38 protein-coding genes and 1 pseudogene (2 of these 39 cut by a window edge) are annotated in these 57,671 nt (G+C 33.9%); 7 read left to right on the top strand and 32 right to left on the bottom strand.

Features of this window, described 5'->3' with window-relative positions:
* The 16 genes from GWR14_RS01105 to GWR14_RS01030 all read right to left on the bottom strand — a co-directional run.
* Positions 1-406, bottom strand: the 5' portion of a protein-coding gene (locus GWR14_RS01105) for a RagB/SusD family nutrient uptake outer membrane protein (RefSeq protein ID WP_163407107.1). 1,121 nt of this gene lie to the left of the window's left edge; 406 of the gene's 1,527 nt are visible here — the first part of the coding sequence; its start codon is at positions 404-406; the stop codon falls past the left edge of the window.
* Between the two features lie 11 nt (positions 407-417).
* Entirely contained in the window at positions 418-4,044 is a 3,627-nt protein-coding gene (locus tag GWR14_RS01100; RefSeq protein WP_246236250.1) for a SusC/RagA family TonB-linked outer membrane protein, read from the bottom strand.
* A 31-nt stretch (positions 4,045-4,075) separates the two neighbouring features.
* Positions 4,076-5,296 (bottom strand): FecR family protein, encoded by a 1,221-nt coding sequence (locus GWR14_RS01095; protein ID WP_163407106.1) that lies wholly within the window; start codon positions 5,294-5,296, stop codon positions 4,076-4,078.
* A 222-nt stretch (positions 5,297-5,518) separates the two neighbouring features.
* Complete coding sequence (locus GWR14_RS01090; RefSeq protein WP_163407105.1) at positions 5,519-6,073, bottom strand: RNA polymerase sigma-70 factor; 555 nt, start codon at positions 6,071-6,073, stop codon at positions 5,519-5,521.
* Between the two features lie 865 nt (positions 6,074-6,938).
* Positions 6,939-7,403 (bottom strand): protein-disulfide reductase DsbD domain-containing protein, encoded by a 465-nt coding sequence (locus GWR14_RS01085; RefSeq protein ID WP_163407104.1) that lies wholly within the window; start codon positions 7,401-7,403, stop codon positions 6,939-6,941.
* A gap of 134 nt (positions 7,404-7,537) precedes the next feature.
* Positions 7,538-8,959 carry a TlpA family protein disulfide reductase gene (locus tag GWR14_RS01080; protein WP_163407103.1) on the bottom strand — a complete coding sequence of 474 codons (1,422 nt, stop codon included), beginning with the start codon at positions 8,957-8,959 and terminating at the stop codon, positions 7,538-7,540.
* A 41-nt stretch (positions 8,960-9,000) separates the two neighbouring features.
* Positions 9,001-10,293 carry a TlpA family protein disulfide reductase gene (locus GWR14_RS01075; RefSeq protein ID WP_163407102.1) on the bottom strand — a complete coding sequence of 431 codons (1,293 nt, stop codon included), beginning with the start codon at positions 10,291-10,293 and terminating at the stop codon, positions 9,001-9,003.
* 27 nt (positions 10,294-10,320) lie between these two features.
* On the bottom strand, positions 10,321-11,385 hold the full coding sequence (locus GWR14_RS01070) for a TlpA disulfide reductase family protein (protein ID WP_163407101.1): 1,065 nt from the start codon (positions 11,383-11,385) through the stop codon (positions 10,321-10,323).
* A 61-nt stretch (positions 11,386-11,446) separates the two neighbouring features.
* Positions 11,447-13,408 carry a protein-disulfide reductase DsbD family protein gene (locus GWR14_RS01065; protein ID WP_163407100.1) on the bottom strand — a complete coding sequence of 654 codons (1,962 nt, stop codon included), beginning with the start codon at positions 13,406-13,408 and terminating at the stop codon, positions 11,447-11,449.
* Positions 13,409-13,434: 26 nt separating this feature from the next.
* Entirely contained in the window at positions 13,435-13,884 is a 450-nt protein-coding gene (locus GWR14_RS01060; protein ID WP_163407099.1) for a protein-disulfide reductase DsbD domain-containing protein, read from the bottom strand.
* 76 nt (positions 13,885-13,960) lie between these two features.
* The gene (locus tag GWR14_RS01055) at positions 13,961-16,765 is read right to left on the bottom strand and encodes a M16 family metallopeptidase (RefSeq protein WP_163407098.1); all 2,805 of its coding nucleotides are present in this window, start codon (positions 16,763-16,765) and stop codon (positions 13,961-13,963) included.
* Between the two features lie 167 nt (positions 16,766-16,932).
* Positions 16,933-18,330, bottom strand: a complete 1,398-nt coding sequence (locus GWR14_RS01050) for a TlpA family protein disulfide reductase (protein WP_163407097.1) — start codon at positions 18,328-18,330, stop codon at positions 16,933-16,935.
* A gap of 166 nt (positions 18,331-18,496) precedes the next feature.
* Complete coding sequence (locus GWR14_RS01045) at positions 18,497-19,687, bottom strand: TlpA family protein disulfide reductase (protein WP_163407096.1); 1,191 nt, start codon at positions 19,685-19,687, stop codon at positions 18,497-18,499.
* Between the two features lie 363 nt (positions 19,688-20,050).
* Positions 20,051-21,499: a RagB/SusD family nutrient uptake outer membrane protein gene (locus GWR14_RS01040; RefSeq protein WP_163407095.1), complete on the bottom strand. Its 1,449-nt coding sequence runs from the start codon at positions 21,497-21,499 to the stop codon at positions 20,051-20,053.
* 20 nt (positions 21,500-21,519) lie between these two features.
* Positions 21,520-24,990 carry a SusC/RagA family TonB-linked outer membrane protein gene (locus GWR14_RS01035; protein WP_163407094.1) on the bottom strand — a complete coding sequence of 1,157 codons (3,471 nt, stop codon included), beginning with the start codon at positions 24,988-24,990 and terminating at the stop codon, positions 21,520-21,522.
* 262 nt (positions 24,991-25,252) lie between these two features.
* A complete protein-coding gene (locus tag GWR14_RS01030; protein ID WP_163407093.1) occupies positions 25,253-26,425 on the bottom strand; it encodes a FecR family protein in 1,173 nt (390 codons plus the stop codon).
* A gap of 160 nt (positions 26,426-26,585) precedes the next feature.
* On the opposite strand from GWR14_RS01030, the gene GWR14_RS01025 reads away from it, so the two are divergent.
* On the top strand, positions 26,586-27,179 hold the full coding sequence (locus GWR14_RS01025; protein ID WP_163407092.1) for an RNA polymerase sigma factor: 594 nt from the start codon (positions 26,586-26,588) through the stop codon (positions 27,177-27,179).
* Positions 27,180-27,487: 308 nt separating this feature from the next.
* Positions 27,488-27,624 (top strand): annotated as a pseudogene (locus GWR14_RS24140) (IS1 family transposase); the annotation flags it as partial.
* Between the two features lie 93 nt (positions 27,625-27,717).
* Here the strand turns inward: GWR14_RS24140 and GWR14_RS01020 are convergent.
* From GWR14_RS01020 to GWR14_RS00985, 8 genes are all read right to left on the bottom strand, one after another.
* Positions 27,718-29,451 carry an alpha-L-fucosidase gene (locus GWR14_RS01020; protein WP_163407091.1) on the bottom strand — a complete coding sequence of 578 codons (1,734 nt, stop codon included), beginning with the start codon at positions 29,449-29,451 and terminating at the stop codon, positions 27,718-27,720.
* 92 nt (positions 29,452-29,543) lie between these two features.
* Positions 29,544-31,121, bottom strand: a complete 1,578-nt coding sequence (locus GWR14_RS01015; protein ID WP_163407090.1) for a sialate O-acetylesterase — start codon at positions 31,119-31,121, stop codon at positions 29,544-29,546.
* Between the two features lie 670 nt (positions 31,122-31,791).
* Positions 31,792-32,301, bottom strand: coding sequence for an RBBP9/YdeN family alpha/beta hydrolase (locus GWR14_RS01010; RefSeq protein WP_223150947.1), 510 nt, complete (start codon positions 32,299-32,301; stop codon positions 31,792-31,794).
* Positions 32,302-33,058: 757 nt separating this feature from the next.
* A complete protein-coding gene (locus tag GWR14_RS01005; RefSeq protein WP_163407088.1) occupies positions 33,059-34,111 on the bottom strand; it encodes a TlpA disulfide reductase family protein in 1,053 nt (350 codons plus the stop codon).
* Positions 34,112-35,034: 923 nt separating this feature from the next.
* Positions 35,035-36,294 (bottom strand): MFS transporter, encoded by a 1,260-nt coding sequence (locus tag GWR14_RS01000; protein ID WP_163407087.1) that lies wholly within the window; start codon positions 36,292-36,294, stop codon positions 35,035-35,037.
* 40 nt (positions 36,295-36,334) lie between these two features.
* Positions 36,335-36,799, bottom strand: coding sequence for a GNAT family N-acetyltransferase (locus GWR14_RS00995; protein WP_163407086.1), 465 nt, complete (start codon positions 36,797-36,799; stop codon positions 36,335-36,337).
* Between the two features lie 171 nt (positions 36,800-36,970).
* Positions 36,971-37,345 carry a hypothetical protein gene (locus tag GWR14_RS00990; protein ID WP_163407085.1) on the bottom strand — a complete coding sequence of 125 codons (375 nt, stop codon included), beginning with the start codon at positions 37,343-37,345 and terminating at the stop codon, positions 36,971-36,973.
* A 64-nt stretch (positions 37,346-37,409) separates the two neighbouring features.
* Positions 37,410-38,498: a Ppx/GppA phosphatase family protein gene (locus GWR14_RS00985; protein ID WP_163407084.1), complete on the bottom strand. Its 1,089-nt coding sequence runs from the start codon at positions 38,496-38,498 to the stop codon at positions 37,410-37,412.
* A gap of 461 nt (positions 38,499-38,959) precedes the next feature.
* Here GWR14_RS00985 and GWR14_RS00980 point away from each other — a divergent pair, with 461 nt between their 5' ends.
* From GWR14_RS00980 to GWR14_RS00970, 3 genes are all read left to right on the top strand, one after another.
* The gene (locus GWR14_RS00980) at positions 38,960-40,363 is read left to right on the top strand and encodes a helix-turn-helix transcriptional regulator (protein WP_163407083.1); all 1,404 of its coding nucleotides are present in this window, start codon (positions 38,960-38,962) and stop codon (positions 40,361-40,363) included.
* A gap of 340 nt (positions 40,364-40,703) precedes the next feature.
* The gene (locus GWR14_RS00975) at positions 40,704-41,336 is read left to right on the top strand and encodes a response regulator transcription factor (RefSeq protein ID WP_163407082.1); all 633 of its coding nucleotides are present in this window, start codon (positions 40,704-40,706) and stop codon (positions 41,334-41,336) included.
* Positions 41,337-41,729: 393 nt separating this feature from the next.
* Positions 41,730-43,382, top strand: coding sequence for a GAF domain-containing hybrid sensor histidine kinase/response regulator (locus GWR14_RS00970; RefSeq protein WP_163407081.1), 1,653 nt, complete (start codon positions 41,730-41,732; stop codon positions 43,380-43,382).
* Between the two features lie 277 nt (positions 43,383-43,659).
* On the opposite strand, the gene GWR14_RS00965 is transcribed toward GWR14_RS00970, so the two are convergent.
* The 6 genes from GWR14_RS00965 to GWR14_RS00940 all read right to left on the bottom strand — a co-directional run bounded on the left by GWR14_RS00965 (position 43,660) and on the right by GWR14_RS00940 (position 52,304).
* Positions 43,660-46,041 carry an arylsulfatase gene (locus tag GWR14_RS00965; RefSeq protein WP_163407080.1) on the bottom strand — a complete coding sequence of 794 codons (2,382 nt, stop codon included), beginning with the start codon at positions 46,039-46,041 and terminating at the stop codon, positions 43,660-43,662.
* Between the two features lie 280 nt (positions 46,042-46,321).
* A complete protein-coding gene (locus GWR14_RS00960; protein ID WP_163407079.1) occupies positions 46,322-47,833 on the bottom strand; it encodes a DUF1254 domain-containing protein in 1,512 nt (503 codons plus the stop codon).
* 712 nt (positions 47,834-48,545) lie between these two features.
* A complete protein-coding gene (locus GWR14_RS00955) occupies positions 48,546-48,998 on the bottom strand; it encodes an Lrp/AsnC family transcriptional regulator (protein ID WP_163407078.1) in 453 nt (150 codons plus the stop codon).
* A gap of 143 nt (positions 48,999-49,141) precedes the next feature.
* Positions 49,142-50,134: a bile acid:sodium symporter family protein gene (locus GWR14_RS00950; protein ID WP_163407077.1), complete on the bottom strand. Its 993-nt coding sequence runs from the start codon at positions 50,132-50,134 to the stop codon at positions 49,142-49,144.
* A gap of 58 nt (positions 50,135-50,192) precedes the next feature.
* On the bottom strand, positions 50,193-51,224 hold the full coding sequence (locus GWR14_RS00945; protein ID WP_163407076.1) for a methionine synthase: 1,032 nt from the start codon (positions 51,222-51,224) through the stop codon (positions 50,193-50,195).
* A gap of 30 nt (positions 51,225-51,254) precedes the next feature.
* Positions 51,255-52,304, bottom strand: a complete 1,050-nt coding sequence (locus GWR14_RS00940) for a DUF1852 domain-containing protein (protein ID WP_223150946.1) — start codon at positions 52,302-52,304, stop codon at positions 51,255-51,257.
* 268 nt (positions 52,305-52,572) lie between these two features.
* Here GWR14_RS00940 and GWR14_RS00935 point away from each other — a divergent pair, with 268 nt between their 5' ends.
* Positions 52,573-53,202 (top strand): nitroreductase family protein, encoded by a 630-nt coding sequence (locus GWR14_RS00935; protein WP_163407075.1) that lies wholly within the window; start codon positions 52,573-52,575, stop codon positions 53,200-53,202.
* A gap of 658 nt (positions 53,203-53,860) precedes the next feature.
* On the opposite strand, the gene GWR14_RS00930 is transcribed toward GWR14_RS00935, so the two are convergent.
* Positions 53,861-55,045, bottom strand: a complete 1,185-nt coding sequence (locus tag GWR14_RS00930; protein WP_163407074.1) for an MFS transporter — start codon at positions 55,043-55,045, stop codon at positions 53,861-53,863.
* Between the two features lie 159 nt (positions 55,046-55,204).
* Positions 55,205-56,275, bottom strand: a complete 1,071-nt coding sequence (locus GWR14_RS00925; protein WP_163407073.1) for a helix-turn-helix domain-containing protein — start codon at positions 56,273-56,275, stop codon at positions 55,205-55,207.
* 352 nt (positions 56,276-56,627) lie between these two features.
* On the opposite strand from GWR14_RS00925, the gene GWR14_RS00920 reads away from it, so the two are divergent.
* A protein-coding gene (locus GWR14_RS00920) for a TonB-dependent receptor (RefSeq protein WP_163407072.1) crosses the window boundary here: on the top strand, positions 56,628-57,671 show its beginning. The gene runs 1,353 nt beyond the window's last position; the window shows 1,044 of its 2,397 coding nt (coding positions 1-1,044); the start codon lies at positions 56,628-56,630; the stop codon falls past the right edge of the window.

Below are 57,671 nucleotides of genomic sequence, written 5' to 3'. Positions count from 1 at the left end.
CCGCCTCCAACTGGGCCTTTTCATCTGCTGTACCGCTAACTGAAGGAAGTGTTTCCAGAATCATATTGGCATAAAATACTTTTTTCCACTCACCGCTCCAAAAAGCAGAAGTTATATAAGGCTGGTTTTCAGTACCCCATACTGCCGAATAAAGATCCTGCAATGATAAATATCGATTAAAATTTTGATAAAAAGTAACGTCCACTGCAAAATCATCAGAACCGAAAACCACTTCTGATGAAGGTTCTTTATACAGCTGATTGTAATTATTTAAAAGACTTTCTAAATCTTCTATAGTAGTTGGAACCACTGCAGAATTTTTTGAAGGACTTTCATCTAAATAGTCATTACAGCTTATTATAGTGGTACCTAAAGCAAATACTAGTATATATTTAAAAATTTTCATGACGGTCTGTATTAAAAATTAAAGTTGAAGCCTAAAATCAAAGAGCGCTGTAATTTTAAACCTCCTCTAGGATATTCCGGATCCTCTCCATATTTATTGAACAAAATAGTCCCCAAATTATTAGCCTGTACAAAAAGATTGAATGAATCCAACCCTATCATAGATATTACTCTTTTATCTAATGAGTAAGTTAAATTTACTTCCTGAAAACGAATGTGCGATGCATCAGCTGTTAGATAATCCATATTATTTGTTAATCTTGGGTAGAAAAAATACCTGAACTCATCAGTAGAAATTGGAACTATCTGATTTGGATCACTATTTACAACTTCGCTATAATTCGAGTTAGCTCCAGAATTTCCTTCTGTTCCTGTTGGATAATTGAATCCCTGACGTCGGAATACATGACCCCATTTTGCTGTAACAATAAACGAAAGATCAAAATCATAAATTTTAAACGAATTTCGCATACCTATGTTATATGGTGCAACAGAAGTCCCTTGTGGTTTTAAAAAGGTTCTGGCATCCCCGGGAACATATGAAGTAATATTTACAAGCTGATTATTTGCTCCGATAACTGCTGGTTTTATATTCGGGTCGGCTTCTGTACCAAAATTATGCATACCGGCATATTGATACGACCAGATGGTATTGGCGTTATATCCCTGCACATAACTATAGGTAGGATCTCCACTACTTCCGTTTAGATTGTAATCAAAATAGCTGTCTACAAAAAAATCAGTGATTTCATTTTTGTTGTAGGCAAAGTTAAATGAGGCATCCCAACCAATGTTTTTGGTAATTGGCAATGATGTACCCAAAATAACTTCTATACCTTTGTTTATCATCTCCCCATTATTTAATTTTTGTGAAGTCGTTCCATTCACTGCAGCTATAGATTGATTCACAATAAGGTCATAACCTCTTTTATGATATAGGTCTACACTTCCAAAAAATTTATTATTAAATAGACCAAAATCAACCCCAATATTTTTATTTTCTGTTTTCTCCCAGCGAAGATCCGGATTTCCAAAACTTGCAAAAGTGGATTTTGGTTCTAAAGTCACATTATCTAAAGCTGTATTTCTGCTTAAAAGCGGTTTGACAGAAATCGAATTATCAAGATTACCATTAAATCCGTATGTAGCTCTCAGCATTAATCTATTGATAGTATTACTATTGCTTAAGAAATTTTCATTAGCTATATTCCAACTGGCACCAACAGACCAGAATGGATCGTATCTCATTTTAGGATCCTCTGTAATAAAATTGGAAGCATCGGTACGGTAACTACCTGTAACGGTATATCTTTTATCATAAGTGTATCCTAAATTAGAAAACATTGAAACATAACGAGTCGTTCGTTCCGTCTGCTGAGTAACGGGAACTACATTAAAAGGAAAAAGATATTGTGCATATGACAGTGGATCACCCCACCACATATATGACGTATTGTATGGATTTAAAAGCTGTGAGCCTGTCAGTCTTTCCGGATCATACCCGAACTGGTCCGGATATTGAATTGTTTTAACAACCAAATTGGAAATTTCTGAACCAGCAATAAAGTTTATACTGTGTAAATCTTTGAACGTTCGGTTAAAATTAAGCTGGTTCCTGAAATTGTAGGAATGATTGTTAATTGTATTGGATTGCAAAATACCTCCGGAAGGAACGTTTTGTATTGGTTTTGAATCATCAAAATAATATTCAGAACTTGCATTTATAAAATTTCTAACTGCAAATGTTTTGTCACTTGAATAATTATTGGCTTCACTTTTAAAAATTTGGTATTGAATCTTGGAATTAAATGTTAATCCATCGATAATTTTAAAATCCAATCCTGCCTGAATACGGGTGTTTAATTGCTCTGTATTAAAATCTCTATTCTGAACTTCCGTAATTGGATTATACGACCAATCTGAATATGCGAATTTATCTAAAGGGAAAAAAGCATTCACATTAGGCATATAGTATTTCAAATACGACATGTCTGTGTAATTCCCATTTCCATCTACCAGCATATCCCATGGAGCCAAACCTTTGATAACATCAAGCATGCTTTGACCGCCATATAGGTATTGAGGGAAACTGTTGCTCGAATTGGCATCAATATTCCTGTATTGCAGCATTCCTGCAAAATTGAAATCTATAAATTTATTCAGGTTAGTAACATTCGAAAAATCAACTTGGTATTTGCTGGATTTGTCCCCGATGAAAAAGGTCTTATTATCCTCATACAATAGTGAAAGATTGTTTTTCATTTTCTCGCTGCCACCGGCAATATTAAAATTATATTGTCTGGTAATTGGAGTCTGCAATAAATACTTCTCAATTTGATCCTTATTATTCAAAGTACCTAATCTATTTAGTGTAGCATCTCTTTCTGCAGTAGAGATTCTTCCTAGATTGGCTTCGATCATTGCAGTCATGGCCAATGATCTTGGGAAATAATCTGTAGGAGATTCACTATAAGGCCATCCTGCATAAAAATTATCCGTATCAAAAGCCATTTGCTCGTACTCAATTGTTTCTTTTGACGAAGCTAAACTCGTAGCATAATCAACATCCAATTTAGGCGATATCCTCATAAAAGAAGAGAAAGAAACTTTGGTTTGTCCCTTTTTAGCCTTTTTAGAAGTCAATACAATAACGCCGTTTGCAGATTTTGCCCCCCATATAGAAGCTGCAGCCGCATCTTTTAAAACAGTAACTGATTCTATATCGTTCGGGTTGATGCTATTGAAGCCTCCTTCTATTGGAAAACCGTCCAATACAATAAGAGGCTGTGCGTCTGCAAACAAACTGGACTGGCCACGAATCTGGAATTCGATAGAGCCATCAGCGTTGATCTTACTCTGCATACCAGCTATACTGCCTACTAATCGCTCCGCAATGCTTGAAGAAGGTTTCTCTAATTGCTCTTTACCCACATTTTGGTAAGATCCTGTACTTCTTTCCTTAGAAATTTCCTGAAAACCGGTAGATACTATTTTAATTTCATTTAAAGTGTTGGATTCCTCAATCAAAACCACATTAAACTCTGATTTATTGTCAATTTTAATCTCCTGTGTTGCAAATCCAAGATATGAAATAATCAGGATATCATCAGTTTTTCCTTCAATACTGTACTGCCCGCTAAAATCAGTAACAACAGCTGTTTGACTTCCTTTTATTTTTACTGTAGCTCCTACAAGAGGCATACCATTCTTATCTATAACTTTTCCTTTAATGGTTCTTTGTGCTTCAATTGGCTTTTTAGCAGAAGAAATATTGCTTTTTGGTTTAATAATAATGGTATTGTCTTTGGTTATTGTAAGATCAAAACTTTTATCTGGCAGACATTTTTCAAGCAGATCATTGGCATTTACAGTACCTTTTTTCAATTTTACTTTAGGGGCATTTTTGAAGTAGTTTGCTTCAAAAATAAAATTATAGTCTGTCTGACTGGAAAGTATTTCCAAAACTTCATTTACAGTTACAGTCTTATCAGCATCAATTGTCACCTTTGTTTTTTGTGAAAACACATCTGAAGGCACAAAACCGAAAACAGTGGAACAAAACAGAAATATAAATGTCCTCATAAGATAAATAATTATTTTTTCCCTGCCAGGAAAAGAAACAATGGTTGATTTTTTCATAAATTTGGTTATTGATTAATTTTTGTTTGAATTAATTAATGTTTAAAGAGAATATGAGGTTGGTTTGGTCAGAGATTCGAACCTCAGTTCTCTTATTTTTTTGGGCCAGGGTTACTGTCTTTTGGTTTATTTCATACTCTATATTGTTTAGGGTTTTAATTGTAAATAAAATATCATTAATATTCTGATTCTTTCTAAGAACTCCCGTGAACTTCATGTTTTTGATGTTTGAATTGTCAAATACTACCTTCACGTCATACCATCTTCCTAGTACCTTCATTATTTCTTCAAGAGAACGATTTTCAAAATTGAATACTCCGTCTTTCCATGAAACGATTTTCTGAGCATTAACTACCCTGTTTTCAATGCTTTGATCATTAAGCTTCACTATTAACTGATGGTTGGGCTTTAAAAGTTCATAATGCTTTTTATTGCTCAGAGCAACACTTCCCTGAACAAGTGTAGTGTAGATAGAAGTTTCATCATTATATGCCTTAATATTGAACTCGGTTCCCAGAACCTCTACTTGCTGTCCTTTGGTTTTAACTATAAAGTGAGATCCACTATGATGAGTGCTTGGCGATACTTCAAAATAAGCTTCACCATATACCAAATCTACACTGCGGGGCAATCCATCAACGAAGTGATTGGGAAATTTAAGCTGTGAATCGGAATTCAGCCATACTTTTGTGCCATCAGCCAATTGTAGCTGAAACTGTCCGGCACGGGGAATGGTTAAATAATTATACTCTATTTTACTACTTTTTGCCTCATAGGTAATGATTTTATCATTAGCGGAAATACCATTGGCGCTGTAAACATTCCCTTGACCAAGTACAATAGTTTTTCCATTGCCTAAAACTAAAGTGGCTTTATCACTACCAGGCTGAATAACCGTTGTGGTTACTACTGCATTGGCTGGATCTAAAATTGTTTTTTGTGTATTGTTATAGAAGTAGAAACCTAAACCTGCCAAAACCAATATGGCTGCGGCGTATCTTAAATAGTTTAGGTAATAGACTGGTCTGTTAATTTGGGATTGAATTTTTCTCCAATCATCTTTTTTATTGATTAAGGCCCTTAATTTTTTGCGCTCCTCTATTTTTTCAGGATCGGTTACCTCTTTAAGTATATGTTCTTTTTGGGCGTTAGTAAACAGATCTGAATGATGAAGTTCTTTAGAAGCAGTATTCTTTAAAATTGCTACCGCAATTTGACTGGAAAGCTGTATTATTTTATTTAATATCTTCATAGTCGAAAAAGTCTTTTATACTATGACGATTTATTATTACCTGAGTATTAAAAAAAAATGAAGTTTTTTTATTTTTTTTTCAAATTCACTGATTTTACTGAGGCATTTTCAAGCAAAGTACTTAACTATTTTCACCTTTAAGAATAAATAACCATAAAAACACAATAAAACTTGTTTTTTTTAAAGGTAGGTATGCCCTAAAAATTGCATGGAATTAACAAACTACTTATGGATATCAAACACAAAAGCTATAAATACAAAATAATTGCCTAATAAATGCTTAAGCTTTTTATAAGCGATACTCTTTTGAACCTTTACAGTATTAAGCGAAAGATTTAAATCATCAGCAATTTCCTGATTGCTCTTTCCTTTAATACTTAATTTCATGATTTTGGCACATTGGGCTGGTAATGTATCAATAGCATTATCAATAATATTTGCTGTTTCGGCAATTGCCACTTCCTGAAGAAAGAAAGGGTCCGCCTCAACATCTGCAAAGTCGACTTTATCAGACAATAGGAAAGTGCTTTTGACCTGCTTGCTTTTAAGGTAATCTAAAGAACGGTTGCGGACAGCGGTATATAAAAATGACTTGACATAGGCACTGCCGTGGAACTGGGTCTGTTCTTCCCAGATTTTGATGAAAATATCCTGCACAATATCTTTTGACAGATCCAAATTATCAACATATTTATTGGCAAATAAACACAGAACTTCATACATCGTTTCATAAATGTTTTTATATTCTTTAATTGATAATGTTTTTACTTCTGCCATACTGGTCTACACTGTTAAAATACAGTGTGAAATGGGTGGTATTTATAAAATTTTGTGTTATTACGCTTTTCAAAGATAGTGGTTTTAGAGATATAAAAAAATATCGACATTTGGCAATGGGCTTTGAGCTATAGAAATTGCAATCGGCTATACTGTTTACTATATTTTTATATTCTAAGACAAGCTTAGAGTTAATATTTATCTACTAGAAAATACTAAGCCAGCTAAAGATTTATTGACTTAGCTGGCTTAGTATTTAAACAATATTCATTTTTAAATTATTTTTATTTCACCTAATTATTTTTATCTCCATTCTTTATCAATTGAGTTTTTAATCTTTTAAATGTAAAAAAGAGCTGTCTAGCCCGACAACTCTTTTTGGTCTTTCAATGAATAAATCAACAATGTAACTTCTAAAATAAAATATTATGAAAGACTAACTATTAAATTGTAAAAAGAACTGTAAATCTATTAATCCTTATTCTGATAAACCTGTAATTAATATAATGCTCACTGCATTCATTTTATAAATATAGAATTATTGACAACCGAGGATTCCTGACGAATTACTTGCAGTATTTCACTTTTAGTGAATTGTCTGAAATTTTTCTGCTTTCTCCAATACTTTTTAAATAATTTCAATGCTTTCATGTTAATTATATTTAAAAGGTTAAACCATTTCTTTGTAATTTTCTGTTTGTACATCAAAGCTGCAATTGCATGATAATAGGTATGAATTCCTGTAACATTAGAACAAGGTATGCCAATGACCTAAAACTAAAAATTAAACCAATAAAACAGATGATTTTATCTCTGCTAATTTTACATCAGTTTAATTTAAGAAAACCCTTATTTATTCTTTTACTCAATTATCTTTTTTAAAATCCTTCTCTGTAAATTCAACCGTAAATTGCTTTGTCGTAGGTGGCAAACACATAGCATTAGTACATGCCATATATTTTATTTTAAAATTTAAACTCGAAGCTGTCTTAGATTTAAGTTTTAACTTTTGAATAAAAATAGCGCCCTTAGAAAAATAAGGCGCGTTCGGCTTACTATCCTGATCTGCCGATTTAGCTTCAATTTCTCCAATTAATTCTATATTACTATTTTCTTCAAAAATAATTTGTGTTGGCAAACCTAAAGAACCGCCTGATTCTTTCAAGGGATAAATATGCCATGGTGCATTGATAACCGCTGTTATGACCAAATTAAAGGAATCAGCCGTAATAATTTGCTTTTCAAATGACCATGAAACGGGATGGTTTTTCTGAGAAAAAACCGTAAACACACAGCAAAACAGCACAATAACAAATAGTAGCTTTTTCATTTGCTAACTTAAGTATTAATAGATATATATTATTTTGTCAATTCAATTATGTCGTTTTACAACATTTCGCCGCACATTCAATGAAATGATACTGATTAAGAAAAAAAAACTTTTTTTTTCTTAATCAGTATCTGTTAATTATCTTTTCCGCGAGCTAATTCTACCATTTGTACAACTTCTTCAGCAACTTCTTCATCTGTTCCCTCAAAACCTGATACTTTAAAACGTATCATGCCATTGCTGTCAATTATAAATTTAGCCGGAATTCCATCTATCTTAAAAGATGAAGCTGCAGGAGGACGTTTAGTATTTGGATTAACTAAATCCATATATAAATCAAAACTATAGTTTCTCTTACTGAGGAATTGTTTTGCGTCAATTAATGGGTGTGGAACGTTATCCCATGTATGAATAAATAGAAATTTCACTTCTGAATCGTTAGAATATCTATTTACTGCGAGTTTCATTGCTGGAAATGAAGCTACACAAGGACCACACCAGGTAGCCCAAAAATCTAACACAATAGTTTTTCCTTTAAAATCAGCCAAAATCACTTTTTTACCATCTACATCTGTCACATAAAAATCAGGGGCTTTTTCATTAATTAAAAGTTTTTCTACTTTAGATTTAATTTTATTAACAAATCCTTGCTGTAAAGTACTTAAATAAGCATTGACGTCTTTATCAGGATATAATTTTGCATAAGCTTTTCTTACCTCTTCAAGATATTCTTTACTATTGTTTCCATCTTGAATAGCCTTAGCTAAAATGGGCAGGGATTCTTGATAATTTGCATCAAATATTGAGGACAATAATGCATAATTTTCTTTTAGTTCTTTATCTTTATTTTCAAGATTGTCATAAGCTTCTTTAGTATATTTATATGACTCTTTATAATTGCCTTTCTTTAGAAGCAACTTAGCATACAGATCTACATATTCATAATAAACGGGCTGAGGATCAATTTTAAATGAACTATCGACAACCGTTAAGTTTTTGATTTTTTGTGCACTGTCTAATTCTGCCGTAAGTATTTGCAAAGATTTTTCAAAATCTATAGGTATCAATAAATCAATGTTCATTTTTATTGCCCCCACTCTATAGACTTGGTCTTCTATCGAGTTGATGTAAGCCATCATTTTGGAAGCATCTGGCAGTTCTGCATACGCCATAGCTACAAAATTTTTCTCAAAATCCATATTTAGGGTAGGATATGTTTTTTGTAACGATTTAAAATGTACTTCTATATCATTTGCGCCCCCTGTTATATCTGAAAAAGAGAACAATCTTGCCATCTTTGCCTCATTACTGTTTGGATACTTGTCATTAACTAATTTTATTGCAGCAGCTTTTTTTGATTTATCTTTACTGTAATATTGAACTAATACTAGTAAATCTTCTGAGGTACCCTGTTCTAGATTTTTGATTTTACTCTGAAGCACCACTGGATTTTTTTCGTTTTGTAACGATGCTAACTTAGACTCATCATTTTGATTCTCCTGAGCCTGTACATTTAAAGTACATAGGATTAAAAGGATAAAAAAAATTATTTTCATAACTATATTTTGTTTTCTATTGCGAATATGTGAACCCTGGTTTATATTTTAATTGAACGCTTTTTTGTAATTTCTATCATAGCTTTAAGCTTGTAATATTCCCTATCAGTTGATCCTGCATACCCAACAGCGTAGAAACGAATATTCCCTGTAGGGTCAAAAATTATTTTAGTTGGTGTTCCTTGTATATTATATGCCGTATTTTCTTCATCTCTTAAAACATCAAGAGTAATACCTTTTTGCTTAACATAGGCTTTTACTGTCGGTTCTGTTTCAAATATATTTATGACAAACATTTTAAAGTCATTTTTCTTGTAATCTGCTATTACTTTCTCAAAACCGTAAAATGCAGAAACACATGGTGTACATAATGTAGTCCAAAAATCTATTGCCAACACTTTTCCTTTATAATCACTTAAATTAACCGGAATACCATTTAAATTTTGTAATGCTATATCGTATACTTGTTTATCAGCACTAAATAATGTTACATTTTTGCTGCTATCTTCGGGGTCTGGAATTGTGCCTTCAAGTTTTTTTTGAGGGGATGAAATATAATTTGCCTCAACTTCTTTATAATATTTTTCATAAGCATCCTTTTGAAGGCTATTTATAAGTTCGTCGGCACCTTTGCTGGTACCCTTTAATTTTTTATAAACTTCTTTAAAAGTTGGAATCATATATGGATTTGATTCAGCTTCTTTTAAGGCTTTATATAGTATATCATAAGCAGCTTGATGGTTACCGGCAGCAGACATGACAATGGCATAACGGTTTAAATAGTTTGCCTGCATATCTTTAAAATATTTTATTTCCCGAGCAGAACTTCCTTGATCTTTGGATGATTTTTCAATTAATTCTTGAGCAATCTGAATATTTCCAAGCATAGCATTAGATGCCGCATTCAATTCCATAAGAACGGGTGTCCTGCTGACTCCATCCTCTAATTTTTGATTTTCCAAATCTTCTAAAAGTTCCGCTGAAATATCCTTAACATCATTATACTTTTTCTTTTCATCAAATAATTTCTCAAGCGCACTTACCAGATACATAAATTGACGTGCAGAAAATCGGGGATTACTTTTTTTATAATATCGATAACGTTCTACATTTCCCTGTGCCAGCCACTGAACTGCAAGTTCGGCTCTAAAATCATTGCTAGCAGATACATTTGTCGGATCACTAGAAAATTCCTTAAGCATTTTATTGTATTGTTTTTCTTGATCTTCAACACTCTCGATCAAAATAAAATCGTCAATACTATATTTGCTTTTTACAGATTGCTGAGCAAAAATGGTTTGTACCATTAGCATCAAAAAAAATATATTTTTCATATTTATATTGTTTTAGTTTAACGACCGTTACTTTAATAATTCAGAAAGTCTCTTTTCCAATTCCTCACCTCTTAGGCCTCTATCAACGATATTCCCATTTGGATCAATTAAAAAATTATCAGGAACCATGCTTACTTTGTAGAGTACCGCAGCTGCATTCTCACCACCTTTTAAATCACATAATTGCAGCCATGGCAGTTTATCTTCTTTTATGGCTTTCAGCCAGTCTGCTTTTTTCTCATCAAGTGAGACTGCCAAAATGGTGAAGTTTTTACCTTTAAATTTATTATAAGCAGCCAAAACATTCGGATTTTCAGCTCTGCACGGCACACACCAGCTTGCCCAGAAATCCAGCAGTACGTATTGTCCTTTATATTTTGACAAGGTTACCGGATTGCCATTTGCATCATTCATTGTGAAGTCCTGCGCTTTAATTGTTCCGGACTGAAAAACTAATGCATCGTCTAAACGTTTTTTCCACGCAATTACTTTTGGTTCATTTTTCATTCGGCTGCTTAAAGCATCATACATTGGTTTCACCAATCTCGGCTGCATGGCACCCTGAACAAAAATATCTATCAAATCAACACTTACGTAGCAATCCGGATTATCTAGAACAAAATCATTGATGACCTGCAGAATATTACTCATTTCAATCTGCTTGCCACCTAATTTTTTCTGCTCATCAAGAAGTTTTTTTTGGTATTTCTCCCAATACTTTTGCTCAATATTACCACCTTGATAAGCTGCCATGCCGTCCTTATCAAAAGTTATCCTGATATCTCCATCTGAATAAACAAGGGCTACGTTTTTCATGTTGTTTGCAGCATCTTCCTTTACTGGCTTGGATTGAATCAAATTCACTTCCGCCAGCTGCGGTCTGCGAACTTTTCCCCTAAATTCAAACTCACCGTTTACAACTTTAGCCGTATCGGATATGTATTCAAATCCCTCATCAGGCGGATAAGACAATACGGCTTTTACAGCCTTGATGTTTGAAGGGATACTTCCTTTAATAGTATAAGATGATTGTGCACTTAAACTTGAAGTCTTTAATATGATTCCAAGCATTACAATTGCTATTTTTTTCATGTTCTTATTATTTTAAATAAATTATACAACTCTGTTTTTAAATTGAAAAAGAAGCTTTTTTTTACTGTTTGAACTTACTGATACCTGTATTGAGCCAGTTTAGGTAATCCTCAACATTTGGCGTATAAGCCACCGGTTCGACAAGGTTGTTTTCATTGCTATCCATAAGTACATAAAAAGGCTGTGAATTAGCTTTGTATCTAAGGGTCTGCATTTCACTCCATTTCTGTCCGATATATTTCAATTTTTTTCCTGGATTAAGCTGAGAATCGACAATTTCATCGGCTTCCAGTTTTCTTTTATCATCCACGTAAAGTGAAATCAAAACCACATCATTTTTCAGTATTTTTAATACTTTGGGATCCGGCCACACATTCTGCTCCATTTTTCTGCAGTTTACGCATGCCCAACCTGTAAAATCTATCATTACCGGTTTGCCTGCTTTTTTTGCGTAAGCCATTCCTTTATCATAATCATCAAAAGCCATGATATCATGAGGAGCAAGTAAATGAGCTCCATCAGGAAGATCTCCGTGTGTGCTTGCATTATCTGCTGTTCCCGATGCTTTTGATCCACCGACTCCGTATGGAGACTCACTATATTGTTGCGGAGGAGGGAAAGCACTAATCAAATTAAGTGGAGCACCCCAAAGTCCCGGAATCATATAAATGGTAAAAGAAAGAACTACAAGTCCAAGGCTTAGTCTTCCCACCGAAATATGGTTCAGAGGTGAATCATGAGGAAGCGTAATTTTGCCAAACAGATAAAAAGCTAGTGCTCCAAAAATAGCAATCCAGATCGCCAGAAATACTTCACGTTCCAAAAGATGAGTTTGTATTACCAAATCAGCATTCGATAAAAACTTAAATGCCAGGGCCAGCTCAAGAAAACCTAGTACCACTTTTACTGTATTCAGCCATCCACCAGATTTAGGTAACGCATTAAGCCATCCCGGAAAAGCAGCAAACAAAGAAAACGGAAGCGCTATTGCTGTAGAGAAACCCAGCATTCCTACTATTGGTGCAATACCCCCTTTGGAAGCTGCCTGAACTAAGAGTGTTCCCACAATTGGACCTGTACAAGAAAAGGATACGATAGCCAAAGCCAAGGCCATGAAGAAAATCCCTATCATTCCTCCCCTGTCTGCCTGAGAATCTACTTTATTGGCAAGAGAACTCGGCAACACAATTTCAAATGCACCCAGAAAAGAAATCGCAAAAAACACTAAAATGAGAAAAAAGATCACATTGAACCATACGTTCGTTGAAAGCGCATTTAAAGAATCTGCGCCAAAAACGGCCGTTACAATGGATCCCAGCAAAACGTAAATAATGATAATAGAAAGACCATAAATTACCGCGTTGCGAATACCTTGCGCTTTATTTTTACTTTGTTTAGTAAAAAAACTCACCGTCATTGGAATCATCGGAAAAACACACGGAGTCAGAAGCGCTGCAAATCCAGATAGAAAGGCTAAAAAGAAAATAGTAATTAATCCTTTTTCTGTGTCTACTCCTTTATCCTCAGAAGCTAAAGTAGTTGCCTTATCTGCTGTTTCTTTTTTGCCAGAAGCACCAGAAGCCAGATCAAAAGTAAGTTCAACTTCTGTTGGAGGTAAACATTTTGAATCATCGCAGGCCATAAACTCAACTAAAGCCGTTAAGCTGTTTTTGGTTCCTGATACCTCTATTTTCTGCTCAAAAACTGCGGTGTTTTCAAAATATTTAATCGTCTTTTTAAAGACAGGATCCAAAGCGGTATGCCCCTCTCCTTCGATAGTATTGCCTATAATTTTAAACGCTCCGCCCTGGTCGTCAAATATGAAACTTGTAGGTGAAGGTCCGTTTTCAGGAACATTTTGTGAATACACATGCCAGCCGGCTTCGATGGTGGCTTTTGCGGTTAATTTATATTCGGTATCAGATATTTTCTCAACTGAAGTTGTCCATTTAACAGGCTCCAGAATCTGAGAGTTGCATAAGGAAACAAAAAGAAAAGAAAATACAAATAATAGTTTTTTCATGAGATTACTGCTAATTACAATTTGATTTATTTAATATCGAATACCAGATCAACTTCTTTTGGAGGAAGACACTGCGAATCATTGCATGTCATATATTCAACTACTACATTTACTTTGAATTTGCTGTTCGGTTTTTTAAGTTTGATGCGTTGTTTAAAAACAGCTTTCCCTTCAAAATAAGTAATCTTCATTTTAAAAACCGGATCGTTAACGGTATGTCCCGCATCTTCATTGGTATTTCCTTTTTTTAGGTAATTTGCATTCGGCTCAAAAACAAAACTCGTTGATGAAGGTCCGCCCTTAGGCACACTTTGGGAATAAAGATGCCAGTTTCCGCTTATTGTTGCAGAAGCTATTAATTCATATTCAGAAGCAGATATCTTCTTTACTGCCGTTGTCCATTTTACGGGATTCATTATCTGCGAAAAAACATTGGCACTTATTGCCAACAATAGAAATAGAAATATTTTTTTCATGAGAATATTTTGTATTAAACCTGTTGGGTGTAATTATTTTAAAATTTCACCCAACGGGTTATATTAACTTGTTTGTTTATAATTGTGGTTTGAATACTATTTGATATGACTTCGCTTTCTTTAATAATTTCGAAGTAAAATCGGCAATGTCTTTCTTAGTTACTGACTTCACTATATTTTCAAAATTTTCAGCCTTATCCATATTGTAACCTTCTCTGTAAAAATTAGTCAACAGTTCGAGATCGTATGCATTTACATCTTTTTGCTGCTTTCTGTCTTTCAAATAATTGGTCAGTATTTTATCCAGATCTTTTTGATCAATATCACCTGCAGCCATTTTATTGATTTCTTTGTGTACAATCGATATCAGTTTATCTGTTTTTTCCGGATTACAATCAAACTTCACAAATAAAACAGCTTCCTGAACTGGTCTCTTTACAACGCCTCCATAAGTACTCGCTCCGTAGGTACCACCTTCTTCTTCTCTTAGGGTTTCATCATATCTTAGTTGCAGCATATCTGCTAAAATGCGCGCCAACATCTGATTTTTTAAGTTATAGGTAAACTCCTTTTTAAAACAGATACTAACCGAAGATTTTGGATCTGACATTTTCAAATACATCGTTTTATCAGTATTTGCTTTAAGCCAGTTCACAGAATTATCTTTCCATTGTTCTCTTGTTGATGTTGTATTTATTCCTGCAATATATTTTTCTAACAACTGTTTTAGTTTTTCTTTGTCGATATCTCCTACAAGAAAAAATTCAAAATCGGCAGCATTTCCAAAGCGGGCATTATAGACAGATTTTATTTTATCAAATGTTATAGCCTCAACATATTCCTTGTTAAAAAGACGTTTTTTCGGATTGTTAAGTCCGTATAAAGCCACAACTGTACTGTCTTCCATTTTTTCCTGTATGTCTTCACTTCTGCTTAAGACCCTGTTGTTGAAATTTTCCATAACAACATTGTAAGCATCCTGGTCGAATCGCGGTTTGGTAAACTGCAGATATACCATCTGAAGCATTGTTTCTACATCTTTTGTCACAGCAGATCCATTTACATTCTCTGTTAATGCACCGATATTTGCTGAAACCTGCGCTGTTTTTCCGGCCATTACTTTTTGAAGATTCGCAGCTGAATAATCACCTAAACCGGAATATTGCATAACAGCTCCCAATGCAGAAGATGAAGGTAGATCTTCATCAGCAAGTAATGAGTTTCCTCCGTAACTTACTGCCTTAAGCTGCACATCATTTTTATTCTTATTGGCATATTTGTAATACACTTTTATGCCATTACTCAAAGTAAATTCCGTAGCACCTAATTCTCTATTTTGTTTTTCTGCAACGATAGCTCCTTCCTTGATAACAATATCTCCTATCAGGCTTTTTCCTTCAAACGCATCTTTATAAGGCTGAAGATTTTTATCATTCTCTATATCAGAAAGAATTCCTGATGCTTCTTCTTTCGTTAAATTATTTTCGCCTTTTACACCGTTAACGACAACAAATCTATTTTTAGTTGTAAATAACTTTTTAAGACCATCCTGGATTTCGGTACTGCTTAACGTACTTAAAATTGACTTTACAAGATCATACTCTTGCTCAATATCTGTCATCGTTTCATTAAAAAGGTAATTCATCTGAATAACGCTTTCAATTTCTTCATGCGTTAAATCCTCTTTTGAAATTATTTTGTTCTGGTATGAGTTTTCAAACTCAGCTACAGTACGGCTGATTTCAGAATCAGTAAAACCGAATTTCACAGCTTTATAAACTTCAGTCATAACTGATTTAAACGCTTCTTTCTGCTGGTTCTGCTTCGGCTGGATGTAAACATTAAAATTTTTCGTAGTTCTGGCGTCTATATTATAATCCACACTGGCATCTAAAAATGGAGCCGTCTTATCCTGAGCTTTTTCACTCAATCTTTTGTACAGCATGTTCATTGCCATAACATTAATAAGATCTTGTTTTAATGTGGCTGTGGTTTGATTTTCTAAATTTCTGTGATGTCTAATGCCGAATGAAATTGAAGAAGTTGTAATTTCAGCATCCATACCCAAACCATACAAAAGTTCATTGTTGTCAGCGATTTCAACTAGCTCACGCTTTTTTGGATTCTTGACCGCAGGTATACCGGAAAACAAAGATTTAATTTTATTTTCTATTACAGACGGATCAATATCGCCAATAATAGCTATCGCCTGCAAATCAGCCCTATACCAGTCATGATAAAAATCACGGATGGCATTATATTTAAAATTCTCTACAATATCCATAGAGCCAATTGGTAACCTGTAAGCGTACTTTGAATTATTATATAAAGTACCAATAGTCTGTTCAAGAATACGCATATTTCCATTTTGACGCGTACTCCATTCCTCTTTTATCACGCCTCTTTCGGCATCAATTTCCTTGTCAGTCAGTAAAAGATAATGCGACCAATCATGCAGGACTAGCAATCCCTTGTCAATCATCTCATTTGTACTTGGGATATTGTTAATATTATATACGGTCTCATCAAAACTAGTGTATGCATTAATATCACGGCCAAAAGACAAACCATGTTTTTGCATGGTATTTAAAATCCCCTTTCCTTCAAAATTTTTGGTTCCGTTAAAAGCCATATGTTCTAAAAAATGCGCCAATCCTTTCTGATTATCATTCTCCAGAATTGATCCTACATTTTGAATAATATAATAACTTGCTACTCCTTTTGTTACAGCTGTTTTCTTAATATAATAAGTCATACCGTTGCCTAGAACACCTTTTATGATGCTCTTATCTACGGGCAAGGGCTCGTTTAGATTATTTTTTTGAGCCTTTAACGTCAAAGTAGAGACGCCGATAAACAGATATAATATAACTCTTTTCATTTTTCGATTGATTGATTCAATTTGATTATTATTTTTTGTTTTTATAATGACACAATCACTTGTGAATCCTTATTTTTAAAGGGTTGTATAAACAACCCTCTCACATCATTTACGGTTGCTTACTAATTCAAAATGGTAAATAATGAAATTTTTTATTTTGCAAGTTTTTAGGACTTTTGAAGAATAGTATTAATTTCTTCTATTATAGATTCCGAATCAGAAGGATGTGGAGCCGTTGCATTGACCACTCTGCTTTCTTTATCAAAAAGAAGAAAACGAGGTATCATTTCTATACCGTAATTCACACACAAATCAGATTTAAGATTGTTATCGACTATAAGCTGTTTCCAGTCATGAGAATCCTTGGTTATCATTTTATTCCACGCATTTTTATCAGAATCTACAGAAACACTGATAAACTCAATTCTGCCATCTCCTTTATACTTTTCAACCAATGCCTTAAAGTGCGGTGTTTCTATAATGCAAGGTGCGCACCAGGTTGCCCATACGTCGATATAAACTGCTTTTCCTTTAAAATCAGATAATCTAAAGACTTTACCACTGCTGTCTTTCATTTCAAAATCCATTGCAACAGCTCCTTTACGAAGCGCTTTAGCTCTCTGTCTTTCCTTATCAATTGCTGCAACTGAAGATGCATCTGTGCATATTTTTTTATAAAAATCAAAAGAAGCATCAATTTCGCCAGTACCTCCCCTTGAATAAAAATCCTTCATTATCATTGTAGCCATTGCATTGCGTGCACTTTGATGAGGAACTACTTTGTTTAACGTTTTAAGGATTTCTATCATATCAATGTCTTTATATGGCCCCATTAAAAAGAAAATGAAACTCTGACCAATTTTCGTAAACAACTTTGAGTCGGTAGAAGTCCATGCAGCTGACTTTAAAAATGCATCATATTGCGCATCCCCATCATACTTTGATACATCGCCATTACTTCTAACAATTTTTTCTTTCGCAGTAAACTCATATAAAAAATTATTAAATACCCATTCCTGTTTAATTTTGGTATTATAATTAGCTATAAAGCCTTGATTTTTTGTTTCCGAAAGCTCTTTTTTCAACTGGTCTACTATGCTGTTTATAAAAGTTGAATATGGTGCATATGTTTCAAAAGAATGAAGCTTCTCCGTAATCAGGTAATGCTTCTGCAGTTTGTTTACATAGTTCTTAATCAAAAGATTTTCCTTGGTATTACTTCCAGAAACTCCATAATTACTATCATCTTCCTTATCAGTAATATCAACAGTAACATTATACTTTCCTCCCGGTTTAAAGTAAAGTTTATAAGAGGTCTGATCTATATAAAGAACGGCATCATACAAAGATTTAGCTGAAGCAAATTCTGTTTTAAAAACACCATCTTTAGACACCTTTAGATTCAAGTCTTTTCCTTGCTCGTCATAGGCATCTTTAACAATAAAAACATCTTCGCCCTGATATCCTTTTATTGAACCTGAAACTGTTATTTTGCCTTGCGAAAATGAAGTTATGCTTATCAGAAGTAAAACCGCACTTATTATATTTATAATTTTACATTTCATCTTTTTGTTGAAATTTAAGTTGTGTTGTTTTTGGGTTAAATAGTTTTTCTATGAAAAGTCAAACCTGATAATTTTTAAAATGTTGGCTGAATATTTTTTATCTCACCTGCTGTTTTTTTTGATAAACAACAGCAGGTAAAAGAAACAATAACAGTTCTCTGAAGTCTTACTTAGTTACTTCTTCAACCTTATCATTAAGAGCCTCTCCGGTTAAATTTTTGGCAACAATATTACCAGCCGGATCAATTAAAAAATTACTTGGCACAAACGTAACGCCATAAGCTCTTCCAATAGATTTGTCTGCGGTCTGCTCGTCAATTACATTAAGCCATGGAAGTTTGTCTTCTTTTACTGCTTTTAACCATGCATTCCTGTCTGAGTCTATAGAAACAGAGATGATATCAAAATTTTTATCCTTAAACTTATTATATACTTTAAGGACATTTGGATTTTCTGCTCTGCAAGGGCCGCACCATGAAGCCCAGAAATCAATCAAAACAAACTTTCCTTTGTAAGCTGCTAATTCTTTTTTAACTCCGTTTACATCTTCTAATGAAAATAAGACAGCTGGTTTTCCAATTGCATTTCTCATCGTTTTTTCAGCTATGCTTTTTAATTCTACAGCCATTTTTCCAGCTTTTACTTCTTTAGACAATCCGTCTACAGCTTTAGAAAGTCTTTCTGCATCAAAATTCACGAGGTCTGCATTTAAAGCCAAAAGAGAAATTTTACTATCAGAATGCTTTTCTGCAAATTCATACGGATAATCAAGAAACTGCTTTTCCTTTAATTTGAACTGGGCTGCTAATTCTGTACTTTTTGCATCGCGTGAACCAATACTATCAGCAACGTGCTTTTTCTCCTTTAATTGATAATACTGTTCCTGTAATTCTTTATACTGCTTACTGTAATCATTAAAAAGATCCTGGCTTTTACTATCTGTTTCCAATTTTGCAGTATCGAGATTGTTATGGCCTGATATTTCGTAAGTACCCCCTTCCAAAAAGAAATTTTTCATTGTGTTAAAAGGCAGTTTGTTTAGTAAACTCCCTACTTTATTAAGATAATCAATATCTACTTTAGTATACCCTTCTACATAAGGCATAAAAAAAACACTGGCAGCTGATCCGAAGGAGCTTCCCTTGAATTCAAATTCCCCATTTTTTGAGATGAACTCTTCTTTATGCGGCTTATTCTGGTCATCCTGATAGGTAAAATAAACTATTATAGGACTAGTAATTTTTGTAAATTTTCCCTTCACAACAAATTCATTTCCTACCGTTTTCTTTTCTGAACAGCTTATTAAAGCCGAAGCACTCAGTATTATAATCAGTGCTTTAAAAATTATTTTTTTCATTTTTTTGCTATTTATTAAATTCATTATTCTAATATTATCTGGAACCATAGCTATTACATAAGTCACAACTACGGATATATATCTTCACCTTTTCTTTCACTACATGCCATTATTAAAAGGCAATAAGCAATACTATTTTTTTCATTGCATGTTTAGACAAAGCATCGTTAACATTGCAAGAAAAACACAGTATTTCTTGTGCAACAATACAGCTCCCTTAGGTTAAGAAAGTTGTTAAATGATTATAGATTATCCAGATAGAAATCGCTTTATAAAAAATATTTTTCCAAAAAGACTGTTTATTTTGAGAACAGGCTGCCTGGCAGAACCATTAACCGGCAGCACGCTGTTCTCAATAAAAACTTATGGATTTTCGATCAAATTCGGATTTTGTGCTTTTACTTTTTGACCAAATCTTAGCACCAGACGTTCCGGTTTAAGCTGATGTGAGCTAAGCAGATTTCCTTGCTCATCATAAACATCGTGAGTGTAGTTTACAAGGTTACTGTATTTGGCATCAACCAAAAGCCTTCTCATATCGAGCCATCTGTAACCGCATACAGAAAATTCACGAATACGCTCTTCAAAAATATATTTGACAAGCTTATCCTGATCTGCGGCTACATCCACAGGAATCGAAGCGTCATCGGCAGGCATTCTGTTTGCTCTGAAATTTTCAAGATCAGCTACTGCGCTCTGCTGACTTCCTAACCTTGCTTTTGCTTCGATTGACAACAGTATTAGATCCGGAATTGTAACTCCAATTTGGTTACCTAAAGGACCGTATCTTCTTAACATACCTTTCGTGTAAACAGGTTCAAAACCAAATGCCTGTGTATTGGTGAAAAAATTAAGTCTTAAATCGGAGCTCTTATACAATTGCGCTGTTTCCGGTTTTATAACAATTTCATTTTGTATAAAGGCCCAAATATTGGTATTAGATTTGTCATAAATAACTTCTTGATTATCTTTTGCAATTGGATATGTAGGCCCAAAAAAGAAATTTATCGGCATAAATGCTCCCTCATCTGAAAAGGTATCATTGTAATTGTATAATTCCACTGTTAGATTCGAGCTGCTCATCAGGTCAATTGCCGACTGCAGATGGTTTGATGCTTCAGTAAATTCGCCTTTAAACATCAAAACTTTGCCCAATAGTGCCTCACCAGCCATTTTTGAAGCTCTGTTTCTCTTAGATAATACTGCCGGAAGATCCGGAATAGCCTCTGTAATATCAGACAGTATAAAATCGTAAACTTCTTTTACCGTGTTTCTAGTGAAATTCGTTAAAGTAATATCTGATTCCTTATTAATTGGATAACCTAAATTAGATCCAGCTGTGGAAGCGTCATAAGGTTTTCCATAATAGTTAATTAATGTAAAATAACTTATAGCACGACCAATTTTTGCTTCAGCCAACAGCGCTCTTTTCTGGGTATCTGTGCCATCTGTAGCCTTCATTACCTCTGCTATAACCTTATTATATGTATAAACAGCATTCAAATTTGTTAATTCCTCCGGAGTCTGACCAGCATTATAAATTTCATCATCCCATCTGAATAATCTCTGATTGCGTATATCAGCATTTGAGAAAAAAGGTTCAACTGCTGCAACCTCATCTCCCATTGGTACCAGACCATTTGAAAAAGTATTTAATGCCGGATCATCAAGCAGGCGTTCATAATCTGAAACCTTTTGGGCTATTAAGCTTCCCTTTGGTACTACTTCAAGATAATCTTCGCCGCATGAGCCTGTAATAACAGCAATCATTAACAAAACGACAGATTTTATATATTGTTTCTTAATTTTCATGATACTTCTTTTTATAATTATTAAAGAGACAGATGAAGCCCTACTGCGATAGCATTCTGCCCCGTTTTTGGGTACCTTACCTGATCTGCCTGAAACTCTGGATCTATTCCCTCTTTATTCGCCTTCCACAACATTACATTCGACATTGATATTCTAAAAGAAAGACCACTGATGTTAACTTTATCTAATATCGATTTTGGAAAACTGTAAGCCAGCGTAATATCTCTGAATTTTATATAAGAAGCATCTAAAACATTAGTGCTGCCTAAAGTATAATAATTCGTACTCCTGTCGTCGCCATCTACTGATGACTGAGGTACATATCTCGGTATATCTGTTAACAGTTCGTCTCCTGGATTTCTCCATCTATCAGCAAAATCAGAATGAAGATTAGCTCTTCTGAAACCTAAATTCCCCTGAATAAGCGGCCCATTATAAAAACTGTTCACATCTTTACGCATTACATGCCCTAAATTATATACTGCTGTACCACTTAAAGTTAATCCTTTATAAGTAAATATATTGGTAAGTCCACCATTCCATACAGGTGCTAAAGTTCCCTTGTATACAATATCTTCTGCAGTAGTAATATTTGGTGTCTTGGTAATTGTACCGTCTGCTAATTTTATCAGCGGGTCACCACTAGCATCCAATCCCTGATAATTGTATGCAAAAACCGCATATGCAGGATAACCTTTCATATAAGACATGTCAACCTTCTGATCTCCTGTGTTTATCACACTTGGTTGCTCCAGCTCTGTAATGGTGTTTTTATTATATGCCATTACAAACTGAGTTGACCATGAAAAATCTTTTGTTTCTACATTTAAAGTTTTAAGGGTAACTTCAATTCCCTTATTCTCCAAAGAACCAAAATTTCCGATAGCCGACACATATCCTGTGAAAATGTTTAAAGGAAGCTGCCCGATCATATTTTCAGTATCTTTCTTGTACAAATCTATAGATCCGTCAATCCTATTTGAAAATAGAGTGAAATCTAAGCCAAGATTGATATTTTTAGTACTTTCCCAAGTCAATTTTTTATTCCCTGGAGTAGCAATAGTTAATGGTATCACATTTCCTGTATATGTATATTCTAACTGTGGACTTAAGATATCATACGAAGCCGCTGTACCTGGAGAAGGAGCGTTTCCTGTTAATCCATAAGTTGCACGAAGGGCTAAATTTGATATAACAGATGAGTCATACAAAAAAGATTCTCCTGAAATCTGCCATTTTCCTCCTACACTCCATACAGGTTTACTCTGACTAGACTTGTCAAGAGCAAAAAGATTACTTTGGTCTTTTCTTATGCTTCCATTTATACTATATTTATTAAAGAGTGTATATGAAGCATTTGAAAAATATGATGTAAATCTGCTTAAAATATCTGTCTGAACAAAATCTCTTGGCTGATCGATACCTAAAAAGCTTCTTGATCCTGAATTTGGCATAACTGGATTTTCTATACCGTCATTTACCAGAGTCTCATAATTTACATAAGAATAAGTCTGAAGAAGCGGATCGTATCCCCTTACCAAAGTGGTTGTACTTTGTGTAGAATTCTCCTGAGCTTCCTGACCCAATAAAATATTAATATGGTGCTTTTCATCATTCCATCCCTTATCAAATTCAAATTGATTTCTGATGGTGTAGTTTTTCTGAGTAGCATTTGCTTCACTATATCGCCCTCCGGTACTTGGTAAATAATAAACAGGTGTATCACCCGGATTATCGGCAACCGTAAATTCAACAAGCTCTTTTCTTACCGTATAACTATCTTGTGAATCAAACATTGAAGTTTTGTTATTTCCGACAATATATCCGTAAGTACCTGTAAATTTAAGCCCGTCAATTATATTAACATTGATACCTGCTATGATTCTGCTCATAAAACCCTCCGTGTCGGTTGATCCCCTGTTAAATTCATCCAGAGGATTGTAATCAAGGCTTATTCCGCTTCGTGATTCAAAATCAGTACGAACTTCATCCGATAAGTTAGTCATATAAGACATTGATATATTCTTGCCATCTTTATCACGGAAAAGCTGATAAGGTAAAAATCCATAATTCACATCAAGGTTTCTTTTTGACGAGAGTTTTGATTTTGTAAAATCTGTAATTGCATAGGCACTGATAAAGCTATTTATCTTATAATCCTGTCTCGCATTTAACTTAAACAATTTGTCTTCATCTCCAGGTGTGGCATTTTGATTATCTGTGTAAGTGGCTGAAGTATAAAAAGAATAGTTATCAGTTCCTCCCGAAAGCGAAAGTGTATGATTAGACAAAATAGCGCTTCTGTAGAATAAGTTAGAAATCTGGCTTCTGTTATCTATACTTTCCAGACCTGCTAATCTGCTGTTTGCTTCGGCTTCAGAAATAAGCCCTCTTGACTGATCGTACAAAATTCTTAAGTGCGGAGGTACTCCACTTCCTCCATAGTTATAAGCAATAGCCTGATCCCATGTATACTCATCAGGAAAAAAGGTTTCTTTCGCCGCCTGTATAAATTGAGGACTGTTTAAATATTTCTGGTAGCCAAGATCGGGTCTGCCCTGAAAGTTACTAAATGCATCATATTCTATGCTTAATTTACTGCCCTTCTTCCCTTTTTTTGTAGTAAGTACAATTACTCCGTTGGCAGCTCTTGCTCCCCATATAGATGATGCTGTTGCATCTTTTAATACAGTGACATCCTGAACATCCTGAGGATTAATAGAAGATACATTTTCTATTGGTATTCCGTCTACTACATATAATGGATTTCTGTTGGTTCCGCCAGTAACATTACCAAACTGATCAAAAGTACCGATTGTCGTTAAACCTCGCACTAAAAAAGGATTTCCAGAAGCATTTCTGTTATTATTAACAGTAAGACCTGCAACAATCCCGTCTAAACGCTGCAGAATATTCATAGAATAAGTCCTGCTATCTACTATTTTCATATCAGCTTTTGAAAATGCACCTGCATTCCTTGCCTTTGAAAGTGTCTGATACCCAGTATTAACAATTTTTACAGATTCCAGTTCCATTTGGCTTTCTTCCAATACAACGTTAATTACTGCTTTGGTGTCTTTAATTGTTATCTCTTGTTTTTTATAGCCTAAAAAAGCAAAAATGATAACATTTCCTTTTCGAACATGCAATTCATAGTGTCCTTTCTCATCGGTAATTACACCTACAACATCGTCCTTAACAGAAACTATAACTCCTGGAATCGGATTTCCTTTTGCATCAGAAACGATTCCTTCAATTTTTATTTCCTGTACTGCTTCCAAAGTCTTTGGGGCATTAACTACCTCAATGGCTATGACATTTTGATCGACGAATACCGCCCTGTAATTTGAGCCTATCAAACGATTAACAACATCTAATACGTCTGAATTTGAAGCATTATAAGAAATCATTCTTACATCATCAAAGACAGTGTTATTATAAAAGAAATTAACCCCTGTCTTTCTGGTAATTTCTTTTAATACATCTGCCATTTTTTTATTTCTAGCTTCAAATGTAACTTTCTGCGCAGACGCAAATATGCTTGCATTGAAGCAAAATACTGTTAAAATAAATGATAGTTTCAAATTAAATAACAATTTTGGTTTAACGTAAAAATACTTTTTAGTATTCCATGAAAATAATTTATTTTTCATACTTTTACTGGGTTTGGTTATGGTTAATAGGTATCAGAATTTATTTACTTTTAACTAAAAGCTTTAGCCGGGGAAATGCGTCAACATTTTTCCGGTTTTTTTATTTACTACTTATAATCACTTCATTTACATTGTTTTTAGAGTTAATACTATATTTGATATTGGAGGTTCTACTTATAATATTCAGAATATCTTCTAGATTTTTTCTTTTCTTTATAAGTCCGGTAAAACGGCTACTTTTCAATGTTTCTGATTTGAATCTATATTCGAAATCGTACCATCTGGACATTGTTTTTAAGATATTTTCAATAGATTCGTCTTCAAAATAAAATACTCCTTCTTTCCAGGCAACAGATCTGGAAACATCAACATTAGAAATTTTAAATTTATTTGTATTAAGATCAAGATTAGACTGCTGGTTCGGAAGCAGATTTTCTTTCCTTGCCCCAAAGGAAAGTGCTACTTTACCTTCGACTAGTGTTGTATATATATTTGATTCATCAGGATATGCTTTAATATTAAATTCAGTACCAATCACTTCAATTTCCTGTTTATTATGAAATACTTTAAAATGAGTCCCCTTATGTTTACTACTTGGAGAAACATCAAAATACGCTTCACCATACATCAACTCAACATTTCTAGATACCTTATCCGAAAAAGCAACAGGAAATTTTAATTTAGATTCTGAATTCAGCCAGACCTGCGTTCCGTCTGCCAGCTTAATCGTATACTGCCCCCCTCTTGGAATAGTAAGGTAATTGAACAAAATTTCTTTTTCAGTACCAGCACTCTGGTCATAAACAATTTCCTGCCCATTACTGCTCACATTTTTATTTTTGTAATTTTTATCTTTCTCCAAAGCCACTTCAGAACCGTCTTCCAATGTCAAAATCGCTTTGTCTGTACCAATTTTTATTGTATTGGACACTACAGATTGATTGTTCGATTTATTACTTATGAGCGATTTTTGATTATATAAAAAGGTTCCTAAACTAATTAATAAGACAACCGAAGCTGCTATTGCATAGATTTTCTTTTTGTTAAATAACTTTCTAACGGGTTTTTCCTGATGTTGAATTTTCTGCCATACTTTTTCATACGCTGCACCAAGATCAATACTATTATTTGACCTATTTAAAAGATAGGCATCCTGAATGTAATGTTCGAAAACCTCTCTGTTTTCAGATTTTTTAAGCCATTTCCGAAGTATTTCCAATTCGGATGGACTAATTTCATTTGTCAAATATTTTAAAATCAAAGTTTCCAACATCACCAAAAATTTAACGTTATAGTAATATGACAATGTTAAGACTAAAAACCCTTAAAAAATTATCATTTTTTTTTGATACGGGTTAAATCCATGTTATTTATACATTGATTTTTTGTTTTAACCATTTTTTTTGCATTTTTGCAGGCAGAGAGATTTAACTATGACTGATTTATTATTAATAGAAGCTATAAAACAGGATGACAATGGCGCTTTCGAGGAATTATTTAATCGATATTACAAATCTTTAGTAGCTTATATTAATACTTATACTAACGATTTCGAGTTATCAGAAGATATTGTCCAGCAGACTTTTATTACCATTTGGACACAACGAAAGAAACTTCCTATTATAAAATCAATTAAAAATTATCTTCATACAATTTCATACCACTCTTTTATTGATCATTATAATAAATCGAAACGAAATGATACTTTCTTTGAAGAGTTAAAAGAAAAGGCTCTCAGAGATTCTATTGATGATAACAGCGAGCTGATTGATCGCAGGATTCAAAAACTTATAAAAATTGTAGATTCGCTTCCTCCACGCTGTAAAGAAATCTTGCAGCTCAATAAAATTGAAGGATTAAAGTATGCTGAAATTTCTGCAAAACTGGATATTTCAGTCAAAACAGTTGAATCACAAATGCGTATTGCCTTTCAAAAGATTCGGGAAGGGTTCGAAGATGATCCTTCTTTTTTAATTTTACTATTAAATATGTCGAAAAATTATAAATTCAAGACAAAGAAATCCTAAGCACCTTCAAGTTCATAATTAAAAAATAACCCTAAACTTTATATACCAAACTCTTTCTTTAAGTCATTCAAAATTTGAAAAAAATCATTTTCATAACTGTTTCCCAAAGGAATTTCTTCTCCGATTGAATATGCAAACAAAAGCCGGTAATGTATCAGATGTGTTGGTGCTTAATTATTGCAATTAACATCTACAGATTATCAATGATTTATATTAATATCTTATAACAATTAAAACAGTCCGAAGGCTGTTTTATTATTTTATAATGCCTTAAATCGAAAAAAAATAAGCTCAAACCAGACTAGGTGTTACAGATGTCTCTGGAAAAGAAATCTAAAACAGTTGTTAGTTTTAATCTTGAAAAAGAATCAATAGAAGGCTGAGCCGTGTTCTTGAAACTCTAAAATTATCAGAAGCAAAAAAGATATTTACTGACCGAATTAAATGTTGAAGGTAGTTTATAAATCTACTCAATGGGCATCCATTTTTAATCATCTTTAGCTCCCGGAAATCCTTGTTTAAATTACCCGATTAATTTTTACTCTATTTCAAAAACAACTGCTGTAGCAAATGGCATCTTTTTTGGACAATTTATCGATAAACCATCAGCTGTTTCTTCCCATTTTAATTTTCCTTTATAACCTAACAACTTTACGGTTTTAACTTTATTGCTAAAATGCTTTTCATCTGTACCCAATGACTTAATTTTTATTTGAGCATTTGGCTCTGGTACATTCATACAAAAAGCATATAACTTATTGTTTTTGCCAACGGTAAATCGAATATCCTGAGCATTAAACTTAAATTCAGCTTGTTTTTGCTTCAATGCACCTCCAGGTAATCTTTTTAATTTACCATCAATCATTTCTCCTTCGGCAGGAATTACCCATGCATGACTGCCATAGACACCTACTCCATTCAGTCTCATCCAATTTCCTACTTCTTTTAACATCTTCTGACTTTCTTCATTCATTGAGCCATCAGGTAATAAAGAAATACATATTGCAGCATTTCCATCACGTGCTATAGCTTCGATTATATAACGAATCATCATTCCTGAATCATAAGTAAAATCCGGAGCATAAAACCAGTCTCCTACCGGGGTTTCAGCAATCCAGGGCTGGTCTTTTTTAATATTTGCAGGAATACCATGTTCTTCGGTATTTACTGTCCCATTGGTTTTCTTACGAAACTTAACAATACTAAACGTATTTACCTCGCCACGGCGTGCTAAACTACGGTTATAAAAATCGGCAATCACACTTTGCATCGCATCGGCTTTAAAACCGGTTCCTGTTCCATTTCCGGTAAATGGCCCTTCAACGGTACCATCCGTATAAATAAAATCAGGGTCATAATGCTTTACCACATCCATCATTCTTAAAGCCCAATTTGTGGCATACCATTTAGCATAGCCTAAATGATTGCTGAATATTCCTGCTGGCGGAGGAGACCATCTGGAATTTGCTGCTTCAACTACTCCTTTGTATTCTCTTAAATTGATACCATAAAGCATTTTCGGGTCGTAGCCTTCCCACCATTTTCCTTTGCCATCAGCAAGGGTCAGATTACCATCATAGGGAATTCCTTTTTTAGGTCCTTCTTCATCGCTTCCAAATGCTGTTTGCCACCACCACCAAGTGTATTCGTGGTGAAAAGTTACTCCGTATCGCATCCCGTTTGCCTTACAGGCTTTTGCCCATTCTCCAATCAAATCTCTTTTAGGACCAATATTTACCGAATTCCAGGGTTGGTATTCTGAGTTCCATAAATCGTAATTATCGTGGTGTACTCCCTGAATCATTAGAAAACGAGCTCCTGCATCCTGATAAATTTTAGTAAGTTTCTCCGGATCAAGCTTAGTAGGATTCCAGTCACGTAAAACTTCTTTATATCCAACTTCAGAAGGATGTCCATATCTTTTAATATGATTTTCATAAGCTCTTTTATCTGACTTGTAAAGATAACGGGCGTACCAATCTCCACTCTCTCCGGCAGCTTGTGGTCCAAAATGAACCCATATTCCAAACTTTGCTTCACGAAGCCAGGCTGGTTCGCCAGGGTAATTTTTCTCGATTGATTCCCAAGTGGGCTCAAAAGGGCCTTTTGCAATAGGTATTTCTAATTTTGCCTCAGGAAATGTTTCCCAATCTCCCATAGGCACACTATTAGCAGCTAACGGAGCTGCAACCGCAGGCATAGGATTTTTATCCTGTGCATAAACACTGACCTGAAATAAAGAGAAAAAAGTGAATAAAATTGTAGTTCTCATTAATTTATTATTTGAATCATTTTTAGTAGATGTTTTTTTGACCTAATGAAATAGGTTAAAGATCAATATATACTCTTAACTAATCTCTACCTTTACCAATTATCCGTTCTGAAATTTGGTGCCCAAAGACCATCTTTATTCAACAGGCTAGCGGGAGGATTAGTACCCCAGGCATATCGAACCGCAACAGGTTTTGCCACTTCTGTACTGGAAACAATCACTTTTTCACCTTTAATCTCTGCATTTGCCGTTACCCATTTTTTATCTTCTCCGCAAATAGCAAACCCAGTCAACTTATTGTCTTTAGCTACCAAGCCTTTACCCAAATGATCGAAACTTAATTCAACCGTATTGTCTTTTATCACATAGTTTTTATATATCGGACCAGAATAAGCTACTTTTTCTCCATACCCTTTGGCACGGGCGATTAAACCCAGACGATACCCAATGGCTTGTTTGTTTTTCGGATGAATGTTGTTAGGTTCATCACCAGCGTTTTCGATAGCGACTGCCATTCCTGTGTTTTTTACAGATAAATTCTGTAATTGTGCTTCCCGAATAGTCATCATCGAACCATCTTCCACCGGCTTTTGCATAGGCTTACCGTAATTAGCCAATTGTACATACAGAAATGGAAAATCGCCCACCTGAAATTTAGAACGCCAATCCGTTATCAGCGTTTCCATGATTTCGCGGTAAAGTTTGGCCGAAGGACCGTTGGATTCACCCTGATACCACAACGCTCCTTTGATAGCATAAGGTGCAAGTGGAGCAATCATTCCGTTGTAGCATACATAAGGATTATGCTGATCACTAGCCGGATCTGGATTTTTGGGAGATTTAGGTGCTTTAGTGGCTTTAGCAGTAACATCACCTGCCGCAGCCTGTGCAACGGCTAAGTCACCTTCGAATTTTGCCAATTCATTACGATATTTGGACATAGTCACCGTACTATCAGATACAAACTTATCTATTTTAGCAGCATAAGTATCTAAAAGTGGTTTCAGATTAGGCTGTGCTTCCAATGCTTCCTTACTAATCCAGGTTTCAGCCGTACTGGCACCAAAAGACGAAGTAAGCAGTCCCACTGGGATTTTATATTTCTTATAAATTTCACGGGCAAAAAAGTAAGCCACGGCAGATTGATGTCCTATAGTTTCTGGAGAACATACCTCCCATTTACCAACCACATCCAATTTTACAGTTTGCGAAGGTGTGTACGGTACATCAAAAAATCGAATGAGCGGATATTTAGCATTCGTCACTTCTTCGGCCTCATTAATTACACCACACCAGTAACGCGTTTCTTTAGCAACGGTCATGTGCATATTAGACTGTCCGCCACATAACCAAACATCGCCTACATACACATCGTTGTACACCATACGATTTTTACCGGAAATTTCCATTTTGTAGGGACCTCCCGCTTTTTGTTTGGGAAGTTTTGCAATCCAGTTACCCTTGCCGTCGGCTTGTACTACAACCGATTTACCATTCAATAAAACCGTTACCGATTCGTTTACTGATGCCGTTCCCCAAACCGGGATGTCTACATCACGCTGCAATACCATATGATCGTTAAACAAGCTGTTTACTCTGATTTGTGCAGTTATCAGATTGCTAAAAACAGTTATTGCAAAAACAGCTAAAATCCATCTTTTATTTTTCATAATATAAACTTATCCAATTTATTCTAATTTGTAAATCTGTTCCATAGGCAACCATTTTTCACCATCTTTAACTCCCGGAGGTACTTGTTTAAGTACCACATGAGTTTTTCTCATTCCTTAACTTTTGGATTCGCCACATCCATATAATTTTTCTCTATTGATTTCTAATTGGGTTCAAACGATCCTTTTGAAAATAGGCATCTCTAACTTCGCCTCAGAAAATATTTCCTAATCTCCCATTAGTATACTATTATCAGCTAATGGAGCTGGCACCACTGGTATAGGATTCTTATCTTGTGCATAGAGGCTTACTTGAAATAAAGATAAAAACGTGAATAAAATTGTAGTTGTCCAAATACTTATTATTCAATTTTTACCATAAAAAGTAAAAATTGAATAATAAACAAATATATTTGATAAGAAACTTACTTGTGTTATTCAAAAACGATTTACTATTATTCAAAAACGACTTTTAAGAAATCTTATAGCTTAATGACAGTAAATTAAGTCTTATTTGACCCAAATAGATAAAAAAACTTTTTAAGTTAAAGTTTTAAATTATCTACCTCCTTATCTTTTTGGCAGCTTGCTCTCTTTTTCTCACTTAGTTTTTGAGAACCAAAATCTCAACAAGAGTATCTTTGTTTTTTGAACAAAAGAAAAAAGCAGTTTAGATAATCTTTTTCAGTATTTCCATACCTTGATCCCAATTTGTATGTCCTGATTGAACATTTATATGTCCGGCATTCCCTATATTTATAAATTCACTTCCCCAGTATTCAGCAAAGAACTGAGCTCTGTCTAAAGATACCCAGATATCATCTGAGCTTGCAACTACGATAGTACGAAAATCGATTTTATCAAGTGGAATTGGATCAAAACCTACCGCAGGAAATGTGTACTGAGGAGCTTCAAGATCGCTTGGAGCGACAAGTAGTGCACCTTTAATCTGTCTCTTGTATTTTACGGCCCAATGTGCTATTGTGCAGCACCCTAAACTGTGTCCAATAATTACAACTGTAGAAAGGTCAAATTGTAATACTTTTTCATCAATTGCTGCTATCCACTCTTCACAAACGGGCTCATCCCATTCTTGTTGTTCAACTTTATGAAAGTTGTCTCCCGATTTTAGAAAATAAGTCTGCCAATGTTGCGGTCCAGAATTGCCCAAGCCAGGCACAATCAAATAATTAATCATTGTTATAGTTGTTTTTATTTTTTTAAGTAAGGTACTCCAATTTTATATTAATAAGTTATTTTACAAATATTTATTAGGCTAAGATTTACTTTGAAATTCATAAGTAAAAAAGCTGATTCTTATATAAACATCTTTTTATAGAAATCTTCTAACAATATCTATTTTTCACAAGTAAATACTTGTAATCCAGCTTCCAGATAAGGAAACAGAAAATGAACACATTTAAATAAAATCTTTCTAATGAAGTAAAGCCATGCTTGATTAGTTTAAACAGCTTTTTTGACCAAAACACACTTTTAATATTATCCATTTTTAAACCATTATTAAGTATCAAAAAAGGGATGAATAAGTATTATATTTTTCATTAAAATTTATTAAGATTTACATGTAATTATATTATAATAATCTTCAAAAAATTGGTTAGATATTTGATTACTTGCCGCTACACCGACAAAAAGCTTCAGAGAAATCTGAAGCTTTTTTTGTTTAAGCACTAAAAAAACAAAAAGTCGAGAGACTTTTGGATGCAGTTCAAAGACATTTGTGCAGTTTTTCATAATGAACTCTTCAGAGAGCGAGAGTTGAAAATTGGTTTAATTCTCTCACAGTATCGGCAACAGGCAACAGAGATGGATAATCGGGATGTGATTGTATTTGAAAAAAAACATTTTTACAATATAGATGCCTCCTTTTCCAAATACTGGAAAAGGTAATTGTAATTCTCGGTCATTGTTTAGGATTATTTTAATTTTTTTTTGAGTAATTTTTCTAAATCTTCGGGGCTAATATTTCTTGCAACTATTTTACCTTCGGGGCTAATTAAAAAATTTGATGGGGTAAAAGAAATATATTTTTTTACAGCCTCGCTATTGTCAATACCCCTTTTCTCAATCAAATTTTTCCATTTTAGATCATATATTTTCAAGAATTTTTGCCATTGTTGCAAATCTTTATCAACGGAAACTGCTAAAATTTCAAAATTCCTGTCTTTATATAAATCATGAATCTTTTGTAATTTAGGAAATGTAGCGATACAGATACTACAATAGGTTGCCCAAAAATCTATAAGATACCATTTCCCTTTTAAAGATACTGTTTTAAATACGATATTATTTTCATCCGGCAATTCAAAATCATAAACCATATCGTTTACATTTATATCGTTTTTAGGATACAGTTTTTTTTCTATAATATAAATAGTGCTTTCTCGTTGATTTTTTTTATCTAATTTACTATATATTTTTTTTAATTGATTCTTATCCAAGGTGCTATCCCAACACTTTTCCTCAATTAAAGTACCCACATAATAATTTTTTGGGTTTTCAGCTGCCATTGTGTTTAGCTTTCTGTATAACTTTTGATCCCGATCTTTAGCAAATAAATTACTAGCAGCAAATCTTTCGTAATCATCCTGTATTAGAGCTGTTTTTGTACCCATAATTGAAGTTGTATGAAAAAAAACTGTCGTATCCTTGTTTTGGATTTCTTCATAATAAGCTAAGTCTATTTTAACGTTTTTATTTTCGAGAAAAAATTCTTTTTTCATTATACAAGGTTTTCCTCTCAACCAGAAAAACACATTTGTCATGTTGCCTGATATTTTCCCTTTGAAAGAAAATTTATTATTTTCTACTAAACAGCTATCATTTTTATCATCATAAGAAACGTATAAATACCCTTTGTAATTGTTTTTTAAAACCCCCTTTAATGTAAAATAATCTGGACTTTTCTTTTGTGCCTGAATTAGATTAATAAAAAAAAATAGGATAATAATATAGGTTTGCTTTTTCATGGCAAATCTTCTTGTAATTAGACTAATGATTTGAATAAAAACGTTTATAAAACTTATTTTTTTCACAGTTTTTTTGTTAAGCATTTTGGTAATATAAACGTCCATACAGTAATTTGAATTAGTAATATTATAAACTAGAATTTAGAATTATTTTTAATAATACTAATTGCAGCAAAATTGACAATTCTTAACCCTATTTGTGTTAGTAAATAACTTTCCCTTTTTCTACAATTACAAAATTTCTATTAATTTTCTCTTTTGAATAAAGAGAATTAAGTAAACAGAAATAAGTCAATTTTAAAATTCAATCAAATAACAATCAACGAGTTAAATTAAATATTTTTATTTGTCTGGAAAATTAGCGAATCAAATGTCTAACAAAATTTCTTTTTTATTACATTAAAGCCAAATGGAAACTCTAATATCCTTACCAAATTTTGATTTGAATGATCTTCGATTTTTTACATAATTTTGCTAAAAACCAACTCGTTTTCTTTAACAGTGATAAATTTTATTTTCGAGTTCTTTTAAAAAATAATTAAACTTCAACATGTTTAAATATACAAGGGCGCTATTAGAGATTTAATCGAAGCTAAACAATGGTTCGAAATCCCGTTAAAGATATAGGATTTTTTTCTCTTTTGGTTTATTGTTATTTTTTGATATTAAATATTGTTGTTCAACTGAGGTTAAAAATTGATTTATTTCTTACTCCTTTAAATGCTGATAAAGAAATCTCACTTTAAAATGATTTAACATCTCATTATTACTTGAATTTCCCGCTCAAATTACTTCAAATATAATTATTGCTCGACTGAAACAAAAAAATGTTTTATTTCCAACCGGCACTTATTACTTATCGACTTAATAAAAAATAATTTGGGAAACATTCTCTGACTTCTTCCGTTAAGAACCGCAAAAATTTATTTTACATTGGCTGCAAAGAAAGATTGTACAATCTTACTTTTAATCATTTCTTTTTCTTTCTTTACTATAAATACTAAACGATACGACAAAATGAAACCAACAAAACCTAAACCACTTAAAAATGTCCAGTTAATTTTATAACCGTAAGTATCAATAATAGCCATTCCTGTTTTGGTACTTAGAATGTGTGCTATACTATAGCTCATCGTAAAAACAGCCATAAATTTGCCTTCTTGCTTTTTCAAAGATCTCTTTTTCACAAAAGAATTGGCAAAAGGAAATGTAAGCATTACTCCAATAGTCATAAAAATCATCATTAAAATTAAAGCTATAATGCTATGCTCAATGAGCAAGAACAAATAGCTGACACTCATTGAAAATAACCCGTAAGAAACCATCAAAAGCTTATTAATATTTTTTGACTCTACATAAGACACGATTGCTAGTTCAAAAAGTAAAATAATTATCCCATTAAGTGCCAAGAACAATCCGCTTTCGATACTTGAAAAATTGAAAACTTCCTTGTAATAAAGAGACAAAGTGGTGAACATTTGAAAAAATAAGATTCCTGTTATTAAGGTTACAACCAAATGGATTAAAAATGGCTTATCTTCAAAAATTGAGTTTTCCTCTTTTAAAAATTTAAATTTATTTAACTTATAAGGAAGCACTCTTTCTTTTACAAAAAATGCAAACAAAAGAATACTCAACATACAGGTCAATCCGTCTACATAGAATAGTACATTATAACTAAATAATGTTATAATTATCCCGCCTATTAATGGCCCAAACATAAATCCTAAATTAACCATAGAACGAATCAAAGACAATGCTTTTGTTCGTTCTTTTTTGCCTGCATAAGTATCTAAAGAAACCAGCATTGCCGGGCGATACATGTCTGCAACTGTTGTCAACAAGAGAACTCCTGCGCAAAAACTATAAAAATCAGTAAGAAACTGAAGTCCTATAAAGATAAGACCGCTCGCAAGAAGACTGAAAACCATTACTTTATAAAACCCTATTTTATCGGATAATTTACCGCTAATCCATGTTCCCAGAAAAGATCCTGTTCCGAAGAAAACCATAACCCAGCCAATCTGACTGTAACTAAAGTGAAGTTCTTCTAACATGTATTTGGACAGAAATGGTACAACCATTGCCCCTAACCTGTTAATAAATGTAGTTATGGCTAAAATTTTTACTTCAACAGAAAACTGACTAAAATTTTTAAAATATCTTTTTAAAAGGGGAATCATAATTATTAGGGTATCTATTTACATTAACAGATTTTTTCTTCTATAATCTAATTTCGTAGTAATAATAATTGGAAATAAAACTTTTACGAACAAAACCAAAATTTTCGTAAAGACGGTGCGCGGCAAAATTCTCAACATCTGTATTTAAGGAAACATATTGTATGTTGTTCTTTCTTGCATTATCAATACATTCTTCCATAATTTCCCGAGCAATATATTTCCGTCTAAAACTTTCTTTTACATACAGATAAGAAATATGCCAGGTGAATTCTAAAACTGATTTCGGGCAAATTTTAAAATGTAAAACTGCAAAAGCAACAACCTCACCATCATGTTTCTTCGCAAAAATTTTAGCCTTTTTTTGACATAATTTTTCTCTTATAAACAAAACTGCCTGTTCCAGATTAAGAAGTTTTTCGTCGATTAACTTTGATTCGTAAATAATATCTTTAACTAAATCAAAATCGGATGGAAAAATCTCTAAAACTTGATTTAATTGATTCATAGAAAAAATTTTCCTTCCATTTTTTAATTTTTATGTTATAAGTTATTATGAAAGAAGTAATTAAAAAAAGAAAGCTTATCAGAAAAACATTTTCTAAGTAAGCTTTCTTCCTTTTAGAAATTGCAATATGAACTAATAATTGCACTATGATAAAAATTCAAATTGCAATAGTTACAGTTTACCTTTGATTTCTCTTTTATATTTGTTCAACAAAGCAGTGGTTAATCCTAAATTAGCTTTTCTAGAATCTACTGCCAGATAAATGAAATATTCATTATTTTCTGAAATATCTATTATATGAATCTGCTCTGTCAGAGTGATCATAATTCCATCGATAGCCTGATCTAACCCCAGGGCGTTTATAGCATTTAATTTTGCTTTTACTACTTCAAGATTGAAAGCCGATGCTAATTCCGGATCAAAACTATTAGACGCAGAATCGCTGTAATAAGAAATACCACTTTTAATTTCGGTTACTGCAAGAGCAATATAACCAGGGATGTTTTTTCTAACATCATCACCAAATTGTTGTAAGAAATCAGACATATTTTATTATTATTTATAGGATTAAAAATTCTTTTAGTGAAAAAAACAGACTCAGATATTTATCTTAAAAGTTAGTTTTGATATTTTTTGAACGATCAACAATATAGGAAACCAGCCATGCAATTTGTCCTTCTTTTGCAAAATATACTTTTCTGTTTTTAAGCTCAGGAATACTTTCTAAACAGGCAATTAAAATGGCATTTCCAGCAATAAGGTGTCTTTGGTCGTATGTGTTGATGACTTTCTCAGCTTGCTTATTTTCTTTTGCTAAATTTTGATAATTATTAAAACTATTTTTCAGTATAGCATCGTAATTCATTATATCCGAAAGACTTATAGGAATAAAATGTTCATCACTTTTTTGATTGTAATACAAAGTCGTGAAAGCCCAAACAGTCCCTCCAGATACATAAATTTTGTTCTTCTTTAAAGATGCCGGACTACTGTTAAGCAGCTGTTTAATTTTATCTCTCAAAACCGGAGCATATTCAAAAGCTTTTTCCTGATAAACCGACATCCAGTTTGCTTCACTAGGTATAAGAATTGTTTTATTAATCGCTTCCGTCAATGTAATAGTACCGTATTCAAGATTTAAAGGAAAAAATTCAAACTTGTTATCATTCTGAACATTGACAAATCCACCTTTAGTATTACCTCCTCCAATATCAAGAATCATTGCATCTTCATAATCTCTTGGAGGAATTGAACCTTTTAAAAGCATTTTCCCTTCGGTTTCTGCATCGATAAACTCAAGATCTTTATTGCATAATGTTTTAATCTTAGTTACTAAATCGCCCGTATTTTGGGCCATTTTAACACCAGAAGAAGCTACAATAAAAATATTCTCGTCACTAACATTATATTTAAGCCTAATTTTTTGCAATTGTTCATTGACTATATTTCCAGCAACAAAAATATCTTCTTGTGCCAGATTTCCATCTCTAGATATTCCTTTTGCTATCCCTGCATTTTCTGTCCAAAAGCCTAAAATTGTATAATCACCCTTTTTAATATTATTAACATCTATAACAGACATTTTAATTCCTTTACTGCCTATTTCTATTCCTGCGTAAAGATTTTTTTGTGAATAAGAATTTATTGATGAAAATATTGCCGCTAGAATAAAAGTTAGCAAATGTATTTTTTTATGCATTTTTTTTATTTTAAGAAAGATTTCAGATTGTAACTCTTTAAGACGCAAAACATTAAAAAAAACCTTAAAGAGAGGGGCAAATTTCACTAATAAAAACAGAAAAAGTTGTAGACAAAAACATCTCTTGCTGTAGAAATAATTCTACTAATTTTTAAGTTTTTAAATTAAATATTTGAACCATCAGAAAAAATCATCTGTTAACCAATAGTTTAACTTAATTCACATCCGGAAAATTTCGACCGATGTAAATGAAATGCAAAATTTCGTTTGAATAAATAAACAATAAGGTTGTAAATTAGCTGTATTCCTTTAGATCCCTAAAAATCCTGATTTGCAATATTCAAACTAAGATGGCATTAAGTAAAAAAGTTTTAATAATCACCTTTATCTCACTTCTCTCACTCACAAGTTTTAATGTAAAGGCACAGACAACAAAAGAGATAGACAGTGTTATATTAAAAATGATCCACGAATCTTACGATGAAAACCTGGATTTTGACAAGATTATCCGTGAATCTTTCGAGATTATCAAAAAATCTGAATCGCTGAATTATGAAGAAGGTATTGTTGTCGGGAACATGTTTGTGGCAGATGTTTTGGCAAAACAAGGAGAATATAAAAAAAGCCTCGAATACATAAAAAAAATTAAAAAATTCTCCAAATATCTATCAGAAAATCCTACAGACGACTTTAATTTATTAATTCTTCAGTATGAGAATTGTCATAATTTAGGTTTAAACTCACTTGCTCAACAGTATTTTAAAAAAGCAGAAAAAGTAGGGCTGAAAGTAAAACATGAAGGTCTTAAGGCAGCCAACCTTTTTAATCTGTATACCTCTTATGATATTATAGGCAAAGATCAAAAATCAATATATCATTATTTAAACAGAGCAAGAAAATTATTCGATATTGAAAAATACAAGGAAATTGCCTCATATAAACAGGATAAAATATTGCTCAATATTTCTTTCGGCAATTACTTCTTAAAAAAAGACAACAAAGATTCAACAAAATTCTACTATGAACTTTCTTTGAAACTGTTAAAAAAAGAAAAGGACGATTACCTTGGAGTATATGCCCACAAAGGTCTTTCTAAATTATACGAGCAACAAAACAATATTGCAAAAGCATTAGAACATCGTTTAAAATCTATTGAAATGCTGGGCGACAATCCCAGTTCTATTGAAGATGTATTGGATGCATATTTGTCAACAAGTAAAATTTATGACAAATTAGGTGATAACAAAAATGAAAAATATTATAGAGATTTATACACCGTATTAAATGACAGCATCGAGAAAAACAAATCTAAAGCCAGAGATTTTACTGTTATTCATTTATTAGAGGAACAAAAACAGGAAATAGAAAAGACAAAATCGACAAGTTCAAAATTACAAATTATTATTCTAATAGTTGTCCTGATAATTTCAATTTTAGGTTACTTTAAATTTAGGAATTATAATCAAAGAAGAAAAGACGAAACCCAATCACTACTTAAAGACATAGAAGAATACGAAGAGAAACTAGAGAAAAACAATATAGAGTCTCAAGTTTTTTTATTGGAAAAAAGAGAAGCTGGTTATAATGATCTAATTGATTTAGGAAAAAAAAATCATCCCAATTTTTATAATTATTTTAAGGAGCTTTATCCATCTCTACACGAAAAATTAATAGAAATTGATCCAAATCTGCAGCTTTCAGAACTAATTCTTTGTGCTTATCTTTATCTTGATTTTACAACAAAAGAAATAGCCATTTACACGTTTAAATCTTTTAGAACAATTCAAAACAGAAAATACACTTTAAGAAAAAAATTAAATGTTCCGACATCCGAAGATATTTATGTCTGGATGAAAATGCTTTAGTAAAAAACAATCTTTTCGACTTCTTATAGCACTGTAACAAAAATGTATTTTTTGAATTTTGAAAAACAGCAAAAGTTCAAAAAATAATATTTCGTTATTCTTAACTACGAAAATAACAAAAGGCTTCTAAAGGCATAAAAATAGAGGGTTTATCGAAATTATAATTCAAAAAAAGTAGCTAATGAGTATGTGTTATTACTTGTTTTTATAAATTTCACACAAGATATTTGCATACCCAAATTTTAGCATAAATTTTGTTAAATCCATTAAGATAAAAATTTCGTAAGTACAAAAAACTTTTACAACGCTGACCATCTCTTCCGCTATAAAAACATTTGTTATGGAGAATAAATTTAAAGTTCTAATTGTTGACGATCATAGTGTAGTTCGACACGGGTTAGCCTTAGTACTGAAAAGGGGCTGCGATATTGTATCTATATCTCATGCAGACAATTATGAAGACCTTACAATCCAACTAAAGGAAAATCAAGATTTGCTCTTTCTTGATATAAGTATTCCCGGCGGAAAAAACCTCAAAATGGTAGAAGATATTAGAGCTGAATATCCTAAACTGCTAATTATGATGTTTTCTGCTTACGCTGAAGAACACTATGCCTTACGATATATACATGCGGGGGCTAATGGTTTTTTAAACAAATACAGTAAAGATGAAGAAATTCTTACTGCGGTTAAGTCTGTTATAAATACAGGTAAATTTATTAGTGATGTGGTCAAAGAAAAAATTATACAAAATACGCTTCATAATCTACCTATAAACCCCTTAGAAAAGCTATCTTCCAGAGAAATTGAAGTTGCCGAACTGCTTGCTAACGGAGAAGGAACTATAGAAATTTCCAATAAACTGAATGTTCAAATGAATACCGTGAGTACTTTCAAAAGCAGAATTTTTGACAAACTTGGAGTCAATAATGTTATAAAACTAGTTGAGATTTTAAAAATATATAAAAACTAATTCTTTGCCCTAATGTTTTTTGACCCTATAAATTAAGTCTTCAACGAAACTCAGAAAAAACGTCTTTTATGATATTAAAAGACTAAGCAGGCGCTACATCCAAAAGTATCGCAGAAAACCATAAAATTTCTTGTAATCCGAATCAAGTAAAATAGTAATAAACTATTATCAGAACACATCCAAAATCTAAACACTTTTTCTAAAACGATTAAATAACAATTAACTATAAAAAAAGTCTATCGGAATTATCCTTAAAAAATCTTAATTTTTCACAATAATTGCCCAAATATTTAAAATTCCAGACATACTAACATTGCGGATATAAATATTCTGTACTTTTACATCAGAAATATCCGCCATTAAATTCTTCTTTCTCAAAAATACATTTTTTTCATGAACGCCTCCCCTATGCTTACACCACAGAATGAAGCTGAACGTCTTGATGCCTTAAAACGCTATAACATACTAGATACGCTCCCTGAACAAGTTTTTGATGATGCCACGGCACTGGTATCTTATATTTGCGGAACCCCAATAGCCTATATCTCTTTTATAGATGAAAACCGTCAGTGGTTTAAATCCAAAATTGGATTTGATGTCTCAGAAGTACCCAGAGAAATCACCCTTTCCCGCTATACTATTATGGACTCAAAATTAGTTGAGATTCCTGACACACTTCTTAACGAACGCTTCAAAGACGATCCCAACGTGACAGACGGCTACAAGATAAGGTTCTATGTAGGAATGCCCATAACCACTCCCGACGGCTACGTCATAGGAGTGCTGTGCGCTGTGGACCATGAACCCAGACAGTTAAACGACAACCAACGCAACGCCCTTAATATCGTAGCGCGCCACGTAATCAATACCTTGGAATTAGGCCGTAAGAACAAAGAGCTGGCCAAGCAGAAAAAGATAGCCGACCGCGCCGTAGCTGCAAAAGAAAATTTTCTGGCCAATATGAGCCATGAAATACGCACGCCGCTTAATGCCGTTATTGGATTTACCGAACTGCTGTTTGAAACCAGTCTTGATGAGCAGCAGAAAGACTTTTTAAAAGATGTGCAGATTGCAGGAGAAAACCTCTTAGTGATTGTCAACGATATCCTGGATCTCTCAAAAATCGAATCCGGCAGTATTGCGCTCGAGCAGAAGCCCTTTGAACTGAAGAGTGCACTGAAACATGTCTATGACCTTCTGAAAGTAAAGGTACACGAAGCCGTAGATTTCAACCTATTTCTGGATGCGGAACTCCCGGAAATAATTTCCGGCGACCAGGGCAGGCTCAACCAGATTATGGTAAATCTCGCCGGTAATGCCCTTAAATTTACAATGGAAGGCGAAGTAACCATTTCCGTAAAAAGAATAGCCGAAACGGATGACAGCCATCAAATCCGTTTTTCAGTAAAGGATACCGGCATCGGAATATCGCAAAAGAATCTTGATACTATTTTTGGAAGATTCACTCAGGCCGAAGAAAGCACAACAAGGAAATTTGGAGGAACGGGACTTGGACTGAATATTGTCAAACAGCTAGTACAACTGCATGATTCCGATATCCATGTTAAAAGTCGTGAAGGAAGCGGATCAGAGTTTTATTTTACAGTATCTTATAAAAAAGCATCCTTAGATGCCAAAATTCCAGAAGATAAACTGGTAAATGATCTAGGAATGCTCCACATCCTCCTATTTGAGGACAATTACCTGAACCAGAAACTGGCTCAAAACGTAGTTGAAGGATTCGGATTCCATATTGATATAGCCGAAAACGGCGACAAGGGTATTGAACTGCTTTCTGCAGGCCAATACGACGTGGTGCTCATGGACCTGCAGATGCCTGTGCGTGACGGATTCCTGACAACAAAGTACATCCGCCAGGAAATGAAGAGCTCTATTCCCATTATCGCAATGACGGCACATTCCCTGGCAGGAGAGCATAATCGCTGTATGGAAGCCGGCATGGACAATTATATGTCCAAACCTTTTAAACAGCGTGAACTTTTGGAAGCTATAAAAACAGTTATGCAAAAGAATGCAGACTCTTAATTCTTAAAGCAGTCAAAGAAAGTACAAATTCATCAGAGAAGATGCGCTGGATTATTTTTCAGATCCTCAAAAGCAGCTTCTTCTGCTGAACTAAACACACACATATAGTAAAATCATTGTGAAAAGCCCATATGATACAAGAAATAAGAATCAACAAATGAAGCCAATTCCTATATATAAGCACTAGAATTACCAAAGAATTCAATTAAAATAATAGTTTCAAAAAAAACTCGCATCAATGATGCGAGTTTTTAATAAATCTTCCTTATATATCGGACTAAGATTTCAATTTTACAGTAACTTTTTCAATTTTTCCTTTAAAAGCGAATGGTACATCATAATCTTTAGTAACCGGCGTACCAAAGTCTTCTCCAACATCTAAAGTTTCATCTGAAGAGAATCGGCTAGGAACAGTTCTAGGAATATCACCTTTAGCGGCTTCTTTACCATCAACCAAAATTGCAGCTTTAGCTGCTTTTCCTACTCCGCCTCCTGCATAGTCAAAATTTAAAACTATGGTATGTTTGCCAGCTGTTAAAGGAGTCGAAGACTGAATTGTCCATTTATGATTTGGATAATGAGAGAACGCATAAGAGAATGTTGGTTTTCCTTTCTGAAGCATTAAAGCAAAACCTGCAAAATAACCACCCTGCGTGATAATCATGCCATCCTGACCAGCTTTAACTTCAATTTGAGCTTCAATGCTAAAGGAAGCATTTTTTAAATTTGGCGCCATACCCTCTGTAATGCGTGAAATTCCCTGATAAAAAACAAACTCTTTTCTGCCTTCATTAAATTTCGGTCTGTTTTCAGGGTTTACCCTGTCTATATAACGATCATCAAATGGAAATACTTCATATTTTTGAGCTTCTTCCATAAAAGCTTTCTGCATTTCTTTTAGCTTTTCAGGATTTTTAGCCGCAATATCATTGGATTGCGTAAAATCCTTTGTAAGATCATATAGCTCCCATTTATAGTCTTTCACAGGATCTTCTGATGGAACTGGGTGTCCTTGCCAAGGTAAATTTCTTGGAGTGGTGCTAGCCATCCAACCGTCTTTATAAAATGCCCTATTGGCAATTACCTCAAAATATTGTGTTTTGTGTGTTTCTGGGGCTTGTGCATTATCGAAAGTATAAACCAAACTTTTACCTGCAAATGGTACTTGATCAAATCCGTCTACTTTTTTAGGTTCAGGAATGTGTGCGGCTTCCAAAATTGTCGGCACTATATCGGTAATATGAGTAAACTGGCTGCGCATCTGTCCTGTCTGTTTAATTCTCGCAGGCCATGAAATGACCATCCCTGTTCGGCTTCCTCCTAAATGCGAAGCAATCTTTTTGTCCCATTGATAAGGTGTGTTCATAGCATGTGCCCATCCGTGTGAATAATGTTCTGCCATCCAAGGGCCTCCAAATTCATCCAAATTCTTAAGCATAAATTCTTCGGTGTCTTCCACACCGTTAACCAAGACCCCAATTTCACTGGTTAGCCCCTGCCCGGTTGGATCTTCTGCACTGGCACCATTATCACCCATGATAAAAATAATCATAGTATTATCCAGCTCCCCTAAATCTTTGATTGACTGGATTATTCTTCCAATCTGATTATCACAATATGCTACCATTCCGGCATATACTTCCATTTCTCTTGCTGCCACTTTTTTCATTCCAGGAGAAAGAGCATCCCATTTTTGGTAGTCTTTCGCGGTTGGTGCAAGTTTTGCATCGGCAGGAATAACTCCAAGTTTTTTCTGGTTTTCATAAGTAGCGATACGCTGTTTGTCAAATCCCTGATCAAATTTTCCCTTGAATTTAGCAATCCATTCTTTTGGAGCCTGATGCGGTGCATGTCCCGTTCCTGGTGTATAATAAGCAAAGAAAGGTTTATTAGGTGAAACGTTCTTCTGAGTTTGAATCCAATGAATCGCATGATTGGCTAGATCATTATCTAAAATATAATCCGGATCTACTTTTTCGTCTTTTAAATAAGGATCGACTGGTTTTGTTCCTTCAAACAACGCAGGTCTGAATTGATGCGCATCTGCACCAAGAAAACCATAAAAATATTCAAAACCTAAACCTGTCGGCCACAAGTTAAATGGTCCAGCTGGTGTTGTCATCCAATCAGGCACATTATGGTTTTTACCAAACCAAGAAGTCCCATAACCATTATCGGTTAAAATTTTACCTATAGTCGCCACGCTGCGTGGCACTAAACTATTATAACCCGGATATGGTGTCGAAAACTCCATGATGATTCCCGTTGCTGCCGTATGATGGTTACGTCCCGTAATTAACGCCGCCCTTGAAGGAGAACAGACAGCTGTAGTATGAAAACGGTTGTATCTTAATCCATTTTTGGCTAATTCATCAAAATTGGGAGTTGGTATAGGCCCTCCAAATGCGGAACTGGCTCCAAATCCAACATCATCAATCATAATCAGCAGCACATTTGGCGCACCTTCTGGAGCACTGATTTCTTTCGGCCATTTTATAGGATCAGAATCCTTTATGGTAGGAGCAACTTTACCTACTTTCTGATAGGGCTCTATTGGAAGGTTTGTCCTGTCAGGCCAGTTTGGTGTATCCTGTGAATATACTGCACCAGCAAAAAACAGAATAATTAATAAAGTAAACGGGAAATCGAAACGTTTCATAACTCACTAATTTTAAGTTGATTTGTTAGATTAAATGTAGGTCATTATACTATTCTTTAAAGAAACATAAGTCTAAAACTGGTTGCAGATTATAATCTGCAACCAGTTTTAGAATTTAATCTCGTAAAACTTTTTTACAAAGATTGATGAAAGCTGGACGCCTCCTGTGGTAGAGAAATATTAGGATTACATGCAAAAACAAAAAAAGGGCTGATTAAAAACAGCCCTTTTTTATTCATATTAATTTGAAATTCTGAAAGAATCCAATTGAAAAACCTAATTATTCTACAAGCTCAAAATCTGGCATTTTAAATGTTTTATTATTAAATTCCTCAGTCGGACCATACAATCTGAACATCGGCATTGGCCTTTTGTTTCTTGTCGGAATCCAGTTATTTTCAAATCCGGCAGGTGCTTCAGGACCCACATAAATTGGAATGCTTCCATCAGGATTTTTCTTCATATTTGGCAGATCATAAGTCGACAAAGTTGTTCGATTTGATTTTGAATAAATAAAACTGTAAGTTCCTTTGTCGTAAACTGTAAGCGCCCAAAACTGTTTCACAGGCATATTTGCCGGAACATCAACTTTGTATGTTTTTCCTGCTTCCAATAAATTACCTTTAAAATCATTCATACACATAATGTATTGTGTCGCAGGATTTGCAGAAAGTATTTTTGGAACATACGTACATTGAAAATACTGGAGTGCTCTAGTTTCAATATCAATACTATTATCATATTCATAAGTAAAAGCTTTGTTTTTGTCAGCCTGCATTAATGAAGCATAATGTCTGTCTGGCCAGTAAAGCCATGATTTTGGGTAATTGTCCCATAGTTTCAGCATATAAAAATAAGCATCGACAGCACCCTGATTCATTGCTTTTTTTGTTTTTTCATCAGGTGCATATTCTTTTTTTCCATGTTCAATCCCTAAAGAAGCCAGCATTCCCATTATGACTTTATCTTTTGGATTGGCATTTTCTAAAGAAAAAATGGCCTGCACATCATTAAAATATTTATCATTAAAGAAAGGCAGCGTGGCATATCTCTGGTTGGAAGGATCAATAAATTTTTGTGTTGGAGGATTTGATGCTTCACTGAGACGGTACATTTTTAAACGTTTTGCATAAGCGTAAGCATCCTCTACCGATTTGCCTGGAGCTCTTACAGATCTAAAAGCAAAAGCTATTCGGTAGCTTGGAGAAGCTACATGCAGATAGCCGCTTGGAATAGTCCCCTTGTAATTTGGCGGAGTAAACAAATATTTTGAAGCCTTACCTTTATCCAGTCCCGACGGACCGATATCAGCAATAGTCAGCTGCCAGTGGTCTACAACCTGTCCATATAAAGAACCGTCTGCTCCTGCAGCGGGAATTTCCAATACAGTCGGACCTACGCTCAAATCTGAAAAAGCCGTAATATAAGGTGTTGAACTGTTGGCCGTAATGGCTTCCAGTTTAGGTGTTGCCACTTTAGAATAAGCAATGATATCATTGTCTTTGTATCCTAAATCTTCTATGGCAGCAGCCCGGAATCTATAAATATCAACGGCAGGAAGCGCCCATAATACGGCCTCAAACGCCCGATGATATTTTACCTGATAATCTAAATCTTCAGTCGAAGGTTTGGCATCAAAAGCCGGCTGACCTGCTAGAGGTTCCATAGCGGGATCAAACTTAGCAGCTTCAGTTGAAGTTCCTGTGCTTTCACTCGGTTTTTCTTTTGATTTCTGGCACTGAATGGCAAGCAAGCCGACAATTGTAATACAGATGATTTGTTTTGAATACATAACGACAGGATTTTGGTTAAATAACTACTTAAACATCAAATACTTGAATAAAAATACAATAATTTTATGAAAGAATACCGCTTGTTATAAAATCAAAAATTAATACATCATATTTAGTCAAAAAACATCCATCGGTTTATATCTGCTGTGATATTTAAAATTCATTCGAACGACATTAAATGAGTTAATTTATATAATTTTACTAAAAAGTAAATCGCTTTCATTAAACATTTATAAATTTATTTTCAATAATTTTATAAAAACTATACATCTCAATAAATTTAAACATACATGCGTTTTAAACAATTTTTAACGTTTAACCCCTACAGGACATACAAACCGCTCCTTAATAAGAATTCAAAATAATTATCTTACAAATTCACTTGAAAATAAGCTAATTTCTTTAAATCTTGCATGAAATGATTTGGATTTTGTGTCGTAGAGTCACTTAAGGAGACAACTAGACAATAGTTGTCTCTTTTTTATGTACAAACATATAGATTTTCAAGCCTTTAAAGCCTAATATTGTGGTTCGATTTTTTCACAAGAAATCATTAGTCTGTTTGGAATAAACAGACTTAAAGTGGCTTTATTAAAAGGTAAACGATGGTTCAAAGTCCCAACTAAGATGCAGTATTTTTTTTCTCTTTTGGTTTGTCGTAATTTTTTGATACTAAATACCGTGATTTCAAATAAACAAACCATCTCGGAACTATCCATACAGATTTTTTATTTCCGACATAACAAAGGTACTCTGGGTACTTCCTATACTTTCAACTGATCCCAATTTATTAAACACAAAATCCTGATAATGCTTCATATCTTTGGCGGAAACTTTCATTAAAAAATCGTAATCTCCTGAGATATTATAGCATTCCACAATTTCTTCTATCTTCATAATATCACTAACAAACTGATTTCCAATATTACGATCGTGCTGTTTCAATTTGATATTACAGAAAACTATAAATCCTCTGTTTAATTTTTCTGCATCAAGGAGTGCTATATACTTTTTAATATAACCATTATTCTCCAGTCTTTTAATACGCTCAAAAACAGGCGATGCAGAAAGATTTACCATCTTAGCAAGCTCTTTTACTGTATATTTAGAATTATCATGCAGTATATTCAATAACTTAAGATCAATATCATCTATCTGCTCCATAGAATATTTTACTTTAAATAAGTTTAATTAATTTTTAAATCAGAATAAAATTCCTCAAATATAATCAAAAACAATACAAAAATCTTATTTTAGAAAAATTACAAATATACTAACCTGCTGTACTCATTTTCACAGAATAAAAATCACACTTCTTTTCGTCGAGCCATACCCTGAGCGATAATGCTGGCGGCAATCAATTGCAAGGCATGGTAAAGCATGAGCGGCAGCAATACAATACCGGTAATAGTACTGTGCTGAAAAAGTACTTTTGACATAACGGTGCCGTGTACCAATGACTTTTTAGACCCGCAGAATAAGACGGTAATACGGTCTTCTTCTGAAAAACCAAGCAAGCGACTGAGTAGTCCGACACAAAAGAATACGGCAAAAAACAACGCCATCATCCCTGCAGCGAGTCCGACAAGTTCAAGAGCAGTGAAACCTTCAAAAAGATGTTCGGAGAATGACTTGCAAAACGACGTGTAAATAATCGTTAGAATAACTGCCTGATCGAAATATTTGAGCTGTTTTTTGTATTTTTCGGCAATAGCGCCAAAACGGGAGTTCAGGCTGATACCAATAATGACAGGTAGCAAAACTTGAAGAATCAATTTTATAACAATTTGAGTGACATCAAAATCACCTGTCGCAGAAGCTATAAACAACCCAACCCAAAGCGGCGTAACCACTACTCCGATCAAACTGGAAATACTCGCATTGAAAATAGCTGCAGGAATGTTGCCTTTAGCAATGGAAACCATGACCACAGAAGAGGAAACTGTAGACGGTAAAGCTGCCAGAAAAAACACACCCAGCCAAAGCAGCTCGAAACCGTTATTGACAAACAACGGGCGAAATGCAAAAACAATGAGCGGAAAAAACAAAAAGGTGGTCAACTGAACAATAATGTGCATTTTCCAGTTAGAAAGTCCGGCTTTTAGTTTCTCAACACTCAGCTTCATGCCATAAAACAAGAAAATTAATGAAACACCAGCATTGGCAATCTCCTCCAATGAAACGGGCTCTTTGATCATACCTGGCTTTGGCAAAAAATAAGCCAACAGAATCATAGTGGCTATCATTAACAGGAAACCGTCGAAACCTGCTTTTTTTAATACTTCTAATAATTTCTTCAATGTGTTTTTAATATTATTCTTCCGTGGAAGCACGGATTCCATTATTAATATATTGAGATTAAATCCCAAGTTCTTTACGAATAATTTCTGCTCCTGCGCTTAAAGCATTTAGCTTACCGCTGGCTACATTTCGTGACAACGGAGCCATACCGCAGTTTGTAGAAGGGTAAAGATTTTCGGCATCTACAAATTTAAGAGCTTTACGCAGGGTAGCAGCTACTTCTTCTGGTGTTTCGATAGTATTGGTTGCCACATCAATGGCACCAACCATTACTTTTTTACCGCGAACCAGTTCCATTAAATCTAAAGGCACATTGGAGTTGTGGCATTCTAGTGACACCACATCAATTTTAGATTTTTGAATTTTCGGAAAAATTTCTTCGTACTGACGCCACTCTGAACCTAATGTTTTTTTCCAATCAGTATTGGCCTGTATTCCATAACCATAACAAATATGAACCGCAGTCTGGCAGTGCAAACCTTCAATAGCTCTTTCTAATGCCGCCATTCCCCAATCATTTACTTCGTCAAAGAACACATTAAAGGCAGGTTCATCAAACTGGATAATATCTACTCCTGCATCCTGTAGTTCTCTTGCTTCTTCATTGAGTGCTTTCGCAAATTCCCATGCCAGTTTTTCACGGCTTTTATAATGGTCATCGTACAAGGTATCCACCATTGTCAGCGGACCAGGTAACGCCCATTTTATAGGTTTATTAGTCTGTTTGCGTAGAAATTTAGCATCCTCAACAAAAACTGCTTTCTGACGTGCGACCTCACCTACAACCATAGGAACACTCGCATCATAACGGTCACGGATTTTTACGGTTTTACGGTTTTCAAAATCTACTCCGCTTAAATGCTCGATAAAAGTCGTTACAAAATGCTGACGTGTCTGCTCGCCGTCACAAATAATATCCAGACCTGCCAATTGCTGTTCCTGCAAAGAAATGCGTAGAGCATCCTGTTTCCCTTCAAGCAATTGCTCCCCTTCTAATTTCCAAGGTGACCAAAGTTTTTCAGGTGGTGCAAGCCAGGCTGGTTTAGGTAAACTTCCAACAATTGAGGTTGGTAATAGTAATTTCTTCATAATAGTATAATTTTAATGCGTTGTAATCAATTAAAGGATAAAATTAGCAGACCACTGCTCCAGAACATTTTTATGAGGCTTAATGAAATGCTCTTCTGCATATTTACCTTGTTCAACAGCCAATCGGCTGCGCTCTTCACGATCATATTCTACACGAGTCAGCGAATAATCTTCGTGTTTAAGACTAGGCTGGTAGATTTTCGCTGCCACTGAATTGGCATTGTAAATTTCAGGGCGATAAATCTTCTGGAAAGTCTCCATCGTACTGATTGAACTGATTAGTCCAAGATCAGTATAATCAGCAAGCAGATCTCCGGAATGATAAAAAGCCATTGGTGCCACACTGTTCGCGGGCATGAAAAAACGAACTTTTAAGCCCATTTTAGAAAAATATTCATCAGTGAGAGAATACTCGTTCTGCAGATATTCAAAGCCCAGAACCGGATGCTGATACTCAGTGCGGGTATACGTTTTGTTGCCCGATACACTTAAACAAATGATTGGTGACATCTTAAAGTGTTCTTTATAAGTATCTGAATTCACAAAGCACTTATAAAGTTTTCCGTGCAAATCACCAAAATTTTCAGGAATAGAAAAAGCAGCTTTATTTTTATTATGCTCAATCAATAAAATACTGAAATCATAATCGCGAACATAAGAAGAATAGTTATTTCCGGCAACCCCTTCGATTTTCTGGCCAGTCTTATGGTCAAAAATATTCGTTTTTAAAACTTCAATCATCGGTAGATCGTTACTGCCATTCTGGTCATCAATACTCATCGTTACTGTAAGGATTTCAAGTTCCACATGGTAACGATCCCCTTTTGGATTATCCAAATGAGCCAATGCATTGAATCGATTGTTAATCATATTTAAGGCATTGCGCAAGTTTTGCTGGCGATTAGTTCCTCTGGCCAAGTTGGCAAAATTGGTTGTCAAACGCGTTTTACTTGAGGGGTGATAGTTTTCATCTAAACAAGTGCTTTTTAGCGTGAACGCAAAATCATTCTTGATTGTATTCTGGGTGTTTTCAATATCCTGATTTTTGTTTCTTAAATCTTCTTGTATGTTCGCTTTCATCTGATGACAAGGTTTAGTTTTTTTACCCTGCAAATTTGAAAATAAAAGATTTAATATTTTACAAAATAAAAAAAATCAGTTAATTATTCTTTTTTGATACACTTTTAAAGATTATTAATCTTTTTACAAATACAATAATGAAGAAAAACAGATAATTATTCTTTAGAGAAGCAAAATATGACTGATTTGAAGTTTCCCATAGCAATTCAAGCCTCGAAAAAGAAAACAATATAATTTATATTTGCTGAAATTTAAGATAGAAATAGTAATGAATTTGATAGAAAATCTAAAATGGCGCTACGCCGCCAAAGCTTATTCCAACATTAAAATAGCAGAAGAAAAAGTTGATCAAATCTTAGAGGCTATAAATCTTTCAGCATCTTCTTGTGGTCTGCAATCTTACCGTATTTTTGTTGTAAGCAATCCAGAAATTCAAAAGAAATTAGGTGCTGATTCATATAATAAACAGATAAGTTCCTGCTCTCATTTGTTGGTTTTTGCGGCCTTCAATGACATGACTTCGACCTACATTGACGATTACATGACAATGACAGAAAAACAAAGAGGGCTTGATGCCGGTGCCTTATCAGGATTTAGAAATGGATTGCATTCCTATTTTGGAGCTATTGATACAGAACAAAAAGCTATTTGGGCGTCTAAACAGGCTTATATTGCACTAGGAACTGCACTAATTGCCGCAGCAGAATTGAAAGTGGACGCCACTCCTATCGAAGGATTTAATGCCTCCATAATCGATGAAGTTTTGGGTTTGAAAGAGAAAGGGTTGTATTCAACAGTTATCCTGGCTTTAGGATATCGTGATTTGGAAAAAGACTATATGGCAGCTACGAAAAAAGTTCGTTTGCCTATAGATGAAATGGTAACGAAAGTTTATTAGTATTATTAGATACGCTTAATTATTATGAGAAAATTATACGTTCAAACCTTGTAAACCTGATACCTCTTCTGCCACAAAAAGCTCAGGCGAATTATATAGTTTTTATCCTGAATAAGTTTTGTGGCAGAATCATGATACATACAAATCGTTATTACATAAAAATACTAAGGATCTATCTTGTAAATTAAATAAAAAATAGGCTAATTTCTTTAAATCATTCATAAAATGGTTTGATTTTGTTTCGTTGAGTCACTTAAGGAGACAACTAGCAAAAGTTGTCTCTTTTTTATACATAACATGTAGGTTTTTCAAGCCTTGAAGACCTAAAATTTCTCAAAAGGAATTCTTAGTCTGTTTGAAATAAACAGTCTTAAAGTGGTTTCATGAGAGATTTAATCAAAGCTGAAGAATGATTCTAAGCCTCGTTAAGGATGTGTTTTTTTTCTCTGGTTTTGTAGTAATTTTTTAATACTAAAATGACAGTTTTTGGATAACAATTACTTTTATTCATTTAATACTTTTTTGAAAAACTAAAAATAATGGTTACTTAAATAGATGTGACAGAACCTTCTAATCGTTTCTCAAAAAAATATTTGCATTGTGCTTTAAATTTGACATCACTTTTTCTATTAAAGCTAAGGCAGTTACTAATTTTCAATCATTTTAAAAATCGAAAACTAGTTTTATATTTCTTCAGGTAAATAATATAAAGTAATCCAAGTAGAATTACTAATATATCAAAACGAATGATTTCTGGGATACGGGTAATTTCTCCTTGATAATAAACGCCGCCGACAAGGGCTCCAAGACCTATTCCTAATTCCATACAGATATACATTGTAGCTATTGCCTTCCCTCTGAACTGTGGCTCACTAAGTTCAATTGTCCATGCTCCTATAGCAGCCGAGATCAATCCCGCACCTGTGCCGTAAACTGCAGCTCCAATTAGAAGAACAGAAATGTCCTGACTTTCACTTATTACAAACAATCCAGCCATTTTCGCTATGAGTCCTGCCACTATCACATGTGTACGCCCTTTTCGATCTGATATTTTTCCTGCTGTATAGCGAACAAGTATAGAGGCTCCTGAAAATACTGTAAAAAAGAATCCTTTGTTATGCAAGCCTAACTGTATACTCCAATCTGGAATCAACGTCTGAATTAGACCGTGTGCAGTGTACGAAAAAAAAGTTACTATGCCAGCTGGAAGTGCTGCTCTATATAAAATATCTGATCTTTTCAGACAAAGCATATCCTTACCAAATTCCTGTTTTACAGATAGAGTTTCTTTTAGGTTAATTACGATAATAGTTGAAAGAAAAGCAAGAAAAGCAGAACTGTAAAACATAACATCCACACCGTAAGCTTTTGTCAGTATACCGCCTGCTGAAGGGCCGAGACAAATCCCAAGGCTGAAGAATAAACCATGCACGCCTAATGCCTCACCCCATCTCTCCTTAGGGGTAATATCTGCTGCATAAGCCAATGAAGCGGTAGGTCTGAATCCGGTTGAAAAGCCATGAATTAAACGTAAAAATAAAAAACCGAAAACAGAACTAAAAATGGGATATAAAAAAGCAGAAACCAGACAGAAAAAAGACCCAAGAATCATCATAGGAACCCGCCCCAGCCTGTCTGTAAATTTACCGCTAAAAGGACGCGAAACGGCTGCTGTCAAAGTAAAAAGCGAAACAATAAGTCCTTTATACTGTGCTCCTCCTAAACTGCTTAAATAAGCTGGAAGCTCAGGTATAATCATGGTAAAACTTGAAGCAAAGAACAGAGAACTGAAACAGAGCATAATAAACTGAAGCGAATAAATTGATTTTTTTGCTGTCGACATTACAATTTTAGGGAAACTTTAGGCGGTTTAAATCTTTATTTACAGGTTTAATGAAATGTAATTTTTTTACTCTGAAAAATATATTCATCAGTTTATTAATCAATCTGTCTAAAAAATTAAAAACGCTAGTCTTATTAAAGCATTTAAAGTGATGGTAATTTATAAACAGAAAATCGGCGCGAGAAGGTCATTGATAAGAATACCTGCGGTGAAACACATTGCTTTGCCAGAATCAGTAAACATATCGGTTATTGAGAGCTGTTTTGGAGTAACGCCAAAATATTTTCTAAAGGAAGCAATAAAATGTGATACGCTTTTATACCCAAGCGAAGCAGAAACTTCATTTACAGTACTGTCCTGCATCAAAAGTTTCCGAGCATGCTCCATGCGCAGCTGTGTTATAAAGGAGTGCATAGTTTGATTGTAAATTTCTTTAAAACCGCTTTTAAGCTTAAACTCATTTAACAGCACCGCTCTTGAAACCTGTTTTATAGTTGGATTTTTTTTGTAATTTTTTTCAAGGTATATTTTTGCGCGCTCCAGTTTTGAATATTCTTCCGCTTTAATTCCAGACGGCAGTACTTTTTCAAGCTTATAAATATGCGACATTAAGAAAAGTTCTTTCAGCTTTGAAAGCAGATAATAATGCCCCAGAGAACCTTCGTGGGCATTGTGGACTATTTCATTGAGTATTTCGACAATGTTGTAGTTCATCGGAACTCTGAAATTTCCGAAATCTAAATAATTTCCGGCTTTGACCTGCTTATAAAAATAATCCTTTTTAATCCAGTTCTCATTCTCTAAAAGTCCGAGATAAAATTTTTTAGAGAGAAATATTCTAGTATAATGCAACGGTTCATCTTCTGCAGACATTTCCATTTCTACATCATGATCATAAAGATAAGCATAAGACAAAGAGCCTGGAGTAAGTGTTTTTAATTCGTCGGCTCCTTTTTTAAGCACTTTATAACTTCCGCTTGCCAATAATGAAATATGGATATAATCTTCATTAATTTTAATAATGTCAGTACACTTATAGGCCTGCTCATAATTGCATCTAAGCAGACAGAAACCATCAGTATAATAGACAAAATATCTTCCATCAAGAAAATCATAATTTATAATCTCCTCTTTTTTTTCACTTAAATCAGGTTCTTCGGTATAATGATCAAGAAGGTTAATATCTAAAAATTCTTTATCAACTTCTTTCACTCTGACGCTTATAAACATAATACAGCTTTAAAATTCATTTTTTCAGCAGCTCTCCTGCTTGTGTAGGGTACTTTCTAAAAAGCAACGTTCTGCTAATTAATACATTTTTTTTATTATGTCCATCCGTATCATTCTGTGGCTAAGCTTCAAAAACATGTTCTAAAAGCAACAAACAAAAACATTAAACATTAAATATCAACAATTTAATCTTTAAAAATACATTTTTAAACACTTAAACTTAATCCACTTTTTGACATTTTTAATACCGATTTGGTTACAGGTATTGTGGAGCACCTAGATACTTTTGCAAAGTTATTTATAATAATTCTAATTAAAAATAATTTTTTATTTATCTATTTACAACCCATTCATGAACCAGCAATACTTATTTCTACTCCTATTCTTTTCAATATCATTTCATACATTTTCGCAGCAAAAACATGCTTTAGTTTATGGCCGTGTTTCAGGAGAAGGCGAAACAATTCCGGGCGTAACTGTCGAAATAGCTAATACAAATTTATCGACACAGACCAAAGCAGAAGGAACATTCAAAATTGAACTACATCCTGGACATTATAAAATTATTTTCACTGCGGCAGGTTTTCAGACTCAGACTGTAGAAGCTGACATAAAGGGCAATACTCCAAAAGAACTAAACATAATACTGACTTCCAACAATCCTATAGGTCTTAAAGAAGTATCGGTTACAAGCAAATCAGCAATTGAGCAGGTTAAGGAATCACCTTTTAACGTAGTGGCTCTGGATGCTAAATCAAAATACAACTCCACCTTAGATTTAGGCCACTTGTTAGCGAAAGCCTCAGGTGTAAAAATCAGGGAATCCGGAGGTGTTGGAGCTGATATGAATATTACATTAAACGGTTTTACAGGACGAAACATAAAAATTTTCATGGACGGTGTGCCCATGCAGGGAAACAGCTCTTCGTTTCAATTGAATAATATTCCCGTTTCATTAGCAGAGCGTATAGAAGTCTATAAAGGAGTGGTTCCTGTTGAATTTGGTGGCGATGCAATTGGCGGGGCTATCAATATCGTGACAAATCGTACCACTAATTCATTTTTAGATGCCTCTTATTCATACGGTTCATTTAATACCCACAGGTCAAACATTATTTTGGGGCATACCACTGCAAAAGGTCTTTCTTTTCAGCTAAATGCTTATCAGACGTATTCGGATAACGATTATAAAATAAAAAGCAGATTGATTACCAATGGGCAATATTCCAGAGAAACCTATGAGTTTAGACGTTTTCATGCCGCATATCACAATGAAACCGTAGTAGCTAAATTAGGTATAGTAAACAAATCTTGGGCAGACCGTTTTTTTGTGGGAGCAACAATAAGCCAGGATCATCAGGAAGTACAAAATGCCCCCGCTAATATCGAATTTGTA

Origin of the sequence: Flavobacterium ajazii, from assembly GCF_010614725.1 — a bacterium.
GTDB classification, from domain to species: domain Bacteria; phylum Bacteroidota; class Bacteroidia; order Flavobacteriales; family Flavobacteriaceae; genus Flavobacterium; species Flavobacterium ajazii.
The sequence above is the reverse complement of the archived record's forward strand: the minus strand, read 5'-3'. Positions and strand labels throughout refer to the sequence as shown.

Excerpts from the sequence above, each read along its gene's own strand:
- GWR14_RS01100 (WP_246236250.1), bottom strand. The coding sequence starts at position 4,044 with ATGAAAAAATCAACCATTGTTTCTTTTCCTGGCAGGGAAAAAATAATT.
- GWR14_RS01095 (WP_163407106.1), bottom strand. The coding sequence starts at position 5,296 with ATGAAGATATTAAATAAAATAATACAGCTTTCCAGTCAAATTGCGGTA.
- GWR14_RS01090 (WP_163407105.1), bottom strand. The coding sequence starts at position 6,073 with ATGGCAGAAGTAAAAACATTATCAATTAAAGAATATAAAAACATTTAT.
- GWR14_RS01085 (WP_163407104.1), bottom strand. The coding sequence starts at position 7,403 with ATGAAAAAGCTACTATTTGTTATTGTGCTGTTTTGCTGTGTGTTTACG.
- GWR14_RS01080 (WP_163407103.1), bottom strand. The coding sequence starts at position 8,959 with ATGAAAATAATTTTTTTTATCCTTTTAATCCTATGTACTTTAAATGTA.
- GWR14_RS01075 (WP_163407102.1), bottom strand. The coding sequence starts at position 10,293 with ATGAAAAATATATTTTTTTTGATGCTAATGGTACAAACCATTTTTGCT.
- GWR14_RS01070 (WP_163407101.1), bottom strand. The coding sequence starts at position 11,385 with ATGAAAAAAATAGCAATTGTAATGCTTGGAATCATATTAAAGACTTCA.
- GWR14_RS01065 (WP_163407100.1), bottom strand. The coding sequence starts at position 13,408 with ATGAAAAAACTATTATTTGTATTTTCTTTTCTTTTTGTTTCCTTATGC.
- GWR14_RS01060 (WP_163407099.1), bottom strand. The coding sequence starts at position 13,884 with ATGAAAAAAATATTTCTATTTCTATTGTTGGCAATAAGTGCCAATGTT.
- GWR14_RS01055 (WP_163407098.1), bottom strand. The coding sequence starts at position 16,765 with ATGAAAAGAGTTATATTATATCTGTTTATCGGCGTCTCTACTTTGACG.
- GWR14_RS01050 (WP_163407097.1), bottom strand. The coding sequence starts at position 18,330 with ATGAAATGTAAAATTATAAATATAATAAGTGCGGTTTTACTTCTGATA.
- GWR14_RS01045 (WP_163407096.1), bottom strand. The coding sequence starts at position 19,687 with ATGAAAAAAATAATTTTTAAAGCACTGATTATAATACTGAGTGCTTCG.
- GWR14_RS01040 (WP_163407095.1), bottom strand. The coding sequence starts at position 21,499 with ATGAAAATTAAGAAACAATATATAAAATCTGTCGTTTTGTTAATGATT.
- GWR14_RS01035 (WP_163407094.1), bottom strand. The coding sequence starts at position 24,990 with ATGGCAGATGTATTAAAAGAAATTACCAGAAAGACAGGGGTTAATTTC.
- GWR14_RS01030 (WP_163407093.1), bottom strand. The coding sequence starts at position 26,425 with ATGTTGGAAACTTTGATTTTAAAATATTTGACAAATGAAATTAGTCCA.
- GWR14_RS01025 (WP_163407092.1), top strand. The coding sequence starts at position 26,586 with ATGACTGATTTATTATTAATAGAAGCTATAAAACAGGATGACAATGGC.
- GWR14_RS01020 (WP_163407091.1), bottom strand. The coding sequence starts at position 29,451 with ATGAGAACTACAATTTTATTCACTTTTTTCTCTTTATTTCAGGTCAGT.
- GWR14_RS01015 (WP_163407090.1), bottom strand. The coding sequence starts at position 31,121 with ATGAAAAATAAAAGATGGATTTTAGCTGTTTTTGCAATAACTGTTTTT.
- GWR14_RS01005 (WP_163407088.1), bottom strand. The coding sequence starts at position 34,111 with ATGAAAAAGCAAACCTATATTATTATCCTATTTTTTTTTATTAATCTA.
- GWR14_RS01000 (WP_163407087.1), bottom strand. The coding sequence starts at position 36,294 with ATGATTCCCCTTTTAAAAAGATATTTTAAAAATTTTAGTCAGTTTTCT.
- GWR14_RS00995 (WP_163407086.1), bottom strand. The coding sequence starts at position 36,799 with ATGAATCAATTAAATCAAGTTTTAGAGATTTTTCCATCCGATTTTGAT.
- GWR14_RS00990 (WP_163407085.1), bottom strand. The coding sequence starts at position 37,345 with ATGTCTGATTTCTTACAACAATTTGGTGATGATGTTAGAAAAAACATC.
- GWR14_RS00985 (WP_163407084.1), bottom strand. The coding sequence starts at position 38,498 with ATGCATAAAAAAATACATTTGCTAACTTTTATTCTAGCGGCAATATTT.
- GWR14_RS00980 (WP_163407083.1), top strand. The coding sequence starts at position 38,960 with ATGATCCACGAATCTTACGATGAAAACCTGGATTTTGACAAGATTATC.
- GWR14_RS00975 (WP_163407082.1), top strand. The coding sequence starts at position 40,704 with ATGGAGAATAAATTTAAAGTTCTAATTGTTGACGATCATAGTGTAGTT.
- GWR14_RS00970 (WP_163407081.1), top strand. The coding sequence starts at position 41,730 with ATGAACGCCTCCCCTATGCTTACACCACAGAATGAAGCTGAACGTCTT.
- GWR14_RS00965 (WP_163407080.1), bottom strand. The coding sequence starts at position 46,041 with ATGAAACGTTTCGATTTCCCGTTTACTTTATTAATTATTCTGTTTTTT.
- GWR14_RS00960 (WP_163407079.1), bottom strand. The coding sequence starts at position 47,833 with ATGTATTCAAAACAAATCATCTGTATTACAATTGTCGGCTTGCTTGCC.
- GWR14_RS00955 (WP_163407078.1), bottom strand. The coding sequence starts at position 48,998 with ATGGAGCAGATAGATGATATTGATCTTAAGTTATTGAATATACTGCAT.
- GWR14_RS00945 (WP_163407076.1), bottom strand. The coding sequence starts at position 51,224 with ATGAAGAAATTACTATTACCAACCTCAATTGTTGGAAGTTTACCTAAA.
- GWR14_RS00940 (WP_223150946.1), bottom strand. The coding sequence starts at position 52,304 with ATGAAAGCGAACATACAAGAAGATTTAAGAAACAAAAATCAGGATATT.
- GWR14_RS00935 (WP_163407075.1), top strand. The coding sequence starts at position 52,573 with ATGAATTTGATAGAAAATCTAAAATGGCGCTACGCCGCCAAAGCTTAT.
- GWR14_RS00930 (WP_163407074.1), bottom strand. The coding sequence starts at position 55,045 with ATGTCGACAGCAAAAAAATCAATTTATTCGCTTCAGTTTATTATGCTC.
- GWR14_RS00925 (WP_163407073.1), bottom strand. The coding sequence starts at position 56,275 with ATGTTTATAAGCGTCAGAGTGAAAGAAGTTGATAAAGAATTTTTAGAT.